A 54991-nucleotide genomic window follows, 5' to 3' on the forward strand; every position below is an offset into this window, starting at 1 on the left:
ATGCCGTGACCGCGCTCGACCAGGTGCGCGTGACCCTCGCGGCACTCGCAGAGGACCTCGCGAACGAGGCAGGGGTCTAGCCATGGTGCTCGTGGTCAGCTACGAGGAGGACGACCACACCGCGGCCGTCGTCGCGCGCCTGCGCGGCGACGGCCGCGGTGTGGCCCTGCTCGACACGTCCCGCCTCGGGGCATCCGACTCCCTCGAGCTCGAGTACCGCACGGGGCACGCCCCTGCGGTGCGGCTGCACACGCCCGACGGCGAGTTCGACCTGCTCGCCGAGCGCGCCGGGTGGTGGCGCCGGCTCTCGGGCTTCGCGCCCGACCCCGCGATCGACGACCCGGCGGCGATCGGCTTCGTCTCGAGCGAGCTGGGCGAGGTCTTCGAGGGCGCCGTCGGGGCGCTCGACCTCGACTGGATCAACCCGCCTGCGGCCGACGCCCGCGCGCACCACAAGCCGCTGCAGTGGGCGCTCGCCTCCCAGCTCGGGTTCGACCTGTCGCGCACGGTCGTCACGCGCGACCCTGCGCGGGCGCGGGCGTTCGTCGACGAGGTGGGCCTCGGTCGCGTGGTGACCAAGGCGTTCCTCGCCCGCACCGACGCATGGCGCGAGACGCACGTGCTCGACGCCGACGACCTCGAGCGGCTGGATCAGGTGCGGTACGCGCCGACCATCCTGCAGGAGTACGTGCCCGGGGTCGACCTGCGCGTCACGGTCGTCGACGGGGTCGCGTACGCGGCCGAGATCGACGCGACCGGGACGAGCCTGCCGAGCGACATGCGCATGGTGCTCGACGAGGCGACCGTGCGCGCGGTCGAGCTGCCCGCCGGCGTCGCCGACCTGCTCGGCCGCCTCATGCGCCGGCTCGGGCTCATCTACGGCGCGATCGACCTGCGGCGCACGCCCGACGGCCGGTACGTGTTCCTCGAGGTGAACCCGGCCGGGCTCTGGCTGTTCGCCGAGGAGCGCGCGGGCCTGCCGATCACGGCCGCGGTCGCCGACGCGCTCGCGGCGCGCGACGGCGGGCGCCCGCGGGGTGTGCGCGCGGCAGCCGACGGTGGGATGGTGGTCGCATGAGCACGAGATTCGGGGTCGTCGCGGTCGACGACGCGGCGTCGCCCGGCACCGCGACGGTGCTGGTCACGGTCGAGGACGCGTCGCTGCAGGACGCCTCGTCCACCCGCGTCGCGGAGACGACGCTCGAGGCCGTGCGCATCGACGGGGGCACGAGCATCCCGTTCTCGATCGAGGTGGGCGACGTGCCCGTCGACGCGATCGTGCGCGTGCACGTCGACTTCGACGGCGACGGCATCCTCGCCGAGGGCGACCTGCTCACGGTGCAGTCGATTCCGGTGGAGGTGCTGGGCACGGATGCGGCGAGCGCCGGCGTCGTCCCCGTGCGCGTGATCTGAGCCGCATCCCGGGCATCCGCCCGCCCCTTCCCGCCGCGCCCGACGTGATGCACGATGGGGGCATGGGAGGCGAAGGCACGACGGCCATGCCGCGACTGACGGACGCGCAGTGGGAGCGGTTGACCCGATACGGCGTCGCCGTCGACACGGCGGTGGGCGACGTGCTGTTCCGCACCGGCGAGCGCTGGTACGACCTGGTGCTCGTCGAGCGCGGCGCTGTCGATGTCGTGCGCGACGAGCTGCCGTGGGCGGGCGAGGCGACGATCGCGACGGTCGGCCCGCGCGGGTTCGTCGGCGAGCTCGGGCTGCTGAACGGACAGCGCGCGTTCCTCACCGCACGCGTGTCGGAGGCCGGCACCGTGCACCGCATCGACCACGCCGGCCTCACCCGGCTCATGGCCGAGGACGATGAGCTGTGCGACCTCATGCTGCGCGCGCTGTGGGCCAGGCGTGAGCAGCTGCGCTCCGGCCCGGCAGCGTGGACGCTGAAGATCGTGGCATCCGACCGCACCGTCGAGGGCCACGCCCTGCGCCGCTACGTCGAGCGCCTCGAGCTCGTGCACACCTGGGTCGATCCCGACGACGTGCCGGCCGACTACCTGAACGTGCACGACCTCACCGAGGACGACCTGCCCATCGCGATCGTGCAGGGCGAGTACCTGCGCAACGCGACGCCCGGGCAGGTGGCCGAGTTGCTCGGCCTCGCCTACACGGCCGACGACGATGTGGCGGTCGACCTCGCCGTCGTCGGCGCGGGCCCGGCGGGGCTGGCCGCCGCGATCTACGGGGCATCCGAGGGCCTGCGCACTGTGTTGCTCGATTCGGTCGCGCCCGGCGGGCAGTCGGCGTCGACCTCGCGCATCGAGAACTACCTCGGGTTCCCGTTCGGCGTGAGCGGCGACGCGCTCACCGCGCAGGCGTCGCTGCAGGCGTTCAAGTTCGGCGTGCAGGTCGTCGCGCCGTGCGAGGGCGTGCGGCTCGAGCACGACGGCGGCCCGCTGCGGCTCGTGCTCGCCGACGGCACGACCGTCGACGCGCGTTCGGTGATCGTCGCGACGGGCGTCTCGTACCGCACGCTCGCGCTGCCGCGCTGGGCCGACTTCGAGGGCGCGGGCATCTCGTATGCGGCCACGGCGCTCGAGATCCGTCAGGCCGCGGGGCGCGACGTGGTCGTCGTCGGCGGCGCGAACTCCGCCGGGCAGGCGGCGCTCGCGCTGGCGGCGAGCGGCTGCCGCGTGCACCTGGTCGTGCGCAGCGACGACATCGGGGCGCGCATGTCGAGCTACCTCGTCGACCGCATCCGCGAGGATCCGCGCATCGAGGTGCACGCCGGCACCGAGGTCGGCGAGCTGCACGGCGAGGGCGCGCTCGAGGCGGTCGCCCTCAGGGCGACGGGCGGAGCGGATGCCCCGGGGGAGCGCGTCGCCTGCAGCCAGCTGTTCTGCTTCATCGGCGCCGAGCCGTCGACCGGCTGGCTCGCCGACGTCGACCGCGACGACCACGGGTTCGTGCTCACCGGCGCCGACGTGCTCGGCCTCGGCGACGAGTGGCAGGCGGTCGGCCGCATGCCGCTGCCGTTCGAGACGTCGATACCCGGCGTGTTCGCCGCGGGCGACGTGCGCCGCGGGTCGATGAAGCGGGTCGCGGCGGCCGTCGGCGAGGGCTCCAGCGCCGTGGCATCCGTGCACCGCGCCCTCGCCGCGATGGAGGTGCCGGCATGACGGAGCTCGCTCCGCCGCCGCAGGGCACCGGGTGCGCGTCGTGCATCGAGGCCGGCGGCTGGTGGTGGCACCTGCGCCGCTGCGTCGAATGCGGGTTCATCGGATGCTGCGACTCGTCGCCCGCCCGGCACGCACGCGAGCACGCGATGGCGCACGGGCACGCGGTGATGACGAGTTTCGAACCCGACGAGGACTGGTTCTGGGACTTCGAGCGCGAGGCCGGCGCACGACCCGTGCCGCTCTCGCCGCCGCTCTCGCGGCCGCTGGACCAGCCCTGCCCCGGCCCGGCGGGCAGCGTGCCCGACGACTGGGAATCGCTCGTGCGCTGACGCACGCCACGGCGAGTACGCTCTGCGATCGCGATGCGGACAACACCCCTGTTCTCGGGGATGGTCGGCGGACGAAATCGGCCGCTACGTTGTCGACATGGTGCTGACCGATGGCTACTCCGAGTCCCTGTTCGATGCGTTCCTGACCTGGGTGCTCGTCGACCTCGCCGGGTGGTTCGCCAGTCTCGGGATCTGGCTCGATGTGGCGAATGTGATCCTGGTGACACTGGGTATCGTCGTCACCTTCTGGATCGCCACCCACACGACCCCCAGGCGAGATCTCCAGAACATTCGTCTCGGCTACGAGGCAGCTGTGGCCGCCGAGAAGCTCGGTCACATCGATGCTCAGATCGCTGCGCTCTCATACGCATCGCACGCGGCTCGACGCGTCAAACGTCGCTACTTCGCGGCTGGCGGATACTGGTGGCCGGTCGCAATCGGCGCCGCGGTCGGCGTGGGCTGGTGGTTGCTGATGACGCCGGTCGCGGCGAGCCATTCAGCTTCCCTTCTCAATCTGTTGATCTTCTCGGTCGCCGGAGCCGTGGCATACGGGCTGCTGGCAGCGCTCTTCGAGTGGCTCGAGTCGATCTACACCGCTCGCTGGGGAAACTGATCGTGACCTCCGCACGGCTGCCCCACAGCCAGACGCCCCTAGTCTGATGCCATGGGACGACGTGACGAGGTCGAGTGCTGGCTGACCGACATGGACGGCGTGCTCGTGCACGAGAACCACGCCCTGCCCGGCGCGGCCGAGCTGTTGCAGCAGTGGCGTGACACCGGCACCCCGTTCCTGGTGCTGACGAACAACTCGATCTTCACCGCGCGCGACCTGTCGGCGCGCCTGCGGGCGTCGGGGCTCGAGGTGCCCGAGGAGTCGATCTGGACCTCGGCGCTCGCGACGGCCGACTTCCTGAAGCAGCAGCAGCCGGGCGGCACCGCGTTCGTGATCGGCGAGGCGGGCATCCTCACCGCGCTGCACGAGGCGGGCTTCATCATGACCGAGTCGGACCCCGACTTCGTGGTCGTCGGCGAGACCCGCAACTACTCGTTCGACGCGATCACCAAGGCGATCCGCTTCATCGGCAAGGGGTCGCGGTTCATCGTGACGAACCCGGATGCCACGGGCCCCAGCGCCGACGGACCGCTGCCCGCGACGGGGGCGATCGCCGCGATGATCACCAAGGCGACCGGGCGGGAGCCCTACGTGGTCGGCAAGCCGAACCCGATGATGTTCCGGTCGGCGCTCAACAAGATCGGCGCGCACTCGGAGAACACCGCGATGATCGGCGACCGCATGGACACCGACATCGTCGCGGGCATCGAGGCCGGGCTGCACACGATCCTCGTGATGACCGGCATCAGCGACCAGAGCGAGATCGACAAGTTCCCGTTCCGCCCGTCGGAGGTCATCGAGGGCGTGCACGAGCTCGTGGCATCCGGCCCCATCGAGACCGAGCTGTAGCCGGCCGCCCTACGCCAGGCGGGCGACCGCGTCGACCATCCCGTTCCAGAAGCGCGGCACGTCGATGTCGACCGCCACGTGCGCGTTCGGCTCGCGCGCGAGCATGCCGTCGAAGTCGACCACCGTCGCACCGCTCGTCTCGGTGCCGGCCAGCTCGACGTCGAGCCGCGTGTGCACGGTCGTGATGCAGCCCGGGTCGGTGAGCACCGCCACCGCGACCGGGTCGTGCAGCGGGCCATCGGGCATGCCGAACACCTCGGCGTTGGTGTGGCAGAAGAAGTCGAGCAGCTCGTCGGCGAACGCCGCGGTGCGATTGCCGGCCGACGCGATGCGCGCCTGCACCTCGCTGGTGACGAGCGCGCGGTGGGTCGTGTTCAGCCCCACCATCGTGAACTCCACGCCGCTGCCCAGCACGATCGCGACCGCGTCGGGGTCGACCCACGCGTTGAACTCGGCGTACGGCGTGACGTTGCCGCGCTCGGTCGACCCGCCCATCCACACGACCTCGCGCACCCGCGGGGCGAGCTCGGGCCGATCGCGCAGCAGCACGGCCACGTTCGTGAGCGGCCCGGTCGCGACGATCGCCACGGGCTCGGATGCCTCGGCCAGCACGTCGGCCATCAGCGTCGTCGCGTCGCGCTCGTCGAGCGGCACCGTCGGCTCGGGCAGCTCGGGCCCGCCGAGCCCGTTCGGCCCGTGGATCCACTCCGCCGTCCGCAGCACCTTCACGAGCGGGCCGGATGCCCCGGCCGCGACCGGCACCTCGACGCCCGCGATCGTGCAGGCGATGCGCGCGTTCATCGACGTGAACTCGAGCGGCACGTTGCCGCCGACGGTCGTGATCGCGCGCAGGTCGACCGCAGGGCTCGCCGCGGCCAGCCAGAGCGCGAACACGTCGTCGTGCCCCGGGTCGCAGTCGAGGATGAGCGGGATCGGATCGGTCATGCGGGCCCTTCCATCGCGTGCAGGATCTCGTCGCGGGTCGCGTACGAGTCGGTCGTGCCGCGCCGCTGCACCGCGAGCGCACCGGCCGCGACGGCTGCCGCGACCGCCTCGTCGAGCGACGCGCCGCCCGCGAGGAACGCGGCGAGCGTGCCCGTGAACCCGTCGCCCGCCCCCGTCGTGTCGACCGCCTCGACCTCGGGTGCGGCACAGTCGACGGATGCCCCGGGGCCCGCGCCGACCGCCCCCGCACCGCCGAGCGTGACGACCACCGAGCGCGCGACACGACCCACGGCGGCCTCGGCGGCCGCGCGCCAGTCGTCGACCGAGCCTTCACCCTCCGGCGCGATGCCCACCGACCGCGCCTCGTGCTCGTTCACCACGAGCGGGTCGCACTCGGCGAGCGCGCCGCGCGACACCTCGACGGGCGGCGCGAGGTTCAGTACGAAGCGCGTGCCGAACCGTGCGCACGCGGCCGCGAGCCGTTCGATGGTCGGCGCCGGCACCTCGCCCTGCGTCAGCACGAGGTCGGCGGCGGCAATGTCGTCGTGCCGGTCGACGACCAGCTCGGGCGTGAGCGCCGCGTTCGCGCCCGCGGTGATGACGATGGTGTTCTCGCCCGACGCGTCGACGGTGATCTGCGCGACGCCGGTCGGGGCGTCTGGCACCGCGACGATCGAGGAGACGTCGAGGCCGAGACGGGTCAGCGACGCGAGGGCGAAGTCGCCGGAGGCATCCGCCCCCACCCTCGCGACGAGCCGCACCGCCGCACCCGAGCGGTGCGCCGCGACCGCCTGGTTGGTGCCCTTGCCCCCGAGCGCGGTCGCGAAGCCCGTGCTCGCGAGCGTCTCGCCGGGCGCCGGGAAGCGGTCGACGTAGCTCGTCGAGTCGACGTTGAGCGAGCCGAAGACGACGACGGTTCCGGCCGGCGATGCAGCTGCCACGAGCACCCCTCCTCGCGCGCCAGCCTAACCGCGGGCGACCCCCGACACGGGCACGAGGACACCCGTCGGGTATGGTGTCAGGGCCGGCGCGATCCGCCGGAGCCTCCCCTCTTCGCCGAAACAACCGGCCGTTCCCGCGTGCGCGATGGGGCGCACCGACCGTCTCACCGACCCTCGGAGCCCCAGAAATGACCTCCAGCATCGCCAACGTCGACCGCGCCGCCGAACGCGAGCGCTACCGCCCGCGCCCCTCCGTGCTCGAGGCGCTGCGCTCGCCGCGCATCCTCACCAAGGAGGTGCTCGCGGGCCTCGTCGTCGCGCTCGCACTCATCCCCGAGGCCATCTCGTTCTCGATCATCGCGGGCGTCGACCCGCGCGTCGGCCTGTTCTCGTCGTTCATCATGGCGGTGTCGATCGCGTTCCTCGGCGGCCGCCCGGCCATGATCACCGCCGCCACGGGGGCGGTCGCGCTCGTCATCGCCCCGGTCGCGCGCGACTACGGCATGGACTACTTCATCGCCACCGTGATCCTCGCCGGCGTGTTCCAGCTCGTGCTCGGCGCGCTCGGCGTCGCGAAGCTCATGCGGTTCATCCCCCGCAGCGTGATGGTCGGCTTCGTGAACTCGCTCGCGATCCTCATCTTCATGGCGCAGCTGCCGCACCTCATCGGCGTGCCGGCGCTCGTGTACCCGCTCGTCGCCGCGGGCATCATCATCATCGTGCTGCTGCCGCGGCTCACGAAGATCGTGCCTGCGCCGCTGGTCGCGATCGTCGTCATCACCGGAATCGTGCTGGCCATGGGCTGGACCGTGCCGAACGTCGCCGACCAGGGCGAGCTGCCCGAGAGCCTGCCCGAGCTGTTCATCCCGAACGTGCCGCTGACGTGGGAGACGTTCACGATCATCGCGCCGTTCGCGCTCGCGATGGCGCTCGTCGGCCTGCTCGAGTCGCTCATGACCGCGAAGCTCGTCGACGACATCACCGACACCCACTCGCGCAAGACCCGCGAGTCGCTCGGCCAGGGCGCCGCGAACATCCTCTCGGGCCTGTTCGGCGGCATGGGCGGCTGCGCCATGATCGGCCAGACCATGATCAACGTGAAGGTCTCGGGCGCGCGCACCCGCATCTCGACGTTCCTCGCGGGCGTGTTCCTGCTGATCCTCGTGGTCGCGCTCGGCGACATCGTCGGGCTCATCCCGATGGCCGCGCTCGTGGCGGTCATGGTCATGGTCTCGGTCGCGACCTTCGACTGGCACTCGATCACCCCGCAGACACTGCGACGGATGCCCCTGAGCGAGACCATCGTCATGGTCTCGACGGTCGTGATCGTCGTCGTCACGCACAACCTGGCGATCGGCGTGATCGTCGGCGTGGTCATCGCGATGGTGCTCTTCGCGCGCCGCGTCGCGCACTTCACCTCGGTCGGCCGGAAGGTCAGCGAGGACGACGAGGGCGAGATCGTGCACTACACCGTGACCGGCGAGCTGTTCTTCGCCTCGTCGAACGACCTCACCACGCAGTTCGAGTACGCCGACGACCCGTCGCGGGTCGTCATCGACCTGTCGTCGTCGCACATCTGGGACGCATCGACGGTCGCCGCGATCGACGCCATCGTGACGAAGTACGAGGCGCACGGGGCATCCGTCGAGCTCACCGGCCTCAACGACGCGAGCGTCAAGATGCGCGAGCGGCTCACCGGGCGCCTCGGCGCCGGGCACTGACGAGCGGGGCTCAGCTCGGGCCGGGGCCCGCGACGCTGCCCGTGAGCGGTTCGCCGCCGGAGCGGTTGACGAAGCAGAAGTAGGCGCGCTGGCCCTCGTCCCACTGCTCGGCGGTGACCGGGAACGACGCCTGCACCTGCAGGTCCTCGATGCCCGCGACCGTCGCGAGGTCGACGATGCCCGCCTGCGTGCAGCGCTCGCCCATCGACGCCGCGAGTTCGGCCTCGCCCGGGAACGGGTCGCCGATCTCGCCGAGCGTGCCGCGGTGCACGAGCTGCGCGGCGTGCGGGCTCGCGCAGTCGACGACGGTGAACTCCTCGGCCCAGGGCGAGTCGAACGGGTCGATGCACTCCGTGCCGAACAGCGTGTCCCACTCGTGGGTGCCGGGCGCCTGCGCCTCGGCGGGGCCGGCGATGATCGTCGGCGTCGGCGTGGGGGTCGCGGTCGGCGTGGGGGTCGGCGTCGTGGCCGTCACCACGGTGTCGCCGAGCCGGGTGCCGAGGAAGAACAGGCCGACCAGCGCGATGACCGCGACGAGACCGCCCGCGACCCAGAGCAGCACCCGCGTCGATCCGCCGCGGCCCGAGCCGCCCGAGCCGGCAGTGCTCGCGCCCTCGGCCGGCGGGCCCTGCGGGGCGCCTCCGCACCGGCCCGGGGGAGCACGGTGGTCGCCGCGCCGGATGCACCGGGGGCGGCGGTCGCGGCCTGACCGCCCTGCGGCGCGGCGGCGAAACCCGCCAGCGGCAGCAGCCGGGTGGCGTTCTCCTCCTCCGCGGCGCTCGGCGGCATGCCGATCGGCGCGACGCCGGGCACGTGCGAGGTGTCGTCGGCGAACTCCGCGCGATCCCAGGTGTGGGCGGGCGGGGGCTCGTCGACGCCGAGGCTGCCGAAGAGCTCGGCGAACGGGTCGTGGCGGTCCGACGGCGGGGCCAGCGGGGTGCCGCCGAGGTCCTGCCCGAACGGGTCGGCCGTGAATCCATCGTGGCCGACGTGCGGCGGCTCGGCGTCGACAGCACCGGCGACGCTCGCGGCGAACGGGTCGTCGGAGTCGAACGGGTCGGACTGCCCGAACGGGTCGGGCATGTCGAACGCGCCACCGGTCACCGGGCCGCGCTCGTCGGGCGGCGTGCTGCCCGAGCCGAGCAGACTCCAGATGCCCTCGGCGGGAGCGGATGCCTCGGAGTCGGGCGTCGTGCCCCGGCCTGCGGCCGCCTCCGCAGCCGCTGCGCCGAACGCGGCGCCCGCGGCACCGGCGGCCCACGGCGCGGCCGAGTCGCGCGACTCGTCCTGCGGCTCGGGCTGGACCGGCTGCTCCGGCGCCGACTCGACGTCGGCGGAGTCGGGCGCGGCGTCCGCGCGCTCGCCGACGTCGGCCTCCGCGTCGAGGATCTCTGGCGCGGCGGCCCCGGCGGCCTCGGCGTCGGCGTCGGTTCCCGGCTCGGACGACGTCGACACGTCGTCGACGCCCGCGGTGTCGGGGCGTCGCCACGACGGCTTGCGCGGCGTCGCGCGCGGGTCGACGGCGTTCGGGTCGGGCTCCAGGTTCCACGCGAACGCGCTCGCGCCCGCGGCACCGGCGAGCGCCCCGAAGGGGTCGTCCTCGGCGGGCGCATCGTCGGCCGACCGGTCGGCTGCCGGCGCTCCGGCGTCCGGCGCGTCACCGCCGACGAGGCCGGGCGGGTAGACGGCGGTGCGCTCGACCTCGGGCTCCTCGGGCTCCTCGGGCTCCTCCGGCTCCGCCGCCTCCGGGAGCCGGGGCACCTCGCCGGTCTCGCGGCGACGGGCCACCGCCGTCGGGTGCTCCTCGTCGAAGATCGACCAGACGAGTCCGTCGTCCTCGGGCACGGGCGGCTCCTCCTCCACGGGCTGACGGAACGACTCGCCGCCCGGCGCGGGCGGCGCCGCGGGAGGCGGAGGTGGCGGCACGACGGGCGGAGCAGATGCCTCCGGTGCAGCCGGCTCCGGCTCCGACGCGGTCGCGGCGGGCTCGTCGACGGGCGCGGCAGGCTCATCGACGGACGCCGCGGGCTCGGATGCCGACGAGCTGCGCCGCTTCGGCGGCTCGGAGACCGAGAACCAGTCGTCGACCTCCTCGGCGGCCGGCGGGGGCGGCGGCTCCCAGTCGATGCGCGGCTTGGGCTCCTCGGCCGCGGGCTCGTCGGCGGGCTCGGCCGGCTCAGGGGCATCCGTCGCCTGATCGCCCGCGACGGCGTCGCCCTCGGGCTCGTCGGGCTCGGAGTCGTCGCCGAGCTGGTCCATCAACCAGTCGGTGCCGCCGGCGACGTCCTCGTCGTCGTTCCCCACGGGCTGCCATCAGGCGAGCCCCAGGTCGTCGAGGCCGATCGCGAAGCGGTACGGGTAGCCGGCGCCCTCGATGACCTCGCGCGCCTCGGTGCCGCGGTCGACGACGACCGCAACGGCGGCGATCTCGGCGCCGACCTTCTCGAGCGCCTCGATGGCCTTGAGCGGCGAGCCGCCGGTGGTCGACGTGTCCTCGAGCACGATGACGCGCTTGCCCGCGAGGTCGGGGCCCTCGACCTGGTGACCGCGGCCGTGGTCCTTCGGCTCCTTGCGCACGACGAACGCGTCGTAGGTCGCACCGCGGGCGGCGCCCTGGTGCAGCACCGCGGCGGCGATGGGGTCGGCGCCCATAGTCATGCCGCCGACGGCGACGACGTCGGGCACGTCGGCGATGAGGTCGAGCATGACCTGGCCGATCAGCGGTGCGACGCGGTGGTCGAGGCTCACCTTGCGCAGGTCGACGTAGTACGACGCCTTCTTGCCGCTGGTGAGCGTGAAGTCGCCGTGGAACACGGCCTCGGCCGTGATGTAGTCGATGAGCTGCTGGCGTGCGTCGGTCACGGCGTCCACTCTATTGGGCGGCGGCCGTACACCATACCCGGGGTGCGCGGGGGTGCCTGTGCACGACGCGCCGCCCGCCCGGCGCGGGCGGACGGGTGCCCGGAGACGACGACGGCCGCCGGGTGGGAGTCCCTGGCCCACCGGCGGCCGTGCGCAGGGCCCTGCCCCTGCTCGGAGGTCGCGCGCGTCAGACGGCGCGCGGGTACTCGCGCTCGGGAATGCGGCCGTAGCCGTCACGTGCGGTCTCGACGACTGCCATGACGACAGCCGCGACGGCGGTGACCGCGAGCAGTGCGAGGAGAGCGAACACGATGAATCCTTTCGTCGATGTGGCGCACCCGTTCGGGAACGCGAGACGCCGGCTCGGAACCATCGTGGTCGCGCCGGCGTCACCTCAATTGAACCGCGTTCGACTGTTCAGCACAAGCTCACAATACTTCACTATCAATATAGGCTGGCTACATGGATGTGCGCCGACTCGACCTGCTCCGCGAACTCGCCGAGCGCGGCAGCGTGACCGCGGTCGCGGAGGCCACCGGGCGCACGCCGTCGGCGGTCTCGCAGCAGTTGAAGGTGCTCGAGCGCGAGGCCGGGATGCCGCTGACCGAACGCTCGGGCCGCGGGGTCGTGCTGACCAGCGCCGGGCACGCGCTCGCCCGCAGCGCGGCCGACGTCGCGGTCGCGCTCGAGCGCGCCGAGGCGCTGTGGGACGAGTTCCGCAACGACCCCGGCGGCGAGGTCACACTCGTGACCTTCCCGACCGCCGGCCAGATGCTGTTGCCCCAGGTGCTCGCCGAGCTCGCGTCGATCGACGACCTCGTGCTGCACTGCAGCGACCTCGACCCCGGGCTCGACGAGTTCCCCGACCTCACCAACGACCACGACATTGTGCTGGCGCACACCATGCCCGGCCTGCTCTCGTGGGGCGGCCGGGGTCTCGCCGTGGTCGAGCTCATGCACGAGCCGCTCGACGTCGGCCTGCCCGCCGACCACCGTCTCGCCGGCCGGTCGTACGTGACCGCGGCCGATGTCGCCGACGAGCTCTGGCTCGGCGTGCCGCCCGGCCTGCCGTTCGAGCGCGTGCTGCACGAGATCGAGCAGCAGGCGGGCCACCGCGTGCGCATCGGCCAGCGCTTCAGCGACCTGCGCGTGATCGAGGCGTTCATCGCCGCGGGGCACGGCGTCGCGCTCGTGCCGCGGTTCACCTCGGGCAACGTCTCCCCCGACGTCGTGCTGAAGCCGCTGCGCGGCATCGCCGCCGAACGCACGATCGTGGCGCTCATGCGGCCCGACGTCGCCGAGCGGCTCGCCGTGCGCACGGTCGTCGACGCGCTCGTGCGGCACGCCGCCCGCGTGCAGGCCGAGCACGCCGCCGCGTGACCGTCGCATGACCGGCCGCGCGACCGACCGCCCGGTCGGATTCACGGACTAGACTCCCTCGTCATGAGCGACGACGCGATCCTGTTCGACGTGACCGACGGGCTCGCCCGCATCACCCTGAACCGCCCCGACCGCCTGAACGCCGTCGACCCCGAGGCGATCGCCGGGTGGCGCGCCGCCGCCGAGGCGGTCTCGACCCGCGACGACATCGGAGCCGTGCTGCTGGATGCCACGGGCCGCGCGTTCTGCGCCGGCGGCGACGTGCGCGCCATGTCGGAGCTCTCCGTGAACGACCCCACCGGCGGCGAGGCCACGGTCAAAGGGCTGGCCGACGACATCCATGAGGGGCATCGGATGCTCCGCGAGTCCGCCGTGCCGATCGTCGCCGCCGTGCAGGGCGTCGTGGTCGGCGGCGGACTCGGGTTCATGCTCGTGGCCGATGTCATCGTGGCATCCGATCGCGCCACCTTCGGCAGCCGGTACGCCGACATGGGCCTCACGCCCGACTGCGGCGTGAGCACACTGCTGCCCGAGGCCGTCGGGATGCGCCGGGCACTCGAGCTCACGCTCTCGGACCGCATGCTCACCGCGGACGAGGCGTACGAGTGGGGCCTCGTGGCGGAGGTCGTCGCGCACGACGAGCTCGACGCGCGGGCGCGGGCGATCGCCGACGTGTGGCTGTCGGGCGCGACCGGCGCCTACGGCCAGGCGAAGCGACTGCTGCACGCGGGCGGCACCCGGTCGTTCCAGGACTCCCTCGACGACGAGGCCCGCACCATCGGCGCCGCGTTCGCCGCACCCGAGGCGCAGCGTCGCGTGGCGGCGTTCGCCGCGGCATCCGCTCGCAGCGCCTGAACCAGTCGAGCGGAGTCTCGTCGGCACTGCTCCCACGGGTCCTCCACAACCGGCAGGACGCGCCTGTTCATCAAGTGGCCCTTCATGGACGCATCAAGTGGGTCTAGCGTTCGATGATGCCGAAGCCGCAGAAGATCCGCGATGTGATGAAGGTCGTGAAGGCGAACGGTTGGGTGAAACTCCGCGACGGCAAGGGAAGCTATGAGTTGTGGGGCCTGCCCGATGGGTCGGTCAAGGAGTCGATCCCGGTCGGCCACCGCGAGGTGAGCGCCGGAGTCGTCGCCCAGCTGATGAAGAAGCTGCCGACCACGCCCAGCAGTTGGCGATAAGGGAGGACGGATTGATGTCGCAGCGAAACGCCTACCGAGTGAACGCACGACGCGACGGGCGCTGGTGGCTCGTAGAGGTCCCCGAGCTCGACACCGTGGGCCAGGCACGCAACACCGCCGAGGTCGAGGACGTCGCCCGCGAGGTGATCGCGCTCTGGCTCGACGTAGAGCCGGACACCTTCGACGTCGCCGTGACCTTCGAGATTCCGGAGAACGCCCGCGAAGCGTGGGAGGAATCCAGACGGCGCGAAGCCATGGCGCGCACCGAGAGCGAGGCGGCGGCTCAGCTCGCACGCCGCGCAGTGGCGACCCTCCGAGCTGACGGACTCACCTACCGGGACGCCGGAGCCGTGCTCGGGCTCTCGGCGCAGCGCGTGCAACAACTCGCTGCATCGGGGGCAACGAGGACGAACACTGCGTCCTGACAGTCACGGCTCTCTGCAAAACTCGGCAGTGACTTCGTGCGGCTGAGCGGTCAGCGGGTGGTGAGGCCGGGCAGGATGAGTTGCAGCCAGCGTTCCCGCAGTTCGGCCGATTGGTCGACCGGGGCAGTCGTCAAGAGCAGGATGAGATCGTCGACGGTGATCTCCGGCCGGATATCGCCATCCGCTTGCCCCTGTGCGACCAACCCAGCCAGCGCGGCCTCGACGCGTGCCGCACCAGACGTGCCCGGATGAGGATCGAGACCGAGGCTCCGAGCAGTCGATTTCACAGCGACGTGTTCAGCGGATGAGTCACCGACCACGCGGAAGTACTCGATGAGTTCGTCAACGGCACGGCTGCTGCCGCTCAGCACTCGCGTGTAGGAGGCTTCGGCATCCGTCGCCGCAGCATCGACATAGTGCTCGACGATGGCGGCGACCAGATCGGTCTTCGTCGGGAAGTGGCGGTACAGGGTGCCGACGGCCACACCAGCTGCCTGCGCGATCTCGTCCATTCCCACGTCGACGCCGTGCGCGGCGATCTGCTCGTACGCGGCATCGACGATCTTCGCGCGGTTGCGTACCGCGTCTGCACGCATCGGCCTCCCGGCGATGTTCATGGACACCTCCGCTTGACTTAACATGAACCGTGGTTCATGATAAATACTGAACCTGAGTTCACTTTACCTTCGACAGGACAATCATGCCTCAGCGAACCATCGTCATCACCGGCGCCTCCGATGGCATCGGTGCCGCCGCCGCACGAAAGCTCGCCGAGCGCGGTGACCGGGTGCTACTGATCGGCCGCTCGGCCGAGAAGTTGGCCGCAGTCGCCGACCCGATCGGCGCAGAGTCCTTCGCTGCGGACTTCGAGCACCTCGACGAGGTCCGTGCCGCCGCGGCGTGGGTGCGCGAGCACGCCGACCGCATCGACGGGCTCGCCAACAACGCCGGTGGCGTCTTCGCCGAGTACAAGATCACCGCCGACGGCAACGAGCGCACCATGCAGGTCAACCACTACGCCGGGTTCCTCTTCACCAACCTGCTCCTCGACGTCCTGATCGCCAGCAGGGCCACGATCGTCAACACGTCCAGCGTGGGCGCGCACGCGTTCGGCCACATCGATATGGGCGACTTGGACTCCACCCGCAAGTACAGGGTGATGACGGCGTACGGCGACTCCAAGCTCGCCAACATCCTCTTCGCCAAGGGTCTGACCTCCCGCTACCACGGCCAGGGTCTGAACGCCGTCGCGATCCATCCGGGCAACATCTCCTCCAACTTCGGCAAGGAGACGGGCAACGCGATGATGAAGCTCATCTACAAGACCCCCTTGGCGCGCATGCTCAGCACACCCGAGTCCGGCGCGGACAACCTCATCTGGGTGCTCGACGGCACCTCCGACGTCACCTGGACCTCCGGCCAGTACTACGACGAGCACCGCAAGCCGCTCAGGAAGCCCAACCCCCAGCAGAACGACGCCGCCCTCGCCGACGCACTCTGGACCGAGAGCGCCAACAGAGTCGGACTTCCCGTCAGCGCCTGAGTCCCGCCGAGGTGGCACCCGGCATGCTGAGAGACCTGAACGCGTCCTAGGCGAAAGGGCGCCCCCATCAGTCGTGCTGAGGGAAGCCCAGGTTCAGCCCGCCGTGGCTCGGGTCGAGCCAGCGCGAGGTGACGGCCTTCTCGCGCGTGAAGAACTCCACGCCGTGCGGGCCGTACGCCTTCGCGTCGCCGAACAGCGACGCCTTCCATCCGCCGAACGAGTGGTACGCCACGGGCACGGGGATCGGCACGTTCACGCCGACCATGCCGACCTGCACCTCGCGCTGGAAGCGCCGGGCGGCGCCGCCGTCGTTGGTGAAGATCGCCGTGCCGTTGCCGTACGGCACGCGCTCGATGAGCTCCATGCCCTCCTCGTACCCCTCGACCCGCACGACCGACAGCACAGGTCCGAAGATCTCGTCGGTGTACACCGTCGACGAGGTCGGCACCTTGTCGATGAGGGTCGGCCCGAGCCAGAAGCCGTCGGATGCTCCGTCGAACGTCGCCTCTCGGCCGTCGACCACGACCGAGGCGCCGTCGGCGGCCGCCACGTCGAGGTAGCCCGAGACCTTGTCCCGGTGCGCGGACGTGATGAGCGGGCCCATGTCGCAGCCGCGCCGGCCGTCGCCGGTCGTGAGGCGCGACATCCGCTCGGTGATCTTGTCCACCAGCTCGTCGGCGATCGAGTCGACGGCGAGCACGACGCTGATCGCCATGCAGCGCTCGCCGGCCGAGCCGAAGCCCGCGTTCACGGCCGAGTCGGCCACGAGGTCGAGGTCGGCGTCGGGCAGCACGAGCATGTGGTTCTTCGCACCGCCGAGCGCCTGCACGCGCTTGCCGTGCGAGGTCGCCGTCTCGTAGACGTAGCGCGCGATCGGCGTCGAGCCGACGAACGAGATCGAGGCGACGTGCTCGTGCGTGAGCAGCGCGTCGACGGCCTCCTTGTCGCCGTGCACGACGTTGAAGACCCCGTCGGGCAGGCCGGCCTCCTTGAGCAGCGCGGCCATCCAGTTCGCGGCTGACGGGTCCTTCTCGCTGGGCTTCAGCACGACCGTGTTGCCGGCCGCGATCGCGAGCGGGAAGAACCAGAGCGGCACCATCGCCGGGAAGTTGAACGGGCTGATGATGCCCACCACGCCGAGCGGCTGCTTGAGCGAGTACACGTCGACGCCGGTCGACACGTTGTCGCTGAACTCGCCCTTCAGCAGGTGGCCGAGGCCGCAGGCGAACTCGACGACCTCGAGCCCGCGGGCGATCTCGCCGCCGGCATCCGACAGCACCTTGCCGTGCTCGGCCGTGAGGATCTCGGCGAGCTCGCCGCGGCGTGCGTTCAGCAGCTCGCGGAACGCGAACATGACCGCCTGGCGCTTCGCGACCGACACCTCGCTCCAGCTCGCGAACGCGGTGCGCGCGACCTGCACGGCCGTGTCGACGTCGCCGGCCGACCCGAAGCGCACCTCCTTCTGCACGACACCCAGCGCGGGGTCGTACACCGGCCCGGTGCGCGACCCTTCGCCGGCGATCTCGTGCCCGTCGATCCAGTGACCCATCACCGTGGCACCCGTCGGCACGTCAGCCTGCGGGGTCATCGTCGTCTCCGTCATGATTCCTTCTCCCTTTCGTGCCGGTGGCGACCGCTCAGCCGAGCAGGTCGAGCCCCAGCACCTCGTCGTAGATGTCCATCGCCTGCGCGACCTCGTCGTCGGTGACGACGCACGGCGGCACGACGTGGATGCGGTTCTCCGCGGTGAACGCGAGCAGCCCGCGCGCGGCGAGCTCCCCTTCGCCCGGGCGACGACCGCGGGCGCCACCGGCTCGCGCGTCGCGCGGTCGGCGACGAGCTCCATCGCCCAGAACACGCCCTCGCCACGCACCTCGCCGATGATCTCGTGCTTGTCGGCCAGCGCCTCGAGCCCCGGCCCGATCGCCTCGGCACCCACGCGCCGGGCGTTGTCGACGATGCCCTCCGACTCCATCGCGTCGAGCGCGGCGACGATCGAGGCGGCAGCGAGCGGATGCCCCGAGTAGGTCAGCCCGCCCGGGAACACCTTCGAGTCGAAGTCCGCGGCGATCTCCTCGGCGATGAGCACGCCGCCGACCGGCACGTAGCCCGAGTTCACGCCCTTCGCGAAGGTGATGAGGTCGGGCTCGACGTCGTAGCCGTCGAACGCGAACCAGCGTCCCGTGCGGCCGAACCCGGCCATCACCTCGTCGAGGATCAGCACGATGCCGTGCTTCGTCGCGAGCTCGCGCACGCCGGCCAGGTAGCCGGGCGGCGGCAGCATGATGCCGGCGGTGCCGGGGATCGTCTCGAGCAGGATCGCCGCGATCGACGACGGCCCCTCGCTCTCGATCACGCGCCGCAGGTGCTGGAGCGCGCGCTCCGACTCCTCCTCGGGCGTCGTCGCCCAGAACTCGGAGCGGTACAGGTAGGGCCCGAAGAAGTGCACGTGCCCGCGAGAGTACTCGTTCGGGATGCGGCGCCAGTCGCCGGTCGCGACGACGGCCGCGCCGGTGTTGCCGTGGTACGACCGGTACGTCGAGAGCACCTTGTCGCGCCCGGTGTGCAGGCGCGCCATGCGCACGGCGTTCTCGTTCGCATCCGCCCCGCCGTTCGTGAAGAACACCTTGTGGAAGCGGCGCGGGGCGCGCGCGGTGATGCGCTTGGCCGCCTCGCCGCGCGCGAGGTTCACGATGGGCGGACCGATGGTCGACAGCAGCGACGCCTGCTCGCGGATCGCGGACACGACCGACGGATGCTGGTGCCCGATGTTCACGTTGACGAGCTGGCTCGAGAAGTCGAGGTACTCGTCACCTCCGTGCGTCCAGACCTTCGTGCCCCTGCCGCCGGCGATCGTGAGCTGCGGCGGCGAGCCCTGCGCCGACCACGAGTGGAACACGTGGGCGTGGTCGAGCTCGCGCGCGAGCTCGTCGAGATCGGGGTTGGGTGCAGCGGTTTCGGCGGTGTCTGCGGTGTCGGTCATGGGTTCCCCCTCGTGCGACGCGGTTCGGTGTGGTGGTGGTGCCGGGCGGATGCGCGGCTGGCGCGGACCCGCCCGGCACGGCGACGGCCGGACGCCGCGAGCGGAGTCTCCGCCCGTGGCATCCGGCCGCCGGTGGTGCGCATGGCTAGTTGCCGCCCTCCAGGAGCTCGACCTCGATCGGCGAGAACGACTCGCCCGTCGTGTCGACCTCGTCACCGAGCTCGGCGATGGCCTGCTCGATGTACTCGTTCGTCCACGCCGTGGACGGCGGCTCGGTGGTGATGGGGCTGGCCCCGACCTCGTTGACGGCGCTCAGCGCGCCCTCGACGGTCTGGTCCCAGGCCGCCTCGTCGATGACGCCGATGCCCGCGGGCGCCGGCCAGATGAGCTTGTTGGTCTCGTTGACCATCCACAGCTCGTGGCTCGGGCCCCAGCCGGAACCGGCGGCGATGGTGATCGACGACGCCTCCTCGGGGTTGTCGCGCGCGAACTCCCAGCCCTTGATGACGGCCTTGAGGAACGCGACCGTCGTCTCCTGGTACTCCTCGTCGGACTCGAGCCGCTCGGTGTCGGCCCAGATCGCGTCCTGCAGCATGGCGCCGACGGTGTCCTGGTAGCTGATGACGTTGAAGTCGTCGGCCGTGTACAGCTCGCCCGTGTCGGGGTCCGGCGTCTCGAGCAGCTGCGCGTACTCGTTGTAGGTCATCGCCTGGGCCGCGTCGATGTCACCCTGCAGGAAGGCGTTCATGTTGAAGTCCTGCGTGATGATCTCGACGGTCGACGAGTCGAGGCCCTCGGCGGCCATGGCCGCGAAGATCTCCCACTCGTTGCCGAAGCCCCACGAGCCGATCTTCTTGCCCTCGAAGTCGGCCACCGACGAGATGTCGGAATCGGCCCACGACACCTGCAGGGTGCCCGAGCGCTGGAAGATCTGCGCGATGTTGGTGAGGTTGGCGCCGGCCTCGATCGAGCCGAGCACCTTCGGCACCCAGGCGATCGCGTAGTCGACGTCGCCGTTGGCGAGGGCGTCCTGCGGCACGATGTCGCCGCCGGACGGGATGATCTCGACCTCCAGGCCCTCCTCCTCGAAGTAGCCGTTCTCGACCGCTGCGAAGTAGCCGGCGAACTGGCCCTGCGGGAGCCACTGGAGCTGGAGCTTCACCTCGGTGAGCTCGTCGCCGCCCGCGTCCGATCCGGTGTCTCCGGAGTCGTCAGACGAGGAACAGGCTGCGAGGACGAGCGCCGCTGAGAGGGCGAACGCTCCGGCCGCAAGGGAGCGGCGAGTGCTGTGCTTCATGTCAGTCCTTTCGAATGCTCGGTGCGTGCTGGTGGTGCAGGTCGCCTCCGGGTGCGAGGGCGTCCGGCCGGTACGTCTCGCGTACCGGGTTCGGGTGCCGCGATGCCGGCGGCGGCGCGCGTCATCGCGCACCTCCGGTCGGGATGCGGCGCAGCACGAGGCGCTCGATGCCGAGCGTCACGAGGTAGAAGAGCAGGCCGAGGGCGATGGATGCCACGACGTACGCCCACGCGCGGGCGTAGGCGCTCGACGCGGCCGACGTCGAGATGAGCCCGCCGAGGCCGCCGCGCGGGCCGCCGAAGTACTCGGCCACGAGCGCGGAGATCACCGCGAGGGACGAGGCGATGCGGATGCCCGTGAGCACGAACGGCAACGCGGTCGGCAGCGTCACCGTGCGGAAGACCTGGCCGCCACTCGCGGCGTAGGCGCGCATGAGGTCGCGATGCACGGGCAGGGTCTGCCGGAACCCGCGCAGGGTGTTGATGAACACGGGCACGAACGACGCGAGCGCGGCGATCGCCTGCCGGCCGAACTGGCTGTCGGCGCCGAACATCGAGTTGAGCACGGGCGCGAGCGCCACGATCGGGATCACGGCGAGCGCCGCGACGATCGGTGCGGACATGTCGTCGACCGCTCGCCAGCGCGCGGCGAGCGCCGCGAGGCCGACGCCGAGCACGGTGCCGACGACGAGTCCGATGAGCGCGTTGGTGCCGGTGATCACCGTGGCCGAGACGATCGACGGCCAGAACGCGACGAGCTCCTCGACGATCGACGCCGGGCTCGGCAGCAGGTAGTCGCTGACGCCGACGACGGTGACGAGGAACTGCCAGACACCCAGCACGAGGAGCCCCACCGTGACCGGCGCGACGATGCGCACCGTCGTCTCGGCGCGCGGGCTCAGCGTGGCGAGGGTCATCGGGTCTCGACCCCCGGGCGGTCGAGGCGGCGGTGCCGCCGTGCAGGGCCTCGCGCACGGCGGTGACGTGCTCGAAGAAGACCGACTCCTCGCGGAGGTGGTCGTCGCGCGCGGCATCCGCCCCCACCTGGATCGGCACGATCTCCTGGATGCGGCCCGGCCGCGGGCTCATCACGACCACCCGGTCGGAGAGGAACACGGCCTCGGGAATGGAGTGCGTGACGAACACGACCGCGGCGCCGGTCTCGGCGCAGATGCGCACGAGGTCGGTCTGCATCTTCTCGCGGGTCATCTCGTCGAGCGCGCCGAACGGCTCGTCCATGAGCAGGATGCTCGGCTTCTCCGCGAGCGACCGGGCGATCGCCACGCGCTGCTGCATGCCGCCCGAGAGCTGGTCGGGGTAGCGGTCGGCGAAGTCGGAGAGCCCGACCATCTCGAGCAGGTCGGCCACGCGCTCGCGCCGGGCCGCGCCCGAGGGGCCGTGCAGCTCGAGCGGCAGCGACACGTTCGCGGCGACCGTGCGCCACGGCAACAGGCCGGCCTGCTGGAACGCGATGCCGTACGCCTGGTCCTTCCGCGCCTGCGCGGCCGAAGTGCCGTTCACCTCGACCGTGCCGGCGCTGGGCTCGTCGAGGTCGGCGATGAGGCGCATGAGCGTCGACTTGCCGCAGCCCGACGGCCCGATGAGGGAGACGAACTCGCCCGCCGCCACCTCGAGGTCGATGCCCTGGAGGGCGTGCACGACGCCCGACCGGGTCTCGAACGTCTTGTCGACCCCGGTGACCCGCACGGCTGCGGTCGTCGTCTCGGTCGTCGTCGGTGCGGTGCTCATGCGGTGACCTCCACGCGGCGGTAGTTCTGCAAGATGACGCCGAGCAGCGCGATCGAGCCCGCGGCGACGAGGCCGAGCACGATGGCGCCGAAGATCGGGGCCCACGCCTTCGCGGGGTCGCCCGACGCCTGCCCGGCGAACTGGATGAGGAGACGGCCGATGCCGCCTTGGAGGCCCGTCGACACCTCGGCGACGACCGCGCCGATCACGGCGTTCGCGGCACCCAGGCGCAGGGCAGGCAGCAGGTACGGCACGGATGCCGGGAAGCGCAGCCGGAACAGGGTCTGCCAGTAGCCCGCTGCGTACGTCTTCATGAGCTCGGTGTGGATGCGGTCGGGCGACTGGAGGCCCTTCAGCGCACCCACGGCGATGGGGAAGAACGCGAGGTAGCTGGCGATGAGCGCGACCGACATCCAGTCCTGCCACTCGAACGCGCCGATCTCGACGCGCGAGCCCCAGCTGCGCACGACCGGCGCGAACGCGATGAGCGGCACGGTCTGGCTGATGATGATCCACGGCAGCAGGCCCCACTCGGCGAGCCGCCAGCGCTGCATCACGATCGCCAGGCCGATGCCGACGATGACGCCGACGAGCCAGCCGGCCGCGGCGATGCCGAGCGTGACGAGTGCGCCGAGCGCGATCTCGAGCCAGAGCACGTTCGCGCCGGGCGCGCGGGTCACGGGCTCGAACAGCCGGGCGAGCATGTCCCACACGTGCGGCATGGCCAGGTCGGTCGTGCGCGGCAGCACGCGCGTCTCGCCGATCACGACCCCGTCGGCCGGGGCGAGCCACTTGTACAGCTCCCAGACGACACCCACCAGCACGATGCCGGCGATGCCCCAGACCCAGCGCGCCGCCTGCCGCCCGCTCGAGCGACGGCGACGCCCGCCCGGCGCGGGCGCGCGGTCGGGAGCGGAGGCCGCCTGGGCGGCATCCGTCGCCTGCTGCTCCTGGAGGGTTCCCGTCATGCCTTCGCCGTGATGTGGTCGGAGAGCGCGGGGATCACGGTCTCGCCGTAGACCCGCAGCGTCTCCTCCTTGTTGTCGTGCTGGAGGTAGCCGGCGAAGTGGTCGACGCCGATCGCCTTGAGCTCCTCGAGCTTGGCGATGTGGTCGTCGGCGGTGCCGAGCAGGCAGAACCGGTCGACGATCTCGTCGGGCACGAAGTCGACGTGGTCGTTCTCGGCGCGGCCGTGCGTGTTGTAGTCGTAGCCGGTGCGCCCCGCGATGTAGTCGGTGAGCGCCTCGGGCACCTCGCCGTGCGTGCCGTACTTCGCGACGATGTCGGCCACGTGGTTGCCGACCATGCCGCCGAACCAGCGGCACTGGTCGCGCATGTGCTCCCAGTCGTCGCCGATGTAGAACGGCGCCGCCACGCAGAACGTGATCGCGTCGGGGTCGCGGCCCGCGGCCTCGGCCGCCTTGCGCACGGTGCGGATCATCCACTTCGCGATGTCGACGTCGGCGAGCTGCAGGATGAACCCGTCGCCCACCTCGCCCGTGAGCTTCAGCGCCATCGGTCCGTAGGCGGCGACCCACACCTCGAGCTCGGAGCCCACCGACCACGGGAACCGCAGCATCGACCCCTTGTACTCGACCTCGCGCGAGTTGCCGAGCTCGCGGATCACGTGGATCGACTCGCGCAACTCCTTCATCGTCACGGGCTTGCCGTTGGTCACGCGCACCGCCGAGTCGCCGCGGCCGATACCGCAGATCGTGCGGTTGCCGTACATCTCGTTGAGCGTCGCGAAGGTCGACGCGGTGACGGTCCAGTCGCGCGTGGCCGGGTTCGTCACGAACGGGCCGACCTTGATGCGCTTCGTCTCGGCGAGGATCTGCGAGTGGATGACGTACGGCTCCTGCCAGAGCAGGTGCGAGTCGAACGTCCACACCGTGCTGAAGCCGTGCGCCTCGGCGAGTTGCGAGAGCTGCACGGCGCGCGCCGACGGCGGGTTGGTCTGGAGTACTGCTCCGAAGTCCATGCTGTGTTCCTTCGTGCGGGGTGGGTGCGACAGGTGGTGAGCGGATGCCCCTGGGCCGACGTGCGCCTCAGGGGCATCCGCTCGCCCCTAGACGAGGTACTGGGTGAGTCCCCGCTTGATGAAGCGGCCGTCGCCCTTGGCGCCGAGGTAGGCGTTGTCGTCGACGATCACCTTGCCGCGCGAGAGCACCGTGTCGACATGGCCGTCGATCTCGTAGCCCTCCCAGGCGGAGTGGTCCATCGCCATGTGGTGCGTCTTGTCGATGCCGATCGAGGTGTGCCCGTTCGGGTCGTAGACGACGATGTCGGCGTCGGCGCCGGGCTGGATGACGCCCTTCTGGCCATACATGCCGAACATGCGCGCCGGGGTCGTGCTCGTGAGCTCGACCCAGCGCTCGAGGGTGATCTCGCCGGTCACGACGCCCTGGTACATGAGGTCCATGCGGTGCTCGATCGAGCCGATGCCGTTCGGGATCTTGCGGAAGTCGCCGAGGCCGAGCTCCTTCTGGTCCTTCATGCAGAACGGGCAGTGGTCGGTCGAGACCATCTGCAGGTCGTTCGTGCGCAGCGCCTGCCACATGGCGTCCTGGTGGCCCTCCTCGCGCGAGCGCAGCGGCGTCGAGCACACCCACTTGGCGCCCTCGAACTTCCCCCACTCGTCGCTGGAGGCGCCGAGCTGCTCCTCGAGCGAGAGGTAGAGGTACTGCGGGCAGGTCTCGCCGAAGACGTTCTGGCCCTTGTCGCGCGCCCAGGCGAGCTGCTCGACGGCCTGCTTGGCGGAGACGTGCACGACGTACAGCGGCGCGCCGGTGAGGTTCGCGAGCATGATCGCGCGGTGCGTCGCCTCCTCCTCCATCTGCCAGGCGCGGGCGATGCCATGGAAGTACGGGTCGGTCTTGCCCTCCTCGATCAGCTGCTCGGCGAGCACGTCGATGGCAGGGCCGTTCTCGGCGTGCATCATCGTGAGCATGCCGGTGTCGCGGCTGACCTGCATGGCCTTCAGCACCTGCGCGTCGTCGGAGTAGAAGACGCCCGGGTAGGCCATGAACAGCTTGAAGCTCGTCACGCCCTGGTCGGGCAGCGTCTTCATCGCCTCGATCGCATCGGCGTCGACGCCGCCGACGATCTGGTGGAAGCCGTAGTCGATGGCGCACTCGCCGGCGGCCTTCGCGTGCCACGCGTCGAGGCCGTCCTGCACGCGCTCGCCGTAGCGCTGCACGGCGAAGTCGACGATCGAGGTCGTGCCGCCGTGGGCCGCGGCGCGGGTGCCGGTCTCGAACGTGTCGATCGCGGCGGTGCCGCCGAACGGCAGCTCCATGTGGGTGTGGGCGTCGATGCCGCCGGGGATCACGTACTTGCCGGTCGCGTCGATCACGGTGTCGACGCCCGACTTCAGGTCGGTGCCGAGCAGCTCGCTGCCGGGCTCGAGCACGGCGACGATGCGCTCGCCGTCGACGAGCACGTCGGCGTTCGCCCGGCCGGTCGCGCTGACGACCGTGCCGCCGGTGATGAGGGTGGTTGCCATGGTGCGCTCCTTCGCTGGATGCGGGTCAGGATGTGTCTCTGGCGCCGGATCGCCCCGGGGCATCCGTGAGAGGTGTCGGATGCCCCGTGGCGACGTCTCAGGGCTTCGGGATCGACGTGTACGACTCGGGGCGCCGGTCGCGGTAGAACTGCCAGGCGTTGCGCACCTGGCGGATCATGTCCATGTCGAGGTCGCGCACGACGATCTCCTCGTCGTGGGCCGAGCCGTACTCGCCGACGATGTTGCCCTGCGGGTCGCAGAACTGGCTCGAGCCGTAGAAGTCGACGGCGAGGTCGCCGTACTCGTTGTCCTCGCGGCCGACGCGGTTGGGCGCGGCGACGAAGTACCCGTTGGCGGCCGCGGCGGCGGGCTGCTCGATCTCCCACAGGCGGTTCGACAGGCCGGGCTTGGTCGCGTTCGGGTTGAACACGATCTGCGCGCCGTTCAGGCCCAGCTCGCGCCAGCCCTCGGGGAAGTGCCGGTCGTAGCAGATGTACACGCCGATCGGCCCGACCGCGGTCTGGAAGACCGGGTAGCCGAGGTTGCCGGGGCGGAAGTAGAACTTCTCCCAGAACTTGTCGAGGTTCGGGATGTGGTGCTTGCGGTACGAGCCGAGGATGGTTCCGTCGCTGTCGACCACGACCGCGGTGTTGTAGTACACCCCGGGCTGCTCCTCCTCGTAGATCGGGAGCACCATCACCAGGCCGAGCTCCTTCGCGAGCGCCGCGAAGCGCTGCACGATCGGGCCGTCGGCCGGCTCGGCGAAGTCGTAGTACTTCACGTCCTCGGTGATGCCGAAGTAGGGGCCGTAGAACAGCTCCTGGAAGCAGATCACCTGGGCGCCCTGCTCCTTGGCGTCGCGGGCGAACTGCTCGTGCTTGTCGAGCATCGAGTCCTTGTCGCCGGTCCACGTGGTCTGCGTGATCGCCGCTCGAACGATCGTCATGCTGCCTCCTGAGTCGGTCGGCGTCGTTGCCGCCGCTCGGTGGGCCGGTGGGCCTACCGGGCGCTGGGGGAACGCCGAGTCGTGATGCCGATGGAACGTGTCTGCCCGGGCTCCGCGCCCGTTCTGTTATTCTTCGGCGTGAACATTTCTCTTGTGTTTCACCCTGTGACGTTGTGGTTAATCATCCTGTCCCTCTCTTCGTCAGGAGGCAATGGTCGTGTCGAGTATTCGTGTGGGTGGTGAGTCGGTTCAGGGCGTGACGGATGCCGGTGGGTCGGCCGCGTCCGGCTCACGCGGTGCTTCGGTGACGGATGCCCCCGGGTCGGCGCCCTCCGACGGCACGTCGCGGGGCGGGGCGGATGCCGCTCGGTCCGCGCCCGACCTCGCCGCCCTGTTCCCCGGGCTCGACGCGTCGCCGGAGTTCCCCGACCGCACGCCCCGCGCGATCGCCGCAGTGCTCGCGCGCCTCATCAACGACGGCGACCTGGCACCCGGCATCCGTCTGCCCACCGTGCGCGAGCTCGGCACCGCGCTCGGTGTCAGCCCCGCCACCATCAGCCAGTCATGGCAGGCGCTCGCCCGCGCCGGCCTGATCGAGTCACGCGGCCGCGCCGGCTCGTTCGTGCGCGACACCGCCCCGACCTGGCTCGCCCCCGCATGCGCGGCATGGCCGCGCCCGACGACCCCGTGCGGCTCGACCTCTCGCGCGGCACGCCCGACCCCCTGCTGCTGCCGCCGCTCGGTCCGGCGCTCTCGCGCGTCTCGGCCCGCGCCGAGACGGGCAGCTACCAGCAGGAGCCCGTGATCCCCGAGCTCGCGACTGTGCTCGCTTCGTCCTGGCCGGCGAAGGCCGAGACGATCATGGTCGTCGACGGCGCGCTCGACGCGATCAGCCGCACCCTCGAGCAGGTCGTGCGCCTGGGCGACCGCGTCGTGGTGGAGCATCCGGGCTTCCCGCCGTTCCTCGACCTGATCGAGCTGCTCGGGGCCGAGCCCGTGCCGGTGCGCATGGACGCCTCGGGCGTGCTGCCCGAGGCGCTCGCTGCCGCGCTGCTGCGCCGGCCGGCCGCGGTGCTGCTGCAACCGCGCGCGCAGAACCCGACCGGCGCGTCGATGACACCGGAGCGGGCCGAGGCGCTGGCGGGGGTCATCCGGCACGCGCCCGACGTCGACCACCTGCTCGTCGTTGAGGACGACCATTCGGGCCTCATCTCGACCGAGGGCGACGTGACCCTCGGCACCTGGCTGCCCGAGCGCGTCGTGCACGTGCGCAGCTTCTCGAAGTCGCACGGACCCGACCTGCGCATCGCCGCCCTCGGCGGGCCGCGCGAGCTCGTCGAACGCGTGATCGCACGCCGCATGATCGGACCCGGCTGGACCTCGCGGATGCTCCAGGGCATCCTCCTCGACCTGCTCACCGACGGCGCCTCGATCGATGCCGTCGCCGAGGCCCGGCGGCAGTACTACACGCGCCAGCGCGCGCTCGGGGATGCGCTCCGGGCACGGGGCGTCGAGGTCGCGCACGCCGACGGCATCAACATGTGGGTGCCGGTGCTCAGCGAGCGGTCGGCGCTCGTGCAACTCGCGGCCGGGGGCATCCGGGTGGCGGGCGGCACGCCGTTCCTGGCTGCGGGGGCGGATGCGTCAGGGGCCGGGGTTGGGGGTGCGGGGTCGTCCGCGCGGTCGGGCGGGTCGTCGTCGCGGTCCGGGGGCTCGCCGGCGCGGCGCCCGCGGGACTTCGTGCGCGTGACCGTCGGGGTCGTGCGCGAGGGCATCGACGACGTGGCCGACGCGCTGGCGACGGCCGCGCACCACCATGCCGCGGGCGGCTACTGAGGCGCGGGACGCTCCGCCCACTCGGCGGAGGTCAGCTCGAACCGGCGGTACCGCGACGACGTGCCGAGGAAGTCCTCCGCGCCCCCAGCGCCGGTCTCGCGCATGCCGACCCGGCGGAGGACCCGCACCGAGTGGACGTTGGCCTGCACCGCCTCCGCCCAGATGCGGGCGAGCCCCAGCACCCGGAACCCGTGGGCAAGGCCGGCGGATGCCGCTGCGGTACCCAACCCCCGGTGCCAACGGGCCGATGGGCCGATCAGGAAGCCCAGCTCGCGTGCGTCGTCGGCGTCACCGTGGAGGTCGACGTATCCCACCGCCTCGCCGTCGTGGAGTGCGAGCAATCGGATCAGCAGCGGATCCGGCGCGGCGATAGCCTCCCGCCACCACAGGACCGCATCGTCGGGTGACGTGCGCACCCGCCATCCCGCGTGGGCGCAGAACACCGGATCGACCGCCCACGACGCGAGCGTCTCGGCGTCGGCGGCCTCCAGCGGGCGCAACTCGAGTTCCACGCGCCAAACCTAGCGAGCGGAGGGCGGGCTTGGACGATTGCGGGACGACGACCATGGGTGAGCACGACCGGTCGCGTCGTCGCCGGCGCACGACCTGCCCACCCTTCGTCGACTCCTCCACAGGACCCGCTCCTGGCAGACCTGTGGAGAGCGAAATCGCAGGTCACGGCTCGTATCTGAATGTCAGTGGCCCCTGCCACCATGAAGACATGGAAGCCCCCGTCGCAGCGCTGTCGAGAGACCTCGATGCGCTTCGCGATGCCTGGAACGGCGGGGTCCCGGCATTCGCCGGGCGATCGGCATCCCCTGCCACGGCACCCGCCGCACCCGCCCACTCCGCACCCGCCCACTCCGGAGCCGGCGACGACACCGAGTCCGCCGCCGAGTCCGCCGCCGACGCGGGGTTCGGCGCGGAGGCGGGGTTCGGCGACGACGCCGGGTTCGGCGATTCCGACGGCGCCGCAGCGTTCGGCGAACTGAGCGACGACGGGCTCGTGCGCGTGACCGCCGCGCTCTCGCAGGCGCGGCGCGACGTCGAGTCGCTGCTCGCCCAGGCGTCGGCGGAGGTCGCGCGGCGGTCGCGACGCGAACTCGGTGCCGACGGGCTCGCGAAGCAGCGTGGCTTCCACAACCCCGCGCGGCTCATCGCCGCATCCACCGGCGCCAGCACCGGCGACGCGGCGAAGCTCATCTCGGTCGGCACCGCCACCGCCGACCGCACGTCGTTCGTCGGCGAGCGGCTGCCGGCGAGGCACCCGCATGTCGCAGCCGCACTGCGCGCGGGCACGATCAGCGTCGACGCCGCCTCCGCGATCACGGGCATGCTCGAGCGGGTACGACTGCGGGCCGACCGCGTGCACGCCGAGCAGGTCGAGTCGGTGCTGGCCGGCCACGCCGCGATGCTCACGCTCGAGCAGTTGCAGCGCGCCGTGAAGCACGCTGAGGCGCGGCTCGATCCCGACGGCGTCGCGCCGCGCGAGGAGGAGCTGCGCGAGGAGCGCTCGCTCACCATCCGCGAGGAACGCGGCGGAATGGTCGTGCTGCGGGCGCGCCTCGACCCCGTCACGGCAGCGCCGGTGAAGGCCGCGATCGGCGCGTTCGTCACCGACGTGCTGCGCTCCGGTGGGTCCGACGAGTCCTGCGATGCGAGCGGTACGCACCCTCGATCGGAGGGCGGGCCACACCCGAGGCCGACTGTCGGCGGCATCGATCCGCTGACCGGAACCGTGACGAGCGGGGTGGCGGCGGGGCAGCGCACGATCCCGCAGCTCCAGGCCGACGCACTCGCAGCGCTCGCAGGGCACGTGATCGGATGCTCCGGGGCATCCGCTCCCCTCGCCCGCACCACCGTCGTGGTGCGCGTCGACCTCGCCGACCTCCAGGCGGGCACCGGCGTCGCCACGATCGACGGCATCGACCAGCCGATCCCGGCCGGCGCCGTGCGACGCATGGCCGCCGACGCGGAGGTGATCCCGGCCGTGATGGGCGGCGAGAGCGTGCCGCTCGACCTCGGCCGCGCCGCTCGGCTGTTCACGCGCGAGCAGCGCCTCGCGCTCGCCGAACGTGATGGGGGCTGCGCCTCGTGCGGCCAGAACGTCACGTGGGCCGAGGCGCACCACATCCGCTGGTGGGAACGCGACGCCGGCCCGACCGACCTCGACAACGGCGTGATGCTGTGCAGCTTCTGCCACCACTCGGTGCACCGCGAGGGGTGGGGTGTCTCGGTGCGCGACGGCACCGTCTGGTTCGTGCCGCCACCGCACGTCGACCCGACGCAGCGACCCCGTCTCGGCGGGCTCGCGCGATTCGACGTGCCCGCGCGAGTCGCCTGAGGCCCGGCACCCCTGCGCGCCTCCACCCCCTCCGCGCCTCCACACCTCTCCGCGCCTCCGCCCCTCTCCGCGCCTCCGCCCCCCCTGCGCGCCTCCGCACCGCCCCTGCGCGCCTCCGCACCCCCTGCGCGCCTCCGCACCTCTCCGCGCTGCCGGGCCGCTTCGCAGCACGCGCCGTCGAGCCATCCCCGCGCACCCCGGGAACTCTGCGCGCCCACGCACCCCGGGAACTCTGCGCCCACGCATCCCCGGCGACCCCGGCGCGCCCCACGCACCCACCCCACTCGCCCGCCGACCGCACGCCACGATCCGGACCCGCGCATGTGCAGACCGAAGGCGTGCCACGAAGGTCGCGTGCTACGTTCGCCGCGCACGCCGATCTGAGGGAAGCCGATGCCCACGTCCGCTCGCACCACCCGCACGCCCGTCTCGCATCTGCTCGCGCACGCGGCCGGCGCGGCGCTGCTCGTGAACGCCGTGCCGCACGGGGTGCACGGGCTGTCGGGCAACAAGTTCCAGAGCCCGTTCGGGCGCCCGCCCGGCGTGGGCGAGTCGTCGCCCGAGACGAACGTCGTGTGGAGCGGCGCGAACGCGATCGGCGGCGCCGCCCTCCTGTTCGGGGTCGGGCGGTTCCGCTTCGGCGCCAACGCCGACACCGTGGTGACGTTGGCGAGCGCGTGGGCCGCCGGCATCGCGATCTCCCACTACTTCGCCGGCGTGCGCGGGACGCGCTGACCAGCGGCATCCGCCCCCACCCGCCCGTGCACCGGCCGCCCGAATCGCACCGGCCCGCCCAAATCACACGGGCCCGTGCTGCAACCCGGGCCACTGTCCACTCGACGGGCCGGCGTGATCGGCACGTGCCCGAAACGCACGTCTCGCTGAACCGCGGGGCCACCCCGAATCGCACCGTCTTGCGGGAGCACTCGACTCGCACCGGCCCGCCCAAATCGCACCGGCACGTGCTGCAGCGCGGGCCGATGTCCGTTCGACGGGCCCGCGCGATCGGCACGCGCTGCGGCACCGTGCGGCGCGGAGGCGCGGGTGGGAACGATCGGCACCGGTGCACCATCGTTCGGGCGCGGCGGCGCCAGCGCGAGCGACCGGGCACGTGCCGGGTGAGCCCGCCGCCGACGTAGGCTGGGCGAATGCGGATCGTGGTGCTCGCCGGAGGAGTCGGGGGCGCGAAGTACACGCGCGGGCTGCGCGAGGAGTGCATCCGCCGCTGGCCCGACGGCGAGGGCGGCACGACCGCCGAGATCGACGTCATCGTGAACACGGCCGACGACCTCTGGCTCGCGGGGCTGCGCCTGATGCCCGACTTCGACTCGCTGCTCTACGCGCTCGCGGGCGTGAACGACGAGATCCGCGGCTGGGGTCGCGCCGGCGAGACCGAGCGGGTCAGCGACGAGCTCGCCGCGTGGGGCGCGGGCTGGCCGTGGTTCACCCTCGGCGACCTCGACCTGGGCACGCACATCGCCCGAACCTCGTGGCTGCGCGACGGCATGACTCCGACGCAGGTCGCCGAGCGCCTCCAGCAGCGCTGGACGCTCGGCGCACGCCTGCACCCCGTCACCGACCACGAGATCGACACGCAGGTGCTCGTCGACGACCCCGAGGCGCCCGCGGGCACCCGCGAGATGCACTTCCAGGAGTGGTGGACGCGGCATCGCGCGACGATGCGCGCCCGGTCGTTCCGCCAGCTCGACATCGAGGTCGCGCGCCCCGCCCCCGGCGTGCTCGAGACCCTCGCGAACGCCGACCTCATCATGCTCGCCCCGTCGAACCCGGTGGTCTCGATCGGCCCGATCCTCGGCGTTCCCGGCGTGCGCGACGCCGTCACCGCGGCATCCGCCCCCGTCGTCGGCGTCTCGCCGATCATCGCCGGCTCGGTCGTGCGCGGCATGGCCGACGCGTGCCTCACGGCGATCGGGGTGGCGACGGATGCCGCTGCGGTCGCGCGTCACTACGGCGCCGCCTCGCACGGCGGCCTGCTCGACGCGTGGCTGGTCGACGAGACGGATGCCTCGAGCACCTCGTCGCTCGTCTCGGCGGGCATCCGCACGGCCGCGGTGCCGCTCTGGATGCACGACGTCGACACGTCGGCGACGCTCGCGGGCGACGCGATCGACCTCGCGCTGCGCTGACCCGGGGCATCCGCTCGCCGCCCCGGCCAGCGGAGAACGTCAGGGGATGTAGTCGACGTGCCCGTGCGGCGCGACGTCGGCGCGGTACCGCTCCACCAGGTCGCGCCAGCCGAAGCCGTCGCCGAACTCGTGCGTGTGCGCCGCCTCGATGAAGTGCCAGAGCAGGTACGGGTGGGCGCCGAGCGCGTAGAGGGCGGCGTGGTCGACCGCGGCGAACGCGTCGCGCTCCTCGGGCGTGAGCACCCGGTCGTCCGTCGGGAGGTCCGGCGTGCCGCCGCCCGCGAGCCACTCGTCGACGAAGCCGGCCGGGTCGGCGACGTAGCGCGAGACGGCGTCGTCGCTCATCTCGACGGCGCGCATGAACTTGTCGATCATGTACTTCGTCATGCCGGCTTCCTCCACATGAAGAACGGGCTGGACGCGAAACGCGACTCGGTTGCCTCGGCCAGGTCGGCGGGCCGGCCGCCCATCGCGGCGAGCGCCGTGATGACGTTCACGTACTGGTAGGTCACGTTGCCGGCGGCCATGACGCGATCGAAGCGGCATCCGTCCACCGCGCCCTCGAGGTCGCCGTCGCGCATCCAGGCGACGGCGTCGGCGTCGAACTCGGGGTCGGGCGAGCCGGCGAACTGCCTCGGGCCGCCGACGTCGGTCGCCATGTGGCCCGAGGTGATGAGGGCGACGCGCGCGTCGGACTCCCAGGCGGCGATCGTCTCGCGCAGGTGCTCGCCGAGCACCGCGAACCGGCGCGGCGAGGGCAGCGGCGGCAGGGTCGCGTTGGTGTGGATCGGCACGATCGGCAGGTCGAGCTCGGGCCGCAGGTACTGCAGCGGGATCACGAAGCCGTGGTCGAGTCGCCACTCGTGGCTGACGGCGAAGTCGATCGCCTCGGGCAGCAGCTCGCGGCCGGCGATGGCCTCGGCGAGCTCCGGATGCCCCGTCAGCTCGACGTACTCCATGCCGAACGTGCGGACCTCGTTCTCGTAGGTGCCGTGGTACTGCGCGGCCTTGCCGACGACGAACGCGGGGGCGTGGTCGAAGAAGAACTGGCGGATGTGGTCGGTGCCGACGACGACGAGCACGTCGACGCCGAGCTCGCGGATGGTCTCGCGGATGCGAGCGAAGTTGCCCGCGACCGCGGCGAGGTCGTCGGGCATCGGGTCGCGCATCGCCCGCCAGAGCAGCGGGTTGTGCGGCGTCGCCGCCGCCATCACGAGTTCGGCCATGCGTGCCGCCTTCCGTCGGGGTCGAGTGCGGGGTCGAATTCTGGTTCGAGGGGCGATCGGATGCCGCGACCGGCGGTGGACGGAACCCCCGGCGCGGCACCCGGTCAGAGCCCGAACAGGGTCCGGGCGTTGTCCAGCAGGATCTTCTGCCTGGACGTCTCCTTGAGTCCGAGGTCGTCGAACTCGCGCATCCAGCGATCGGCCGTCATGACCGGCCAGTCCGACCCGAACAGCACCCGGTCGGTGATGAGCGAGTCCGCGTAGCGCACGACCTCCGGGGGCAGGTACTTCGGCGCCCAGCCGGAGAGGTCGAGGTAGACGTTCGACTTGTGCCAGACCATCGCGAGGTTCTCGAGGTGCCACGGCCACGCGGGGTGCGCGCTGATGATCTTGAGCTCGGGGAACTCGGCGGCGACGTCGTCGATGTAGGGCACCGGCCGGGCGTTCTCGAGCCGGTACCCGCCGCCGCCGGGCGTGCCCGCGCCGGCCCCCGGGAAGCCGGAGTGGAACATGACCACGAGCCCGAGCTCGGCGCAGGTCTCCCAGATGGGGAAGAACCGGCGGTCGTTCGGCAGGAACTTCTGGCGGGCCGGGTTGAGCTCGCCGACACCCTTGATGCCGTACTCGGCGTGCATGCGGCGGATCTCGGCGATCGCGGCCTCGCCCTTCCACGGGTCGATGCCCGCGAAGGCGAGGAAGACGTCGGGGTGGTCGGCCTGTGCCCGGCCGAGCAGGTCGTTCGGCGCGCCCGGGATGCCCGACGTCGTCTCGGAATCGGAGTTGACGATGACCGCCATCATGCGCCGGTCGCGGTACTGGTCGGCCTGCTCGGCGAACGAGACCACGGGCCGCTCGCGTCCGAAGTGCTTGGCCATCTGGGTGTGGCGCGACCCCATCGCGGCGAGGAACTCCTCGGTCTGCGGGTGGGTGTGCGCGTCGATGGCGACGAGGTCGTCGGGGATGCTCATGCGCGGGCTCCTTCGGTACGCGGCCGGGTGAGTGCCTCGGTGTCGGCGCCGAGCAGCGGCGCGGCGTGGAGTGCTGGGCGGCCGCTGCGGTGGAACCGCGTGCTCGGCGCGGGCACGCGTACGGTGCCGCCGGCCGGGCTCGCGATCTCCTCGACCAGTCCCATCGCGGCGACCTGCGGGTCGTCGAACAGGTCGGCCACGGTGTTCAGCGGGCCGTGTGGGATGTCATGGGCCGCGAGCCGCTGCATCCAGTGCTCCCTGGGCTTCGCGGCCGTGATGGCCTTGAGTTCCACATCGAGCTCGTCGTAGTTGCGCACGCGGCCCTCGCGGGTCGCGAACCGCGGGTCGTCGGCGAGGTCGGGGCGCTCGAGCACGTCGAGCAGGCCGGTCCAGAACTTCTCGGGCACCGACATGTGGATGACGAACGCCTTCCCGTCGGAGCCGACGCACGCGTACGCCTGCGCGCGCCGGGGGCGGGAGTCGGGCGCCGCGACCTGACCGGTCTCGAGGTAGGTCGACGCGGCCTCGGTCACGAAGTCGATGAGGGAGCCGACCATCGAGACCTCGAGGTGCTCGCCCTCGCCGCGCGCCTCGCGGGCGTGCAGTGCCGCGAGAACGGCCTGCGCGGCCGACATGCCCGACAGCAGGTCGGAGAACGCCGGCCCGAGCGGGCGCAGCACGCTGTCGGGCACGACCTGGCTGTACATGCCGCCGACCGCCGAGATGACGGTGTCGTACGCCGGGCGCCTCGCGTACGGGCCCTCGGGTCCGAAGCCCGTGATGGCGCACGAGATGAGCCGCGGGTTGCGGGCGCGCAGCACCTCGGGGCCGAAGCCGAGGCGCTCGGCGACCCCCGGGCGGAAGTTCTCGATCAGCACGTCGGCGTCCTCGGCCAGTTCGAGCAGGCGCTCCAGGCCCTCCGGATCCTTCAGGTCGAGCACGACCCCGCGCTTGCCGCGGTTGTAGGCGGCGAACTGCGGGCTGTACGTGCCGCTGCCCTCCCACCGGCGCATCGGGTCGCCGTCGGGCGACTCGACCTTGATCACGTCGGCGCCCAGGTCGGCCAGCAGCTTCGCCGCGTACGGGCCCGAGATGTACTGGCCGAGCTCGATCACGCGCACGCCGGCGAGCGGCCCGCGGGCGTCGTCGGTCGGCCGGGAGTGGTCGGTCATCGGGTCTGCTCCTGTTCGTGTTCGGTGCGCAGCTCGGCCGGGCGCTCGTCGAGCACGGCGCGTCCGTTGTGCTCCAGCATGAGGTGCACGGGCACCGCACGCGACATGAGTGCGCTGATCGGGCAGCACGCAACCGCCTCGCGGAGCATGCCCACGGCAGCGGCATCCGTCGCCGAGTCCTCGACGCGCACGTCGAGCACGAACCACTGCGGATGCTGCGGTGCGTCGCCCACCCCGAGCTCGCCGCGCGTGTCGAGCAGGGTGCGCACGTCGAGGTCGAGACGGAGCACGGCGACGTCGCGCGCCGACCAGGTCTTGGCCGCCCAGCCGAGCACGCAGAACGCGATCCCGCTCAGCAGGTAGCGCATGGGGCTGGGCGCGGAGCCCGCGCCGCCGCGGTCGGGCGCCTCGTCGGCGCGGAACTCGACGTCGGTGCCGTACTGCGTGAACCGGGAGACGGCCGTGACATCGCGCTCGAGCGAGGCCGACACCCAGGGGCGCACGAGGCCCGCGTCGGCATCCTTCCACAGCCGCTCCGACGAGCGGTGCATCGAGGCGCGCAGCGCCTGTCGGTCGACGATGGGCTCGGGGGCATCCGTGTCCCGACGGCCCGGTGCGGCGGTGCGCTCAGGCGACATCGACGATCACCTTCCCCGTGCGGTGCTCGCCGAACTCGCGGTATGCGTCGGCGATGCGGTCGAGTGGATAGCGGCGCGCGATCGGCGGCCGCACGACCCCGTCGGCGACGAGGTCGATGCCCCGGCGCACTTGGGCGTGGTCGGCGCTCGCCACGCCGATGAGACGCAGGCGGCGGAGGTAGAAGGCCCGCGCGTCGAGCTCGAGCGAGGTCTCGACGGAGGCCGAGCAGAAGACGGCGCGGCCGCCCCAGCGGAGGGCGCCCACGCCCGCGGCCAGCATGCCGGCGTGGCCGCTCACGTCGAGGGCGACGTCGACCCCCTCGGGCAGCGCACGGGCGAGTTCGGCGGCGAGGTCGTCGGGCGACGACGCCCGCAGCGTGGTCACGTCTGGTCCGACCTCGAGCGGCTGCCGCGACGCGGCGACCACCTCGGCGCCCAGGTGTCGCGCGAGCTGCACGGCGACCTGGCCGAGCGTGCCGCTCGCGCCGGTGACGAGCACCCGCTCGCCCGCAGCGACGCCGGCCGTCTCGAGCGCGTTCAGCACGATCGGCACGCTGTGCACGGCCGCCGACGCGGTGGCCGCGTCGAGATCGCGCCGGTCGGCCGCGTTGCGCTCGGGCACCGTCACGAGCTCGGCGGCGCCGCCGTCGCGGTGTCCGCCGATCACGGTCTGCGCGGGGCAGTCGGCCTCGCGACCCCGCGCGCACCACGCGCAGGCACCGCACGGCACGTTGGGCTTCACGACGACCCGCTCGCCGACGCGGGCGGGGTCGACACCGGCTCCCACGGCCACGATCGTTCCGGCCGGGTCGAGGCCCAGCGTGCGCGGGAGCCGCACCGCCGCCCCCGGGCCGACGCCCGCGATGAGGTTCAGGTCGAGCTGGTTGACCCCGACGGTCTCGACGGCCACGAGCACATCGCCCGCTGCGGGCTCGGGCGCGGCGACGTCGTCCACCCGCAGGCCGTCGAGGCGGTGCGCGGTGAGGCGGGCCGCTCGAACCATGTCGTCTCGCCTCCTCGGGTGGGAGCCGTCGGCGGCCCCGCGTTTCGTCGTCTTGGATACTGTATCCAGAATCACCCGGACCTGTCCACGGTCATTCGACGATACGTGCCCAGGTAACGACCGCGTTGCGAGTCTCGGTGCATCCGTAGACACCCTCCACCACTTTGGATACAGTATCCGCAATTCGCGGGAGGCCTTCTGCACAGCGGGAAGCCGACCGTGAGGAACCCGCCGAGAATGGAGAAAGTCATGCGCAATTCCAGAGCACGGTACGGCCTCATGCTGGCCGCGGGGGTCTCCGCCCTCGCGCTGCTGGCGGGCTGTGCGGCGACCGACACGGCCACGGGATCCGACGAACCCGTCGAGATCGCCGACGGCGAGCCCGGTCCCGCCGAGGACACCGAGATCACGGTGGCCATCCCCTTCCCCGACATCACGATGTACTCGATGTACGTCCTCGCCACCGACCTCGGGTACTACGAGGAGGAGGGCCTCACGGTCGAGGTGATCACGGCCGACAACGTCACCGCCGCGGTGGCCTCGGGCAGCGCCGACATCGGCGTCGAGAGCACCGGCACCGTGATCGAGGCGATCCGCGGCGGCGTCGAGGTCGAGCTCGTGAGCGGCCACTACTGCCGCCAGAACTTCGACTTCGCCGTGCAGGACGGCATCACCTCGGTCGACCAGCTCGAGGGCACCTCGGTGGTGCTCGCCGGCACGCCCGGCGACCCCGCGGAGTTCCAGCGCGCGCTGGTGCTGCAGGAGGAGGGCTGGGACCTCGACACGGTGAACGTCGAGGTCGTCTACCCGGGCCCCGGCTCCGAGTCGTGGACCGAGTTCTTCGTGAACGACCGCATCACGCTGCAGCCGTTCTACGGCGACGACCTGCCGGCGCTCGAGGCGCACGACGCGAACATCATCGTCGAGTCGCTGCGCAACTGGGCGAACGACGTGCAGATCGCCGGCGACGGCTGGATCGAGGAGAACCCGAACACGCTCGTGCGCTTCCTGCGCGCGACGATCAAGGCGACGCAGTACCTCACCGCGCCGGCTCCGGGCGAGTTCCCCGAGAACGTCGACAGCGTGCTCGACATCTACGAGGCCAACGACTTCGACGTCGCCGACCTCCGCGAGAACGAGACGCCGTGGGTGCTCGACGGGCACCTGGCCTGCGACAACCTCTACTTCGACGCCGCGGCGTGGGACGAGACGGTCGAGACGCAGTCGCTCCAGCCGATCGAGTTCGACGACGCACAGCTCGCGTACCTGCTGAAGGCGCAGGAACTGCTCGGCATCGACAACGCCGGACCGGAGACGCTGCCCTACCCCTGAGTCGGGCCGTATCCTCGAAGCGCCCCCACCGCAGCGCATGACGGTGGGGGCGCTTCGCTGTGCACGGGAGTGTTCCGTGCGCATTCGAGGGCGAGCGGATGCCCCTGGCGCGCGCCCATGGTCGGCCGGCGCACCCGGTCGGCGCAGTGTCCCGGGATCCGCGCCGGCCAGCCGCCGCCATTGCGGCCAGCCATGCGGCTGGCCGCGGCGCAGACTGGCCGCAGCGGATCTCGCCGGGAGCAGGTCGCGCTCGTGCGAGGCATCCGCCCGCCCTGGCCCTAGCCCCGCCCGGGCACGCGAGAAGCCGGCCCCCGTCTACTGCGCATGAAACGGGGGCCGGCGGTCTTCTCGCGGGGCGCCTACTCCTTCGACGGCAGCGCCGCGATGGCCTCGATCTCGAACAGGTAGTCGGGGTTGGCGAAGCCCGCGACCTGCACGAGCGTCGACACGGGGAAGTCGTGCGTGAAGAACCGCGCGCGCACCTCCCGCAGCTCGTCGCGCATGAGCCGGAAGTCCTCGCCCAGGTAGACGTTGACCTTGACGATGTCGGCCATGCTGCCGCCCGCCGACTCGAGCACGCGGCGGAGGTTGTCGAACGCGACCTCGGCCTGCTCGACCGCGCCCGTCGGCATGGTGCCGTCGAGCCGGTAGCCGATGATGCCGCTCACGAACAGCAGGTCGCCGCCCGAGACCCGGATGGCCTGGCTGAAGTCGGCCGTGGGCGGGTAGACGCCCTGCGGCACGATGATCTCCTTCTGCATCCGCACTCCCTTCCGCGGGCCGCCCGTCAGGACGCGCCCATGATCTGCCGGTCGTCGTACCAGGGCGCGAGGCGCTTGCGCAGCGCCGCGATGAGCACGAGCGTGAGGTTCGCGATGATCACCATGACGATGACCATGGCGATCGCCTCGTCCATCTGGAACTGGTAGGCGGCGTACTCGAGCATGTGGCCGAGGCCGCCGGTGCCGCCGAGGAACTCGCCGAGCACCTCGCCCGTGAACCCGAGGGCCGCACCGCGCTGGATGCCCGCGAGGGAATACGGCAGCGTCGCCGGGAAGATCACCTTCCAGCCGAGCGCGACGCCGTTGACCCCGTAGACGCGGCCGGCGTTCACGAGCGAATCGCTCACCGTGACGGCGCCCTCCATCGTGTTGAGGATGATCGGGAACACCGCGAGCAGGAACACCAGCGCGATCTTCGACTCGTTGCCGAGCCCGAGCACGAGGATGAACAGCGGCGCGAGCGCGACCTTCGGCGTCGAGTAGAGCAGCCAGAGGAACGGCGCGACCGTGAACCGCAGCACGGGCGACCAGCCGACCGCGAGGCCGACGGTGACGCCGACGACCACGGCCATCAGCAGCCCGATGACGAGGTTCTGGAAGCTGAAGACGAACGCCTGCCAGAACTCCGGGTCGACGAGCAACTGCAGGAACGACGCGAAGACGGCGGTGGGCGGCGGCAGGAATGCGGCGGGCACGAGCTGCAGCCAGGTGACGGATGCCTCCCAGACGAGGAGGATCGCGGCGATCACGGCGAGGAGCAGCCAGCGCCACTTCGCCTCGCCGCCGACGAGGTTGCGCGGGCGCAGCACCCGGGGTGCGGTGGTGATCATCGGCGGGCCTTCCTGGTCCACGGCGCGACCCAGCGTTCGATGCCGGTCATCACCTGCGTCATGCCGACGCTCCACACGACCACCACCGCGATCGCGGCGAAGGCCTGGTCGGTCTGGTACGTGTTCGCCGAGCGGATGATGAGCGCGCCCATGCCCGAGGACGAGCCGGCGAGCTCGGCGACGACCATGCCGATCGTGGCGAGCACGACGGCCTGCCGGAGACCGGCGAACAGGAACGGCACGGTCGTCGGCAGGAACACCTTGCGGTAGAGGTCCATGCGCGAGCCGCCGTAGACGCGACCCGCGCGGATGATCGACTGGTTCGTCGTGCGCATGCCCGCCGCGATGTTCAGCAGGATCGGGAACAGCGCGCTGATCGTGACCAGGAAGATCACGGGCCCGATGCCGAACCCGAACCACGCCTTGGCGAGCGGCTGGTAGGCGATCGCGGGCGTGGCGTAGATCGTCCACGCGATCGGCCCGACCACCCGGTCGACGGGCAGCGAGCTGCCCATCAGCAGGCCGACGGGCACGCCGACCACGACCGCGATCGCGAAGCCCGTGAGCCACGCCTGCATCGAGATGGCGATGTTCGACCACAGTGCGCCGCTCTGCAGCAGCTCGACGAACCCGCCGGCGATCGCCGACGGCGGCGGGAAGAACACGGGGTTGATCCAGCCGAGCACGCCGACGACGAGCTCCCACAGCGCGAGCAGGATGACGACCTCGACCGCGATGACCACGGCCTTGCCGCGCGTGTCCAGGCTCGCGAGCCACGCGGCGACGCCGGTCTTGCCGAGGTTCGGCCCCGAGGCCAGGAGGGTGCTCATCCGTCCTGCACCTTCGTCGCACGTGTCTTCGTGCTCGAGCTGTGCGCGGCCGCCGTCGCTTCGCCCTGCAGCGCGTCCCACAGGTGGTCGCGCAGCTCGAGGAAGCGCGGGTCGGACTGCACGCTGCGCTCGGAGCGCGGCCGATCGAGCCGGGTCTCGATGATCTCCTTGATCGCACCCGGGTGGCTCTTGAAGACGACGATGCGGTCGCCCAGCAGGATCGCCTCCTCGATGGAGTGCGTGATGAAGAGCACGGTCTTGCCGGTCGCGGCGATGAGCTTCTCGATCTCGTCGCGCATGACCTCGCGGGTGAGCGCGTCGACGGCGCCGAGCGGCTCGTCCATCAGCAGGATGCGGGGCTTCGCGACGATCGCGCGGGCGAGGCCGACGCGCTGCTGCATGCCGCCCGACAGCTCCCGCGGGTACGACGACTCGAAGCCCGAGAGGCCGACCAGGTCGACCGCCTCCTGCACCCGGTCGCGCCAGCCGTCGCCCTTCAGCCCCTTCTGCATCTCGAGGCCGAACTTCACGTTGTCGAAGACCGTGCGCCACGGCAGCAGCGCGTAGTCCTGGAACACGACCGCGCGGTCCGGCCCGGGCCCGGTGACCGGCTCCCCGGCGACGGTCACCGTGCCGGTGGTCGCCTGCACGAGCCCCGCGATCACGTTCATGAACGTGGTCTTGCCGCAGCCCGAGGGGCCGAGCACGGTGATGAACTCGCCCTCGCGCACGTCGAGGTCGACGCCCTCGATGGCGGTCAGGGTGTTGCCGGTGCGGGCCACGTTGTACCGCACGCTCAGGTCGCGCACCGAGATCAGCGGCTCGGATGCCGTGGTCTCGTCGCGTTCGCTCGTCTCGGTCATGGGCGCACTCTCTCTCACCGTCATTGGTCGGCTCCTCGGGTTCCGGCGTCAGCGCAGCTTCGGCAGCACCTCGCTGCCGAGGAGCTCGATCTGCTCGAAGAATCGGTCGAACTTGAACCGGAAGTCGAACACCAGGTGCTCGACGCCCAGCGCCTGGAACTTCCTGATCTCCTCGACGGCCTCGTCCGGGTTGCCGACGATGAGCTGGCCCTCCAGGTCCTCGACGGTCTCGAAGGTACCCGAGGGGGCTTGACCGCGAACTTGGCCTTGTTGGCCCACGCGAGCAGGCCCGGCACGTTGACGTGCTGCAGGGCCTCCTCGCGGGTCTCCTCGATCGACGTCGGGGGGATCACGGCGACGGTCGGCATGGGCCGGCCCGAGGCATCCGTCATCTCGCGCATCTTCTGGATGCGGCGGTCCATCGTCGCGAGCGAGATGCGTCCGGGCATCCACCCGTCGGCGTACTCGGCCGCGAGACGGGCCGAGCGCGGGGTCGCGCCGCAGTACCAGAACGGCACGCGGCCGCCGACGGGCTTCGGCTCGATCGTCACGTTCTCGAACGAGAAGATGCCGTCGTCGTAGGTCACGTCGTTCTCGGTGAACACGCGCTTCAGGATCTCGGCGTTCGAGCGCACCGCCTCCACGCGGTCGAGGTCGCCCCAGCCGATCGCCTCGAACTCGTGGTCGAACGTGCCGGCACCGAAGCCGAGGATGAGGCGCGGCCCGACGAGCTGCGTGATCGTGCCGGCCATGAGCGCGGTGACGAGCGGGTGGCGGAACGGGATGAGCGAGCCGGTGCCCAGCTCGAGCTTCTCGGTGACGGCGCCGATCGCGGTGAGCGTCGTGAGCGCGTCGTAGAAGGTGCGGTTGGGCTTCTCCATCTCGCCGTGCGGCTCGAAGACCAGGTGGTCGCGCACCCAGACGGAGTCGAAGCCCTTGGCCTCGGCGAGCTTGGAGCCCTCGAGGAGCTTCTCGCGGCTGGCCTGTTCGCCGAAGTGGGGCAGCAGCAGTCCGAATTTCATGGTCACTTCAGGTCCTTCCCGGCCAGGTCGGCCGTGTGCTCGGCGGCAGCAGCCGCGGGGTCGTTGCGGGCGGCGGCGAGCACGCCGTACCCGGGCTCGCCGACGACGGCGCCGTCGGCGTAGACGTCGCGGCCGCGCACGATGGTGCGCTCGATGCGCGCGCTGATCGTGCGGCCGTCGTAGGGGTCCATCCGGTCTTCGACATGACGTCGTCGTTGGTGATGGTCCACTCGTGCGCCATGTCGGCGATCACGAGGTCGGCGTCGGCGCCGACGACGAGCGATCCCTTGACGCCCGCGAGGCCGAACTTCGCGGCCGGCACCGTCGCGACCATGTCGATCGCGCGCTGGAGGGTGAGCTCGCCGCGGTTGACGGCGTCGAGCATGAGCTCGTAGTAGTACTGGATGCCCGGCGTGCCGGTGTGGGCGCTCCACATCTCGGTCCAGCCGATCTCCTTCTCCTCGCGCGTGTGCGGCGCGTGGTCGGAGCTGGCGATGTCGATCGTGCCGTCGCGCATGCCCTCCCAGACGGCGGCGCGGTTGTCGTCGGGCACCCAGTACGACAGGGCGTAGGGCCCGAGCACCTGCACGTCCTCCCAGGTGGAGAGGAACGGCGCCCAGTGGTTCACCTCGCAGGTGACGTCGACGCCCGCGGCCTTGGCGCGACGCACGGCCTCGATCGAGCGCCGGGTCTGGATGTGCGCGATGTGCACGGGGCATCCGGATGCCTCGGCCAGACGCAGCACGACGTCGATCGCCGTGTCCCAGATGACGCCCTCGCGTGCCGCGTACGCCGACGCGTAGCCCTCGGGGGTGTTGTCGCCGCGGGCGAGGTACTGGCCCTCGATGTAGTCCATCAGCGCTTGGTCGTGCGGGTGGATGATGAACCGCTTCCCCGTGCCGACGATCTCGTCCATGATCTGCAGTAGGTGGCCGTGGTCGTGCATGCCGGTGCCGGCGGGGTGCGGGTAGGTGCGGCCCGTGTCGACCACCATGTAGATCTTGTAGGCGCGGATGCCCATGTCGGACATGCCCTGGATCTCGGCCGGCTTCGTGGGTGCCGGGTTGTGGTTCCAGTCGACGATCGAGGTGCGGTCGTAGCGCTCGAACACGTCGGTGAGGGTCGCGACGTCGGTGGTCGGCGGCTGCAGGTTCGGCATGCCGAAGATGGTCGTGACCCCGCCGGCCGCGGCCTGCTGCGTGGTGGTGAGGATGTCGTCCTTGTGCTCGTAGCCCGGCTCGCGGGTGTGCACGTGCACGTCGACCATGCCGGGCAGCACGAGCCGGCCGGTCGCGTCGATCGTGCGGTCCGACTCGATCGCCACGTCGCTGCCGACGATGCCCGCGATGCGGCCGTCGGCGACGAGGACGTCGGCGGTGGTGGGGCCGGAGGGCGTCATCACGACGCCGCCGGCGATCCTGAGGTCGATGCTCACTGGGGTGCCTCCATGTGCTCGGTGGTCTCGGCCGCGCCGTCGGCGGCCGCGGTGCGCACGACGACGTCGCTCGGCTGCACGTGGCGGTCGAGCCAGTCGACGATGCGGGGGGTCGTCTGGGTCCAGTAGCGGTCGTACGCCGCGTAGTGGGTGGTGTGCCGCTGCATGATGAGCTGCTTCGGGCCCTGCGCGGCTTCGTAGAGGCGCTCGGCGTGGTCGGTGGGCGTCGTCGCGTCGCCCTCGACGCCGATCACGAGCAGCGGGGTGGTGAGGCGTTCTGCCGCGTCGATGGGGCGGTAGACGAGGATCTCGTCGGCGGCCGAGAGCGGCACGGCGCTCGGGATGCGGTCGTCGACGTCGGCCTTGATCTTGGTCGCGCGACGCTCGGGCGTCGGCACCATGATCTCCTCGCGCGGGTGCACCAGGCGGCCGGTGCCCGTCGCGACCCGCGCCCGGCAGTCCTCCTCGAGGCCGGCGAGGAACGAGAGCCACTCGTGCTCGGGGCGCATGCGGTGCAGCCAGTCGGCGCCGTCGGCGACGGGCACCTGGCTGACAGCGGCGCGCACGCGGGGGTCGGCGTCGGCGAGGAGCACGGCGTTGCCGCCGCCGGTGCCGCCGGTGCCGAAGACGCCGATCGCGTCGGCGATCACGTCGTCGCGGATGGTGAGGTAGGTGACGGCGTTGACCAGGTCCTGGAGCTGCCGGACCGGCGAGAGGATGCCGCGGTCGCCGCCCGAGTCGCCGAACCCGCGGTAGTCGAACACGAGCACGCCGAAGCCGGCCGCCACGAGGGCCTCGTGGTAGCGCACGTAGAGCTTGGCGTCCTTGAGGCCGAGCCAGCCCGGCCCCTGCACGATCGCGCGGAACGGCCCGTCGCCGTCGGGCGTGCGCCAGAGGCCGGCGATGCGGTCCCCCTCGCTGAAGAACTCGACCGGGGTGGTCTTCATGGATGCGGTCCTCTCGGATCGAACGACGTGGTGCGCGGGATCCGGCGGCCGGACGATGCTCCGTCCGTCTGCGCCGGTGTCGGAGGTCTCCGCTCGGCCCGCACACTCATCTTGTCGGATTCTGGATCCAGAATCCAGTATTGATTTCTGAGATCCGTGCGGAGTATGCTGCCGAACGACCGCCGGTCCTGCTCTGACCGGTGCGAAGGCCCGGGCTTTGGGTCGAGTCGCCGACGTTCGTCGGATCCGTACACCTGGCGCGCTGTGCAGCGCGCCGTACCGACCCGGAAGGCCCCATGCCCGCTGCATCCGTCTCCCCCGCCGCGCCCTCGCCGCGACCCTGCCCCTGGCAGCCCTGCTGCTCGCCGGCTGCGCGACCTCCGCAGCCCCCGCCGAGACCGCCGAGCCCGACGCCGCCACCGCCACCGGCTACCCGCTCACGATCGACAACTGCGGCACCGAGGTGACCTTCGACGCCGCCCCCGAGCGCGTGGTCACGGTGAAGTCGTCGACCTACGAGCTGATGCTCGCGCTCGGCCTCGGCGACCGCATCGTCGGCGTCGCCTTCACCGACGGTCCGGTGCCGGAGGCGTACTCGGGGCTGTCCGACGAGATCCCCGTGCTGAGCGACCGCGTGCCGTCGCAGGAGGTCACCCTCGCCGCCGAGCCCGACCTGGTCTTCGCCGGGTGGGAGTCGAACTTCTCGGCCGACGGCGCAGGCGAGCGCGACACGCTCGAGCAGCTCGGCGTGCACACCTACGTGGCCCCCGCCGCGTGCAAGGCCGAGGGCTACATGCCCGACCCGCTCACGTTCGACGAGGTGTTCGCCGAGTTCGCCGAGGCGGGCGAGATCTTCGGAGTGCCCGCCGCGGCCGAGGGCCTCGTCGCGGGCCAGCAGGCCGCGCTCGACGAGATCGTGCCGAACGACGACGGGCTCACCGCGCTCTGGTACAGCTCGGGCGACGACACCCCCTACGTCGGCGCGGGCATCGGCGCACCGCAGATGATCATGGATGCCGCGGGCCTCACGAACATCGCCGCCGACGTGCACGACACCTGGACCTCGATGGGCTGGGAGGCGATCGTCGACGCCGAGCCCGACGTGATCGTGCTCGTCGACGCCGCCTGGAACACCGCCGACCAGAAGATCGCGCTGCTCGAGCAGAACCCCGCGACCGCCGCGCTCCCCGCCGTGCAGCAGCAGCGCTACGTGGTGGTCGACTTCCCCGCGACCGAGGCGGGCGTGCGCAACGTCAGCGCGGTCGAGTCGATCGTCGCGCAGCTCGAGGAGCTCGGGTAGCCATGACGCAGCAGACGGATGCCTCGGAGCGCGCGACGAGCGCGCCCGGGGCGTCCGTGCGCGACGGCGCCGACTCGCCCGGCCGGCCGCAACGCGGCGCGCGACCGGGCCTGCGCACGGCGGGCTGGGCGGTGCTGTTGGGCGTCGCCCTCGTGGCATCCGTCGTCGTGGCCGTGACCATCGGACCCGCCAGCCTCAGCCCCGCCGACGTGCTCGCGAGCGTGCTCGCGCACCTCGGCATCGGCGAGCCGACCCTGTCGCCGCTGCGCGACGGCATCGTCTGGGAACTGCGCATGCCGCGCGTGCTCACGGCCGCCGCGGTCGGCGCCGGGCTCGCGCTGTGCGGCGCCGTCATGCAGGCGCTCACGCGCAATCCGCTCGCCGACCCGTACCTGCTCGGCCTCTCGTCGGGTGCGTCGGTCGGCGCGGTCGTGGTGATCGTCCTCGGCGCAGGGCTGCTGCTGCCGGTCGCCGCGTTCGCGGGCGCACTCGTCGCACTCGTCGCGACACTCGGGCTCGCGAGCGCCGCGGGCGCGCTCACCCCGACGCGCACCGTGCTCGCCGGCCTCGCCGTGTCGAGCGTGTTCGGCGCGATCACGAGCCTCGTCATCTTCTGGAGTGCGACCGGCGACAGCTACCGCGAGATCCTCAGTTGGCTGCTCGGCTCGCTCGCGGGCACCGACTGGACGTCGGTCGCGATCGCCGGTGGCGCCGTGGTGCTCATCGGGCTGCCGCTCATCGCGAGCGCCCGCACGCTCGACGCGTTCGCGTTCGGCGACACCGCGGCCGCCGCGCTCGGCGTGCACGTCGGCCGCAGCCGCGCGCTGCTGCTCACCGGCACCGCGCTGCTCACGGGCGCGCTCGTCGCGGTCTCCGGGGCGATCGGATTCGTCGGCCTGATCCTGCCGCACGCCGTGCGCCTGCTCGTCGGCTCGCGCCACCGCGCGCTGCTGCCGCTCTCCGCGCTCGCGGGCGCGCTGTTCCTCGTCTGGGCCGACACCGGCGCGCGCACGCTGTTCGACCCGCGCGAGCTGCCCGTCGGCATCCTCACCGCCCTCATCGGCGGCCCCGTGTTCGCACTCATCATGCTCCGCAGCCGGAGGATCTCATGACCCGCACGACGCCCGACGCCCGCACCCCCGCGCGCCGCACCCCTGACCTCCTCCGCGAGTCGTCACGAAGTGTCGGAATCCGCGGGTCCGAAGCGGCACTTCATGACGACTCGGTGAACCCGGCGGGCCGGGAGGCGGGGCTCGCGGGCGAGCGGGTGCGGTTCGCGCGCGGCGAGCGACTCATCGTCGACGACGTCGACATCACGGTGCCGGTCGGGCAGGTCGGCGCGCTCGTCGGCCCGAACGGGGCCGGCAAGTCGACGCTGCTGCACCTGGTCGCGGGGCTCCAGCGAGCGGATGCGGGTGCCGTGCGCTTCGGCGACCGCGACCTGTCGACGCTGCGACGCCGCCACCGCGCCAGGGTGATCGCGCTCGCCGAGCAGGAGGTGCGCGACGAGCCGGGCCTGCGCGTGCACGAGGTCGTCGCCCTCGGCCGCACCCCGCACCTGGGTGCGTTCCAGGGGCTCGGCGAGTTCGACCGCGCGCTCGTCCAGCGCTGCATCGACGACGCCGGGCTCGCCCACCTCGCCGACCGCGAGTACGGCACCCTCTCGGGCGGCGAGCGCCAGCGGGTGAACCTCGCCCGCGCCCTCGCGCAGGAGCCCGCGCTGCTGCTGCTCGACGAGCCGACGAACCACCTCGACATCCGTGCGCAGCTCACAACGCTCTCACTGCTCGGCGAGCTCGCGCGCGGCGGGCTCACGGTGCTCGCCGCCCTGCACGACCTCGGCCTCGCCGCCGCCTACGCCGACCACGTCGTGGTGCTGCACGCGGGCCGTGTCGTCGCCGCCGGCCCGGCCGCCGAGACCCTCACGCCCGACCTGATCCTCGACGTGTGGGGCGTGCGCGCCGACGTGCTCGAGCATCCCCGCACCGGCCGCCCCCTCATCGCCTACGTCGACGACCGCGACTGACCACCAGCGGCGCCTGGTCAGGCGGCGTGCGGCAGCGGCTTCGGGAAGAGGAAGCGCACGACGACGAGCGCGATCGCCGCGCCCACGAGCTGCGCGCCGATGTAGGGCAGCACGGATGCCGGGGCGATGCCCGCGAACGTGTCCGAGATCATGCGGCCGACCGTGATCGCCGGGTTCGCGAAGCTCGTCGACGACGTGAAGAAGTACGCCGCACCGATGTACGCGCCGACCGCCGGCCCGGCCCACGCGGCGCGTCCCGTGCGGGCGAGCGCGAAGATGAGGCCGACGAGCCCGGCGGTCGCGACGACCTCGGCGAGCAGGTGCGCGGGCGTCGCGCGATCGGTCGTGCTCCAGGTGGCGGCGGGCAGCGCGAACATGAGGTTGGCGACGACGGCGCCGGCGAGGCATCCGATCACCTGCGCCGGGATGTACCGCGCCACGTCGCCCCAGCCGCGGTACCCCAGCGCCGCGTCGACGAGCGAGACCACGGGGTTGAAGTGCGCGCCGCTGACGGTCTGGTACGCGAGGATCAGTACGGCGAGCCCGAACGCGGTCGCGATCGAGTTGATCAGCAGCGCGAGCCCGGTGTCGTCGGTGAGCGAGGCGCCCATGATGCCGGAGCCGATCACGACGGTCGCGAGCCCGGCGCTGCCCAGGAACTCCGCGGTGAGACGGCGGGCGGATGCCGCGTTCACGCGTCGCCCAGCACGGCGGCGAGGCCCTCGAGCGCGCCCGGCACGAGCGAGAAGTACGCCCAGGTGCCGCGCTGCGACCGGGTGAGGAACCCGGCCTCGGTCAGCACCTTGAGGTGGTGCGACACCGTGGACTGGCTGAGCCCGACCGGCTCGATCAGGTCGCACACGCACGCCTCGCCGCCCTCGGACGCGGCGACGATCGACATCAGCCGCAGCCGCGTCGGGTCGGCGAGCGCCTTGAGCGCGTGCGCGAGCTCGAGGGCCTCGTCGTGGCCGAGCGGCTCGGTGACGAGCGGGGCGCAGCAGGCGGCGGCGGATGCGGCGGAGTCGCCGCCGACTGACACGACAGCGACCGCCGGGGCCGCGCCTGCGATCGTGGCGCCGTCGGGGGCGTCGAGGAGGGCGATGGGTCGGCTGGTCACGCGGAACACGCTACCGCATATCGACGTTCATCGATATAGTCGTGTTGCACGCTTCATCGATGAACATCGATACAGGAGACACCATGACCCTCGTCGACCTCATGCCACCCGCCACGACCCGGCCCCGCCTCGACGCCCTGCCGGTCGCGATCATCGGCGCGGGCCCCATCGGGCTCGCCGCCGCCGCCGAACTGCACGCCCGCGACATCCCGTTCACGGTGCTCGAGGCCGGTCCGCGCGTCGGCGACGGCATCCGCTCGTGGGGGCACGTGCGGCTCTTCTCCTCGTGGGCGCTGCTGGTCGACCCGGCCGCCGGCGAGCTGCTCGACGCCGCCGGCTGGGCCGCGCCGAACCCCGCGCGCCTGCCCACCGGCGACCAGTTCGTCGACGACTACCTCGAGCCGCTCGCGGCCCTCCCTGCGCTGGCCCCGCACATCCGCACCGGCGTCGAGGTGCTCGCCGTGAGCCGCGAGGGCATGGACCGCACCCGCACCACCGGTCGCGCCGCCGCGCCGTTCGTGCTGCGCACCCGCGACGCGTCCGGGGATGTCGAGGAGGTGCGCGCCCGTGCCGTGATCGACGCCTCGGGCACGATCCGCACCCCGAACCGGCTCGGCTCGAACGGCCTCGACCCGCTCGGCGCGACCGACGTCGCCGACCGTATCGTCCCGCCGCTGCCCGACGTGCTCGGCCGCGACCGCGCGCGCTTCGCAGGCCGCCGCACGCTCGTCGTCGGCGCCGGGCACTCGGCGGCGCACACGCTGCTCGCCCTGGTCGACCTCGCCCGCGAGGAGCCTGGCACGTCGGTCACGTGGGCGATCCGCTCCGCCCACGCCGTGCGCCTCACGTCGAGCGACGACGACGGCCTGCCCGCGCGCGCCAGCATCGGCCAGCACGTCGACAACGCGGTCGACGCCGGCGCGATCGCGCTGCTCGACCGGTTCGAGATCGTGCGCCTCGGGGCATCCGCCACCGGCTCCATCGAAGTCACCGGCTCGCGCGTCGGCGACCTCGTGACCCACGAGTTCGACCTCGTCGTCAACGCGACCGGGTTCCGACCCGACCTCGAGATGCTCCGCGAGATCCGCCTCGAGCTCGACGACGTGGTCGAGGCGCCGAGGCGCCTGGCCCCGCTGATCGACCCGAACGTGCACACCTGCGGCACGGTCGAGCCGCACGGATACGCCGAGCTGGCACACCCGGAGCCCGGCTTCTTCCTCGCCGGCATGAAGAGCTACGGTCGCGCGCCGACCTTCCTCGCCGCGACCGGCTACGAGCAAGTGCGCTCGATCGCCGCGTGGCTCGCAGGCGATGCCGCCGGTGCCGCGTCGGTCGAGCTCGTGCTGCCGGCGACGGGCGCCTGCTCGACCGACGGCTCGGCGGGCGGATGCTGCTGAGCCCGAGGCATCCGTCGCCCTCACCGCGCCCGCGCGGGCGTAGCCTGAACCGGTGACCGAGCTCTCCGCGCAGCGCCGGCAGGCGCTCGACGCCCTCGCCGACGAGTTCCTCCTGCTCACGCCCCGCGGCCGCCGCATGATCGGCATCGACGGCCCGAAGGGTGCGGGCAAGTCGCGCTTCGCGCACGACCTCGCCGACGTGCTGCGCGAGCGCGGCGTCGAGGTGGTCGAGGCCTCGCACGACGACTTCGCCCGGCCGAGCGCCGAGCGCTGGGCGCGCGGCCGCCACTCCGCGTGGGGCAACTACCACGACACGTTCGACGACGGCGCGCTCCGGCGCGAGTTGATCGAGCCGTTCCGGGTTCGGGCGGCGGATGCCTCGCCGCAGCCGCCGTTCCGCACCCGCGTGTTCGACCTGGCGACCGACCTGCCCGTGGACGAGCCCGCCCGCACTGCCGGCCCCGAGGCGGTGCTCGTGGTGGACGGCGCCTTCCTGCACCGCCCCGAGCTGCGCGGCGTCTGGCACTTCTCGGTCTGGCTCGACGTCGACCCCGCCGAGCGCGCCCGGCGCCTCGCGGCGCGCGACGGACTCTCCACCGACCCCGACGACCCGCTCGCCGCCCGCTATGCCGGCGCGCACGACCTGTACCTCGACGACGCGCACCCCAACACGGCCGCGACCGCGATCGTCGACAACACCGACCCGGATGCCCCGCAGCGCCGCTTCGCCGACTACTGCGTGGTGCCGCCCCGCGCCCGCTGACCCGCGGTCAGGAGAGGATGTCGGCGGTGCGGATGCGACCCAGGGCGAGCGCGCCGAAGACCGCCACGTAGCCGGCCTGCAGCAGGGCGTTGGCGGCGAACGTGTCCCAGAACGGGGGCTGCCGCATGAGGTCGGCGAAGTCGAGCCAGTAGTGCGTGAACAGCCACGGGTGCAGCCACTCGAGCTGGGGCAGCGCGCCGAGGATCTGCGCGGTCACCGCGAGGATCGCGGTCGTCGCCATCGCCCCGACCGGCACCCGGGTCATGGTCGACAGGAACAGGCCGATCGCCGACAACCCGAGCATCGACACCGTCACGTACCCGGCGATCGCGAGGAAGCGCAGCAGCCCCTCGCCGAGGCTCACGGTGTCGCCCGACAGCAGGGTGACCGGCCCGATCGGGAACAGCACCGCACCGATGCCGATGCCCGCGACCACGACCGTGAGCGCGGCCGCAAGGCAGAACACGGCCGCCCCCGCGTACTTGATCACGAGCAGTCGCACGCGCCCGGCCGGCGCGAGCAGCAGGTAGCGCAGCGTGCCGTTGCTCGCCTCGCCCGCGATGGTGTCGCCCGACACGACGGCGATCGTGAGCGGCAGGAAGAGCGGCGTCGCGACGACGAGCGCGGTCACGCCCACGAACACGCCGTTCTGCGTGACCTGGTCGAGGAACGGCGGCCCCCGCCCTCGCCCGAGGTGAGCCGCACCGCCACCGCGATGAGGATCGGGATGAGCGCGAGCGCCCCGAGCATCGCCCACGTGCGCCAGCGGCGGAACATGGTGCGCAGCTCGGAGCCGAACAGCGCGAGGCCGGGTCCGCGCGCCGGGCGCGCGGGTCCGGCGTGCACGATCGCATCCCCGACCGCGGACGCCCCCGCCACGAACGACTTCCCGACGCGCTCCTCGCGCCGCTCCGGCTCATCCGCGCCGGTGAACCGCACGGATGCCTCAGGGCCGGGCTCGTCCTCAGCGCGCAACCTCGAACCCCTCTCCGGTGAGGGCCACGAACCGCTCCTCGAGGCTCGCGTGCCGCACGTCGAACCCGCGCACGCGCACGCCGTCCGCGACGAGTGCGGCGACGACCTCCTCCGCACGCACGTCGTCGGGCAGCGTCGCCACGAGCTCGGCGCCGTCCGCATGCACGGCCGGCTCAGGGGCATCCGCCGCCGTCAGCCCGAGCCGGTCGAGCACGCGCTGCGCCGGGCCGGCGTCGGGCGTGCGCAGGTGCACGCGCGCCGCACCGCCGTCGCGGAACGCGTCGAGCGGACCCTGCGCGACCAGCCGCCCGGCGCTCATCACGCCGACGTGCGTGCAGAGCTGCTCGACCTCGGCGAGCAGGTGGCTCGACACGAACACGGTCGTGCCGTCCTCGGCGAACGAGCGGATCAGCGCGCGCACCTCGCGCGTGCCCTGCGGGTCGAGTCCGTTGGTCGGCTCGTCGAGCACGAGCAGTTCGCGGGGCATGAGCAGGGCGCCGGCGAGGCCGAGGCGCTGCTTCATGCCGAGCGAGTAGGCGTGCGCCTTCTTGCGGGCGGCGTGCGCGAGTCCGACGCGTTCGAGGGCGGATGCCACGCGGGCGCGCCGCGTCGCACCCGGCGCCGAGCGGTCGGCCGTGTCGAGGCGCTCGAGGTTCGCGGCGCCCGAGAGGAACGGTGCGAACGCCGGCCCCTCGACGAGGGCACCGACGCGGGGCAGCACGGTCGAGGTCGACGACGGCATGTCCTCGCCGAGCACCCGCATGCCGCCGGCAGTCGCGCCGACGAGGCCCAGCAGCATCCGGATCGTCGTGGTCTTGCCCGACCCGTTCGGCCCGAGGAACCCGTACACGGCGCCGCGCGGCACGGCCAGGTCGATGCCATCGACGGCGACCTGGCGGCGGAAGCGCTTCGTGAGACCGCCGGTGTCGATCGCGAGGTCGGCCACGCGTCAGCGGGTTCCGGCGGCGACGTCGAGCAGCACCTGCGGGGTGACCGCGCCCGCGTAGACGAGGCCGTCGTCGGCGAACAGCACGTTCACGAGCGTGGTCTGGAACAGCAGTCCGCCGTCGACCGGGGTCGCGAGCTGCTCGAGCTGCGACGGGTCGAAGCCTGCGTCGGGCGCCGCGCCGTCGGTCGCCTCGCCCTCGGGAGCGTCGCCCTCGGGGGTATCCGCCGCCATCTCCGCCGGGTCGAACACGACCACCGTCGACCAGCCGTCGCCCACCACGGTCGGCGCGTCGCCGGGCTCGCCCGCATGCGCCTCGCCGTCGCCCTCGGCCATCGCCGCGAGCTCCTCGTCGCTCGGCACCTCGATCGGCTGCTCGGTGACGGTCCAGCCCTCGGGCGGCGTGAAGTCGAAAAGCGCCGGGTCGGGCGCGTCGAGCGACACCGACGTGAACCCGACGGTGAAGGCCGGGTCGGATGCCCCTCGGGCGACCACCTCCACCGCGAGCGGCACGCCGGTCTCGGCGTCGACCGCGATCGCGATGCGCCCGATCGTCGTGTCGGGGTCGGCGGGCGTCACCACGAGCTCGTACGCATCGCGTCCGGCCACGCGGCCGTCGTCGCCGACGGCGACCTCGTCGGACGCGTCGAGCGAAGCGAGCACCTCGTCGGCGACCTCCTCGGGCGT

At 72.1% G+C, this 54991-nt stretch carries 55 protein-coding genes and 4 pseudogenes (2 of these 59 cut by a window edge); 24 read left to right on the forward strand and 35 right to left on the reverse strand.

The features are described 5' to 3' along the window. The 7 genes from QUE38_RS06445 to QUE38_RS06475 form a co-directional block, all read left to right on the forward strand. Positions 1-80, forward strand: the final stretch of a protein-coding gene (locus tag QUE38_RS06445) for a M12 family metallopeptidase (RefSeq protein WP_286310828.1). The gene continues 1288 nt to the left of window position 1, outside the view; only the last 80 of its 1368 coding nucleotides appear in the window; the start codon falls outside the window, past its left edge; the stop codon is at positions 78-80. A 2-nt stretch (positions 81-82) separates the two neighbouring features. Then, positions 83-1078, forward strand: coding sequence for a hypothetical protein (locus QUE38_RS06450; protein ID WP_286310830.1), 996 nt, complete (start codon positions 83-85; stop codon positions 1076-1078). Next, positions 1075-1413: a hypothetical protein gene (locus QUE38_RS06455; protein ID WP_286310832.1), complete on the forward strand. Its 339-nt coding sequence runs from the start codon at positions 1075-1077 to the stop codon at positions 1411-1413. The genes QUE38_RS06450 and QUE38_RS06455 overlap by 4 nt, the downstream gene beginning before the upstream one ends. An 86-nt stretch (positions 1414-1499) precedes the next feature. Then, complete coding sequence (locus QUE38_RS06460; RefSeq protein ID WP_286310834.1) at positions 1500-3134, forward strand: FAD-dependent oxidoreductase; 1635 nt, start codon at positions 1500-1502, stop codon at positions 3132-3134. Beyond that, positions 3131-3463, forward strand: coding sequence for a UBP-type zinc finger domain-containing protein (locus tag QUE38_RS06465; protein WP_286310836.1), 333 nt, complete (start codon positions 3131-3133; stop codon positions 3461-3463). Before QUE38_RS06460 ends, QUE38_RS06465 begins: the two co-directional genes overlap by 4 nt. A 97-nt stretch (positions 3464-3560) precedes the next feature. Beyond that, entirely contained in the window at positions 3561-4076 is a 516-nt protein-coding gene (locus QUE38_RS06470) for a hypothetical protein (RefSeq protein WP_286310837.1), read from the forward strand. Positions 4077-4127: 51 nt separating this feature from the next. Continuing rightward, a complete protein-coding gene (locus QUE38_RS06475) occupies positions 4128-4925 on the forward strand; it encodes an HAD-IIA family hydrolase (RefSeq protein WP_286310838.1) in 798 nt (265 codons plus the stop codon). A gap of 9 nt (positions 4926-4934) precedes the next feature. On the opposite strand, the gene QUE38_RS06480 is transcribed toward QUE38_RS06475, so the two are convergent. Both QUE38_RS06480 and QUE38_RS06485 read right to left on the reverse strand, forming a co-directional pair. Then, complete coding sequence (locus QUE38_RS06480) at positions 4935-5870, reverse strand: nucleoside hydrolase (RefSeq protein WP_286310840.1); 936 nt, start codon at positions 5868-5870, stop codon at positions 4935-4937. Next, complete coding sequence (locus QUE38_RS06485) at positions 5867-6811, reverse strand: ribokinase (protein ID WP_286310842.1); 945 nt, start codon at positions 6809-6811, stop codon at positions 5867-5869. The genes QUE38_RS06480 and QUE38_RS06485 overlap by 4 nt, the downstream gene beginning before the upstream one ends. Positions 6812-6999: 188 nt before the next feature. Between QUE38_RS06485 and QUE38_RS06490 the strand changes: the two genes are divergently transcribed. Further along, on the forward strand, positions 7000-8532 hold the full coding sequence (locus tag QUE38_RS06490) for a SulP family inorganic anion transporter (RefSeq protein ID WP_286310844.1): 1533 nt from the start codon (positions 7000-7002) through the stop codon (positions 8530-8532). A 10-nt stretch (positions 8533-8542) separates the two neighbouring features. On the opposite strand, the gene QUE38_RS06495 is transcribed toward QUE38_RS06490, so the two are convergent. The 4 genes from QUE38_RS06495 to QUE38_RS06510 all read right to left on the reverse strand — a co-directional run bounded on the left by QUE38_RS06495 (position 8543) and on the right by QUE38_RS06510 (position 11704). Continuing rightward, positions 8543-9094, reverse strand: coding sequence for a septum formation family protein (locus QUE38_RS06495; RefSeq protein ID WP_286310846.1), 552 nt, complete (start codon positions 9092-9094; stop codon positions 8543-8545). After that, positions 9004-10836 carry a hypothetical protein gene (locus QUE38_RS06500; RefSeq protein WP_286310848.1) on the reverse strand — a complete coding sequence of 611 codons (1833 nt, stop codon included), beginning with the start codon at positions 10834-10836 and terminating at the stop codon, positions 9004-9006. Before QUE38_RS06500 ends, QUE38_RS06495 begins: the two co-directional genes overlap by 91 nt. A 9-nt stretch (positions 10837-10845) precedes the next feature. After that, positions 10846-11394 carry an orotate phosphoribosyltransferase gene (gene pyrE, locus QUE38_RS06505; protein WP_286310851.1) on the reverse strand — a complete coding sequence of 183 codons (549 nt, stop codon included), beginning with the start codon at positions 11392-11394 and terminating at the stop codon, positions 10846-10848. Positions 11395-11581: 187 nt separating this feature from the next. Further along, entirely contained in the window at positions 11582-11704 is a 123-nt protein-coding gene (locus QUE38_RS06510; RefSeq protein ID WP_286310854.1) for a hypothetical protein, read from the reverse strand. 152 nt (positions 11705-11856) lie between these two features. On the opposite strand from QUE38_RS06510, the gene QUE38_RS06515 reads away from it, so the two are divergent. The 4 genes from QUE38_RS06515 (at position 11857) to QUE38_RS06530 (ending at position 14383) form a co-directional block, all read left to right on the forward strand. After that, positions 11857-12774, forward strand: a complete 918-nt coding sequence (locus tag QUE38_RS06515) for a LysR family transcriptional regulator (RefSeq protein WP_286310855.1) — start codon at positions 11857-11859, stop codon at positions 12772-12774. A 63-nt stretch (positions 12775-12837) separates the two neighbouring features. Next, positions 12838-13629 (forward strand): enoyl-CoA hydratase/isomerase family protein, encoded by a 792-nt coding sequence (locus QUE38_RS06520; RefSeq protein WP_286310859.1) that lies wholly within the window; start codon positions 12838-12840, stop codon positions 13627-13629. A gap of 116 nt (positions 13630-13745) precedes the next feature. Further along, positions 13746-13958, forward strand: coding sequence for a type II toxin-antitoxin system HicA family toxin (locus QUE38_RS06525; protein WP_286310861.1), 213 nt, complete (start codon positions 13746-13748; stop codon positions 13956-13958). Positions 13959-14053: 95 nt separating this feature from the next. Continuing rightward, the gene (locus QUE38_RS06530) at positions 14054-14383 is read left to right on the forward strand and encodes a hypothetical protein (RefSeq protein ID WP_286310863.1); all 330 of its coding nucleotides are present in this window, start codon (positions 14054-14056) and stop codon (positions 14381-14383) included. Positions 14384-14433: 50 nt separating this feature from the next. Here the strand turns inward: QUE38_RS06530 and QUE38_RS06535 are convergent, their stop codons facing one another. Continuing rightward, positions 14434-15000 carry a TetR/AcrR family transcriptional regulator gene (locus QUE38_RS06535; protein ID WP_286310864.1) on the reverse strand — a complete coding sequence of 189 codons (567 nt, stop codon included), beginning with the start codon at positions 14998-15000 and terminating at the stop codon, positions 14434-14436. 83 nt (positions 15001-15083) lie between these two features. On the opposite strand from QUE38_RS06535, the gene QUE38_RS06540 reads away from it, so the two are divergent. Then, positions 15084-15926: an SDR family NAD(P)-dependent oxidoreductase gene (locus QUE38_RS06540; protein WP_286310867.1), complete on the forward strand. Its 843-nt coding sequence runs from the start codon at positions 15084-15086 to the stop codon at positions 15924-15926. 67 nt (positions 15927-15993) lie between these two features. Here QUE38_RS06540 and QUE38_RS06545 read toward each other — a convergent pair whose 3' ends face one another. From QUE38_RS06545 to QUE38_RS06585, 9 genes and pseudogenes are all read right to left on the reverse strand, one after another. After that, the gene (locus tag QUE38_RS06545; protein ID WP_286311685.1) at positions 15994-17514 is read right to left on the reverse strand and encodes a CoA-acylating methylmalonate-semialdehyde dehydrogenase; all 1521 of its coding nucleotides are present in this window, start codon (positions 17512-17514) and stop codon (positions 15994-15996) included. Between the two features lie 252 nt (positions 17515-17766). Beyond that, positions 17767-18909: pseudogene (locus QUE38_RS06550) on the reverse strand (aminotransferase class III-fold pyridoxal phosphate-dependent enzyme); the annotation flags it as partial. 145 nt (positions 18910-19054) lie between these two features. Continuing rightward, positions 19055-20206, reverse strand: coding sequence for an ABC transporter substrate-binding protein (locus QUE38_RS06555; RefSeq protein WP_286310869.1), 1152 nt, complete (start codon positions 20204-20206; stop codon positions 19055-19057). 121 nt (positions 20207-20327) lie between these two features. After that, positions 20328-21122, reverse strand: a complete 795-nt coding sequence (locus tag QUE38_RS06560) for an ABC transporter permease (protein ID WP_286310872.1) — start codon at positions 21120-21122, stop codon at positions 20328-20330. A 4-nt stretch (positions 21123-21126) separates the two neighbouring features. Beyond that, positions 21127-21954, reverse strand: a pseudogene (locus QUE38_RS06565) (ABC transporter ATP-binding protein); the annotation flags it as partial. Beyond that, positions 21951-22922 (reverse strand): ABC transporter permease, encoded by a 972-nt coding sequence (locus tag QUE38_RS06570; protein ID WP_286310874.1) that lies wholly within the window; start codon positions 22920-22922, stop codon positions 21951-21953. The pseudogene QUE38_RS06565 and the gene QUE38_RS06570, both read right to left, overlap by 4 nt. Next, positions 22919-23935: a TIGR03842 family LLM class F420-dependent oxidoreductase gene (locus QUE38_RS06575; RefSeq protein WP_286310877.1), complete on the reverse strand. Its 1017-nt coding sequence runs from the start codon at positions 23933-23935 to the stop codon at positions 22919-22921. The genes QUE38_RS06570 and QUE38_RS06575 overlap by 4 nt, the downstream gene beginning before the upstream one ends. Before the next feature lie 87 nt (positions 23936-24022). Then, entirely contained in the window at positions 24023-25459 is a 1437-nt protein-coding gene (hydA, locus tag QUE38_RS06580; RefSeq protein WP_286310879.1) for a dihydropyrimidinase, read from the reverse strand. Positions 25460-25556: 97 nt separating this feature from the next. Then, on the reverse strand, positions 25557-26405 hold the full coding sequence (locus tag QUE38_RS06585; RefSeq protein WP_286310880.1) for a nitrilase-related carbon-nitrogen hydrolase: 849 nt from the start codon (positions 26403-26405) through the stop codon (positions 25557-25559). Between the two features lie 211 nt (positions 26406-26616). Here QUE38_RS06585 and QUE38_RS17500 point away from each other — a divergent pair. Further along, positions 26617-26970 (forward strand): annotated as a pseudogene (locus QUE38_RS17500) (GntR family transcriptional regulator); the annotation flags it as partial. Positions 26971-27071: 101 nt separating this feature from the next. Next, positions 27072-28241 (forward strand): aminotransferase class I/II-fold pyridoxal phosphate-dependent enzyme, encoded by a 1170-nt coding sequence (locus tag QUE38_RS06590; protein WP_286310881.1) that lies wholly within the window; start codon positions 27072-27074, stop codon positions 28239-28241. Here the strand turns inward: QUE38_RS06590 and QUE38_RS06595 are convergent. Next, complete coding sequence (locus tag QUE38_RS06595; RefSeq protein ID WP_286310883.1) at positions 28235-28753, reverse strand: GNAT family N-acetyltransferase; 519 nt, start codon at positions 28751-28753, stop codon at positions 28235-28237. The two genes, QUE38_RS06590 and QUE38_RS06595, sit on opposite strands and share 7 nt — an antisense overlap. 209 nt (positions 28754-28962) lie before the next feature. Here QUE38_RS06595 and QUE38_RS06600 point away from each other — a divergent pair, with 209 nt between their 5' ends. The 3 genes from QUE38_RS06600 (at position 28963) to cofD (ending at position 32732) form a co-directional block, all read left to right on the forward strand. Next, the gene (locus tag QUE38_RS06600) at positions 28963-30585 is read left to right on the forward strand and encodes an HNH endonuclease signature motif containing protein (protein WP_286310886.1); all 1623 of its coding nucleotides are present in this window, start codon (positions 28963-28965) and stop codon (positions 30583-30585) included. Positions 30586-30978: 393 nt separating this feature from the next. Then, entirely contained in the window at positions 30979-31320 is a 342-nt protein-coding gene (locus QUE38_RS06605) for a hypothetical protein (protein ID WP_286310888.1), read from the forward strand. 413 nt (positions 31321-31733) lie between these two features. Further along, positions 31734-32732 (forward strand): 2-phospho-L-lactate transferase, encoded by a 999-nt coding sequence (gene cofD / locus QUE38_RS06610; protein WP_286310890.1) that lies wholly within the window; start codon positions 31734-31736, stop codon positions 32730-32732. A 39-nt stretch (positions 32733-32771) separates the two neighbouring features. On the opposite strand, the gene QUE38_RS06615 is transcribed toward cofD, so the two are convergent. The 6 genes from QUE38_RS06615 to QUE38_RS06640 all read right to left on the reverse strand — a co-directional run bounded on the left by QUE38_RS06615 (position 32772) and on the right by QUE38_RS06640 (position 37739). After that, on the reverse strand, positions 32772-33119 hold the full coding sequence (locus tag QUE38_RS06615; RefSeq protein ID WP_286310892.1) for a hypothetical protein: 348 nt from the start codon (positions 33117-33119) through the stop codon (positions 32772-32774). Further along, positions 33116-33958 (reverse strand): DODA-type extradiol aromatic ring-opening family dioxygenase, encoded by an 843-nt coding sequence (locus QUE38_RS06620; RefSeq protein ID WP_286310895.1) that lies wholly within the window; start codon positions 33956-33958, stop codon positions 33116-33118. Before QUE38_RS06620 ends, QUE38_RS06615 begins: the two co-directional genes overlap by 4 nt. A gap of 104 nt (positions 33959-34062) precedes the next feature. Continuing rightward, the gene (locus QUE38_RS06625; protein ID WP_286310896.1) at positions 34063-34926 is read right to left on the reverse strand and encodes an amidohydrolase family protein; all 864 of its coding nucleotides are present in this window, start codon (positions 34924-34926) and stop codon (positions 34063-34065) included. After that, complete coding sequence (locus tag QUE38_RS06630) at positions 34923-36098, reverse strand: CaiB/BaiF CoA transferase family protein (protein ID WP_286310898.1); 1176 nt, start codon at positions 36096-36098, stop codon at positions 34923-34925. The genes QUE38_RS06625 and QUE38_RS06630 overlap by 4 nt, the downstream gene beginning before the upstream one ends. After that, on the reverse strand, positions 36095-36736 hold the full coding sequence (locus QUE38_RS06635; protein ID WP_286310900.1) for an OsmC family protein: 642 nt from the start codon (positions 36734-36736) through the stop codon (positions 36095-36097). Before QUE38_RS06635 ends, QUE38_RS06630 begins: the two co-directional genes overlap by 4 nt. Next, positions 36726-37739 carry an alcohol dehydrogenase catalytic domain-containing protein gene (locus QUE38_RS06640; protein ID WP_286310902.1) on the reverse strand — a complete coding sequence of 338 codons (1014 nt, stop codon included), beginning with the start codon at positions 37737-37739 and terminating at the stop codon, positions 36726-36728. Before QUE38_RS06640 ends, QUE38_RS06635 begins: the two co-directional genes overlap by 11 nt. A gap of 249 nt (positions 37740-37988) precedes the next feature. Here QUE38_RS06640 and QUE38_RS06645 point away from each other — a divergent pair, with 249 nt between their 5' ends. Continuing rightward, entirely contained in the window at positions 37989-39071 is a 1083-nt protein-coding gene (locus QUE38_RS06645) for an ABC transporter substrate-binding protein (protein WP_286310904.1), read from the forward strand. A gap of 359 nt (positions 39072-39430) precedes the next feature. Here QUE38_RS06645 and QUE38_RS06650 read toward each other — a convergent pair whose 3' ends face one another. Genes QUE38_RS06650 through QUE38_RS06680 form a run of 7 tightly spaced genes read right to left on the reverse strand, consistent with a single transcriptional unit; the run spans position 39431 to position 45780 of the window. Then, a complete protein-coding gene (locus tag QUE38_RS06650; RefSeq protein WP_286310906.1) occupies positions 39431-39832 on the reverse strand; it encodes a RidA family protein in 402 nt (133 codons plus the stop codon). Positions 39833-39858: 26 nt separating this feature from the next. Next, positions 39859-40683, reverse strand: coding sequence for an ABC transporter permease (locus QUE38_RS06655; RefSeq protein WP_286310907.1), 825 nt, complete (start codon positions 40681-40683; stop codon positions 39859-39861). Then, a complete protein-coding gene (locus tag QUE38_RS06660) occupies positions 40680-41513 on the reverse strand; it encodes an ABC transporter permease (protein WP_286310909.1) in 834 nt (277 codons plus the stop codon). Before QUE38_RS06660 ends, QUE38_RS06655 begins: the two co-directional genes overlap by 4 nt. Further along, positions 41510-42376, reverse strand: coding sequence for an ABC transporter ATP-binding protein (locus QUE38_RS06665; protein WP_286310910.1), 867 nt, complete (start codon positions 42374-42376; stop codon positions 41510-41512). Before QUE38_RS06665 ends, QUE38_RS06660 begins: the two co-directional genes overlap by 4 nt. A 20-nt stretch (positions 42377-42396) precedes the next feature. Continuing rightward, the gene (locus tag QUE38_RS06670; RefSeq protein WP_286310912.1) at positions 42397-43398 is read right to left on the reverse strand and encodes an LLM class flavin-dependent oxidoreductase; all 1002 of its coding nucleotides are present in this window, start codon (positions 43396-43398) and stop codon (positions 42397-42399) included. Between the two features lie 7 nt (positions 43399-43405). Continuing rightward, the gene (locus tag QUE38_RS06675) at positions 43406-44833 is read right to left on the reverse strand and encodes a dihydroorotase (RefSeq protein ID WP_286310914.1); all 1428 of its coding nucleotides are present in this window, start codon (positions 44831-44833) and stop codon (positions 43406-43408) included. After that, on the reverse strand, positions 44830-45780 hold the full coding sequence (locus QUE38_RS06680) for an alpha/beta hydrolase (protein WP_286310916.1): 951 nt from the start codon (positions 45778-45780) through the stop codon (positions 44830-44832). The genes QUE38_RS06675 and QUE38_RS06680 overlap by 4 nt, the downstream gene beginning before the upstream one ends. A 217-nt stretch (positions 45781-45997) precedes the next feature. Here QUE38_RS06680 and QUE38_RS06685 point away from each other — a divergent pair, with 217 nt between their 5' ends. Genes QUE38_RS06685 through QUE38_RS06695 form a run of 3 tightly spaced genes read left to right on the forward strand, consistent with a single transcriptional unit; the run spans position 45998 to position 49106 of the window. Then, positions 45998-47080, forward strand: a complete 1083-nt coding sequence (locus QUE38_RS06685; RefSeq protein WP_433996952.1) for a putative F420-0 ABC transporter substrate-binding protein — start codon at positions 45998-46000, stop codon at positions 47078-47080. Between the two features lie 2 nt (positions 47081-47082). Next, entirely contained in the window at positions 47083-48192 is a 1110-nt protein-coding gene (locus tag QUE38_RS06690; protein ID WP_286310919.1) for a putative F420-0 ABC transporter permease subunit, read from the forward strand. Beyond that, positions 48189-49106 carry an ABC transporter ATP-binding protein gene (locus tag QUE38_RS06695; RefSeq protein ID WP_286310922.1) on the forward strand — a complete coding sequence of 306 codons (918 nt, stop codon included), beginning with the start codon at positions 48189-48191 and terminating at the stop codon, positions 49104-49106. Before QUE38_RS06690 ends, QUE38_RS06695 begins: the two co-directional genes overlap by 4 nt. 17 nt (positions 49107-49123) lie before the next feature. Here the strand turns inward: QUE38_RS06695 and QUE38_RS06700 are convergent, their stop codons facing one another. Continuing rightward, entirely contained in the window at positions 49124-49801 is a 678-nt protein-coding gene (locus QUE38_RS06700; RefSeq protein ID WP_286310924.1) for an aquaporin, read from the reverse strand. Next, positions 49798-50145: an ArsR/SmtB family transcription factor gene (locus QUE38_RS06705; protein WP_286311690.1), complete on the reverse strand. Its 348-nt coding sequence runs from the start codon at positions 50143-50145 to the stop codon at positions 49798-49800. Before QUE38_RS06705 ends, QUE38_RS06700 begins: the two co-directional genes overlap by 4 nt. Positions 50146-50306: 161 nt before the next feature. Here QUE38_RS06705 and QUE38_RS06710 point away from each other — a divergent pair, with 161 nt between their 5' ends. Together QUE38_RS06710 and QUE38_RS06715 are read left to right on the forward strand one after the other, a co-directional pair. Continuing rightward, entirely contained in the window at positions 50307-51620 is a 1314-nt protein-coding gene (locus tag QUE38_RS06710) for an NAD(P)-binding domain-containing protein (RefSeq protein ID WP_286310926.1), read from the forward strand. A 52-nt stretch (positions 51621-51672) separates the two neighbouring features. Continuing rightward, a complete protein-coding gene (locus QUE38_RS06715) occupies positions 51673-52383 on the forward strand; it encodes a nucleoside/nucleotide kinase family protein (RefSeq protein ID WP_286310928.1) in 711 nt (236 codons plus the stop codon). A gap of 7 nt (positions 52384-52390) precedes the next feature. Here QUE38_RS06715 and QUE38_RS06720 read toward each other — a convergent pair. The 3 genes and pseudogenes from QUE38_RS06720 to QUE38_RS06730 all read right to left on the reverse strand — a co-directional run. Then, positions 52391-53160, reverse strand: a pseudogene (locus tag QUE38_RS06720) (ABC transporter permease). Between the two features lie 187 nt (positions 53161-53347). Beyond that, a complete protein-coding gene (locus tag QUE38_RS06725; RefSeq protein ID WP_286310930.1) occupies positions 53348-54304 on the reverse strand; it encodes an ABC transporter ATP-binding protein in 957 nt (318 codons plus the stop codon). 3 nt (positions 54305-54307) lie between these two features. After that, on the reverse strand, positions 54308-54991 hold the 3' portion of the coding sequence (locus QUE38_RS06730) for a LolA family protein (protein ID WP_286310933.1). It continues 582 nt past the right edge of the window; only the last 684 of its 1266 coding nucleotides appear in the window; its start codon lies beyond the right edge, outside the window — the gene reads right to left on this strand; the stop codon is at positions 54308-54310.

The organism is Agromyces mangrovi, from assembly GCF_030296695.1.
Taxonomy (GTDB): Bacteria; Actinomycetota; Actinomycetes; order Actinomycetales; family Microbacteriaceae; genus Agromyces; species Agromyces mangrovi.

What these genes read in the sequence shown, in the direction of transcription:
- QUE38_RS06450 (WP_286310830.1), top strand. Translation starts at nt 83, where the DNA reads ATGGTGCTCGTGGTCAGCTACGAGGAGGACGACCACACCGCGGCCGTC.
- QUE38_RS06455 (WP_286310832.1), top strand. Translation starts at nt 1,075, where the DNA reads ATGAGCACGAGATTCGGGGTCGTCGCGGTCGACGACGCGGCGTCGCCC.
- QUE38_RS06460 (WP_286310834.1), top strand. Translation starts at nt 1,500, where the DNA reads ATGCCGCGACTGACGGACGCGCAGTGGGAGCGGTTGACCCGATACGGC.
- QUE38_RS06465 (WP_286310836.1), top strand. Translation starts at nt 3,131, where the DNA reads ATGACGGAGCTCGCTCCGCCGCCGCAGGGCACCGGGTGCGCGTCGTGC.
- QUE38_RS06470 (WP_286310837.1), top strand. Translation starts at nt 3,561, where the DNA reads ATGGTGCTGACCGATGGCTACTCCGAGTCCCTGTTCGATGCGTTCCTG.
- QUE38_RS06475 (WP_286310838.1), top strand. Translation starts at nt 4,128, where the DNA reads ATGGGACGACGTGACGAGGTCGAGTGCTGGCTGACCGACATGGACGGC.
- QUE38_RS06480 (WP_286310840.1), bottom strand. Translation starts at nt 5,870, where the DNA reads ATGACCGATCCGATCCCGCTCATCCTCGACTGCGACCCGGGGCACGAC.
- QUE38_RS06490 (WP_286310844.1), top strand. Translation starts at nt 7,000, where the DNA reads ATGACCTCCAGCATCGCCAACGTCGACCGCGCCGCCGAACGCGAGCGC.
- QUE38_RS06515 (WP_286310855.1), top strand. Translation starts at nt 11,857, where the DNA reads ATGGATGTGCGCCGACTCGACCTGCTCCGCGAACTCGCCGAGCGCGGC.
- QUE38_RS06520 (WP_286310859.1), top strand. Translation starts at nt 12,838, where the DNA reads ATGAGCGACGACGCGATCCTGTTCGACGTGACCGACGGGCTCGCCCGC.
- QUE38_RS06525 (WP_286310861.1), top strand. Translation starts at nt 13,746, where the DNA reads ATGCCGAAGCCGCAGAAGATCCGCGATGTGATGAAGGTCGTGAAGGCG.
- QUE38_RS06535 (WP_286310864.1), bottom strand. Translation starts at nt 15,000, where the DNA reads ATGAACATCGCCGGGAGGCCGATGCGTGCAGACGCGGTACGCAACCGC.
- QUE38_RS06540 (WP_286310867.1), top strand. Translation starts at nt 15,084, where the DNA reads ATGCCTCAGCGAACCATCGTCATCACCGGCGCCTCCGATGGCATCGGT.
- QUE38_RS06545 (WP_286311685.1), bottom strand. Translation starts at nt 17,514, where the DNA reads ATGACCCCGCAGGCTGACGTGCCGACGGGTGCCACGGTGATGGGTCAC.
- QUE38_RS06555 (WP_286310869.1), bottom strand. Translation starts at nt 20,206, where the DNA reads ATGAAGCACAGCACTCGCCGCTCCCTTGCGGCCGGAGCGTTCGCCCTC.
- QUE38_RS06560 (WP_286310872.1), bottom strand. Translation starts at nt 21,122, where the DNA reads ATGACCCTCGCCACGCTGAGCCCGCGCGCCGAGACGACGGTGCGCATC.
- QUE38_RS06570 (WP_286310874.1), bottom strand. Translation starts at nt 22,922, where the DNA reads ATGACGGGAACCCTCCAGGAGCAGCAGGCGACGGATGCCGCCCAGGCG.
- QUE38_RS06575 (WP_286310877.1), bottom strand. Translation starts at nt 23,935, where the DNA reads ATGGACTTCGGAGCAGTACTCCAGACCAACCCGCCGTCGGCGCGCGCC.
- hydA (WP_286310879.1), bottom strand. Translation starts at nt 25,459, where the DNA reads ATGGCAACCACCCTCATCACCGGCGGCACGGTCGTCAGCGCGACCGGC.
- QUE38_RS06585 (WP_286310880.1), bottom strand. Translation starts at nt 26,405, where the DNA reads ATGACGATCGTTCGAGCGGCGATCACGCAGACCACGTGGACCGGCGAC.
- QUE38_RS06590 (WP_286310881.1), top strand. Translation starts at nt 27,072, where the DNA reads ATGGCCGCGCCCGACGACCCCGTGCGGCTCGACCTCTCGCGCGGCACG.
- QUE38_RS06600 (WP_286310886.1), top strand. Translation starts at nt 28,963, where the DNA reads ATGGAAGCCCCCGTCGCAGCGCTGTCGAGAGACCTCGATGCGCTTCGC.
- QUE38_RS06605 (WP_286310888.1), top strand. Translation starts at nt 30,979, where the DNA reads ATGCCCACGTCCGCTCGCACCACCCGCACGCCCGTCTCGCATCTGCTC.
- cofD (WP_286310890.1), top strand. Translation starts at nt 31,734, where the DNA reads ATGCGGATCGTGGTGCTCGCCGGAGGAGTCGGGGGCGCGAAGTACACG.
- QUE38_RS06615 (WP_286310892.1), bottom strand. Translation starts at nt 33,119, where the DNA reads ATGACGAAGTACATGATCGACAAGTTCATGCGCGCCGTCGAGATGAGC.
- QUE38_RS06620 (WP_286310895.1), bottom strand. Translation starts at nt 33,958, where the DNA reads ATGGCCGAACTCGTGATGGCGGCGGCGACGCCGCACAACCCGCTGCTC.
- QUE38_RS06625 (WP_286310896.1), bottom strand. Translation starts at nt 34,926, where the DNA reads ATGAGCATCCCCGACGACCTCGTCGCCATCGACGCGCACACCCACCCG.
- QUE38_RS06630 (WP_286310898.1), bottom strand. Translation starts at nt 36,098, where the DNA reads ATGACCGACCACTCCCGGCCGACCGACGACGCCCGCGGGCCGCTCGCC.
- QUE38_RS06635 (WP_286310900.1), bottom strand. Translation starts at nt 36,736, where the DNA reads ATGTCGCCTGAGCGCACCGCCGCACCGGGCCGTCGGGACACGGATGCC.
- QUE38_RS06640 (WP_286310902.1), bottom strand. Translation starts at nt 37,739, where the DNA reads ATGGTTCGAGCGGCCCGCCTCACCGCGCACCGCCTCGACGGCCTGCGG.
- QUE38_RS06645 (WP_286310904.1), top strand. Translation starts at nt 37,989, where the DNA reads ATGCGCAATTCCAGAGCACGGTACGGCCTCATGCTGGCCGCGGGGGTC.
- QUE38_RS06650 (WP_286310906.1), bottom strand. Translation starts at nt 39,832, where the DNA reads ATGCAGAAGGAGATCATCGTGCCGCAGGGCGTCTACCCGCCCACGGCC.
- QUE38_RS06655 (WP_286310907.1), bottom strand. Translation starts at nt 40,683, where the DNA reads ATGATCACCACCGCACCCCGGGTGCTGCGCCCGCGCAACCTCGTCGGC.
- QUE38_RS06660 (WP_286310909.1), bottom strand. Translation starts at nt 41,513, where the DNA reads ATGAGCACCCTCCTGGCCTCGGGGCCGAACCTCGGCAAGACCGGCGTC.
- QUE38_RS06665 (WP_286310910.1), bottom strand. Translation starts at nt 42,376, where the DNA reads ATGACCGAGACGAGCGAACGCGACGAGACCACGGCATCCGAGCCGCTG.
- QUE38_RS06670 (WP_286310912.1), bottom strand. Translation starts at nt 43,398, where the DNA reads ATGAAATTCGGACTGCTGCTGCCCCACTTCGGCGAACAGGCCAGCCGC.
- QUE38_RS06680 (WP_286310916.1), bottom strand. Translation starts at nt 45,780, where the DNA reads ATGAAGACCACCCCGGTCGAGTTCTTCAGCGAGGGGGACCGCATCGCC.
- QUE38_RS06690 (WP_286310919.1), top strand. Translation starts at nt 47,083, where the DNA reads ATGACGCAGCAGACGGATGCCTCGGAGCGCGCGACGAGCGCGCCCGGG.
- QUE38_RS06695 (WP_286310922.1), top strand. Translation starts at nt 48,189, where the DNA reads ATGACCCGCACGACGCCCGACGCCCGCACCCCCGCGCGCCGCACCCCT.
- QUE38_RS06710 (WP_286310926.1), top strand. Translation starts at nt 50,307, where the DNA reads ATGACCCTCGTCGACCTCATGCCACCCGCCACGACCCGGCCCCGCCTC.